Annotated in this window: 52 protein-coding genes (2 of these 52 cut by a window edge); 26 read left to right on the top strand and 26 right to left on the bottom strand. The window is 65.9% G+C overall.

What is annotated here, in order from left to right:
- Together trmD and rplS are read left to right on the top strand one after the other, a co-directional pair.
- Positions 1-512, top strand: the 3' portion of a protein-coding gene (gene trmD / locus G4L39_RS12915; protein ID WP_165108714.1) for a tRNA (guanosine(37)-N1)-methyltransferase TrmD. It extends 277 nt beyond the left edge of the window; the window shows 512 of its 789 coding nt (coding positions 278-789); its start codon lies off the left edge, out of view; the stop codon is at positions 510-512.
- Positions 513-563: 51 nt separating this feature from the next.
- Positions 564-1,007, top strand: a complete 444-nt coding sequence (gene rplS / locus G4L39_RS12910; protein ID WP_165108712.1) for a 50S ribosomal protein L19 — start codon at positions 564-566, stop codon at positions 1,005-1,007.
- Between the two features lie 122 nt (positions 1,008-1,129).
- Here the strand turns inward: rplS and G4L39_RS12905 are convergent, their stop codons facing one another.
- The 3 genes from G4L39_RS12905 to G4L39_RS12895 all read right to left on the bottom strand — a co-directional run bounded on the left by G4L39_RS12905 (position 1,130) and on the right by G4L39_RS12895 (position 5,361).
- Positions 1,130-2,038 carry an SMP-30/gluconolactonase/LRE family protein gene (locus G4L39_RS12905; RefSeq protein WP_165108710.1) on the bottom strand — a complete coding sequence of 303 codons (909 nt, stop codon included), beginning with the start codon at positions 2,036-2,038 and terminating at the stop codon, positions 1,130-1,132.
- A 4-nt stretch (positions 2,039-2,042) separates the two neighbouring features.
- Positions 2,043-3,356 (bottom strand): bifunctional glutamate N-acetyltransferase/amino-acid acetyltransferase ArgJ, encoded by a 1,314-nt coding sequence (gene argJ, locus G4L39_RS12900; RefSeq protein ID WP_165108708.1) that lies wholly within the window; start codon positions 3,354-3,356, stop codon positions 2,043-2,045.
- Between the two features lie 175 nt (positions 3,357-3,531).
- On the bottom strand, positions 3,532-5,361 hold the full coding sequence (locus tag G4L39_RS12895; protein ID WP_165108706.1) for a hypothetical protein: 1,830 nt from the start codon (positions 5,359-5,361) through the stop codon (positions 3,532-3,534).
- Positions 5,362-5,855: 494 nt separating this feature from the next.
- Here G4L39_RS12895 and G4L39_RS12890 point away from each other — a divergent pair, with 494 nt between their 5' ends.
- From G4L39_RS12890 to G4L39_RS12875, 4 genes are all read left to right on the top strand, one after another.
- Positions 5,856-6,305 carry an Rrf2 family transcriptional regulator gene (locus G4L39_RS12890; protein WP_165108704.1) on the top strand — a complete coding sequence of 150 codons (450 nt, stop codon included), beginning with the start codon at positions 5,856-5,858 and terminating at the stop codon, positions 6,303-6,305.
- 129 nt (positions 6,306-6,434) lie between these two features.
- Positions 6,435-7,340: an SDR family oxidoreductase gene (locus G4L39_RS12885; RefSeq protein ID WP_240893995.1), complete on the top strand. Its 906-nt coding sequence runs from the start codon at positions 6,435-6,437 to the stop codon at positions 7,338-7,340.
- 12 nt (positions 7,341-7,352) lie between these two features.
- Positions 7,353-8,270: a tRNA glutamyl-Q(34) synthetase GluQRS gene (gluQRS, locus tag G4L39_RS12880; protein WP_165108702.1), complete on the top strand. Its 918-nt coding sequence runs from the start codon at positions 7,353-7,355 to the stop codon at positions 8,268-8,270.
- A 226-nt stretch (positions 8,271-8,496) separates the two neighbouring features.
- Complete coding sequence (locus G4L39_RS12875) at positions 8,497-11,166, top strand: hybrid sensor histidine kinase/response regulator (protein WP_165108700.1); 2,670 nt, start codon at positions 8,497-8,499, stop codon at positions 11,164-11,166.
- A gap of 51 nt (positions 11,167-11,217) precedes the next feature.
- Here the strand turns inward: G4L39_RS12875 and G4L39_RS12870 are convergent, their stop codons facing one another.
- The gene (locus G4L39_RS12870; RefSeq protein WP_240893994.1) at positions 11,218-11,454 is read right to left on the bottom strand and encodes a DUF2905 domain-containing protein; all 237 of its coding nucleotides are present in this window, start codon (positions 11,452-11,454) and stop codon (positions 11,218-11,220) included.
- Between the two features lie 375 nt (positions 11,455-11,829).
- On the opposite strand from G4L39_RS12870, the gene G4L39_RS12865 reads away from it, so the two are divergent.
- A complete protein-coding gene (locus G4L39_RS12865; protein WP_205881002.1) occupies positions 11,830-13,113 on the top strand; it encodes an RsmB/NOP family class I SAM-dependent RNA methyltransferase in 1,284 nt (427 codons plus the stop codon).
- Here G4L39_RS12865 and G4L39_RS12860 read toward each other — a convergent pair.
- From G4L39_RS12860 to G4L39_RS12830, 7 genes are read right to left on the bottom strand one after another with little or no spacing between them, the layout of a single operon-like run.
- Positions 13,011-13,421, bottom strand: coding sequence for a hypothetical protein (locus tag G4L39_RS12860; protein ID WP_165108696.1), 411 nt, complete (start codon positions 13,419-13,421; stop codon positions 13,011-13,013). The two genes, G4L39_RS12865 and G4L39_RS12860, sit on opposite strands and share 103 nt — an antisense overlap.
- Before the next feature lie 47 nt (positions 13,422-13,468).
- Positions 13,469-14,497, bottom strand: coding sequence for a LacI family DNA-binding transcriptional regulator (locus tag G4L39_RS12855; RefSeq protein WP_165108694.1), 1,029 nt, complete (start codon positions 14,495-14,497; stop codon positions 13,469-13,471).
- A gap of 2 nt (positions 14,498-14,499) precedes the next feature.
- Positions 14,500-15,384: an NAD(+)/NADH kinase gene (locus G4L39_RS12850; protein WP_240893993.1), complete on the bottom strand. Its 885-nt coding sequence runs from the start codon at positions 15,382-15,384 to the stop codon at positions 14,500-14,502.
- On the bottom strand, positions 15,368-16,126 hold the full coding sequence (locus G4L39_RS12845) for a TlyA family RNA methyltransferase (RefSeq protein WP_343203337.1): 759 nt from the start codon (positions 16,124-16,126) through the stop codon (positions 15,368-15,370). The genes G4L39_RS12850 and G4L39_RS12845 overlap by 17 nt, the downstream gene beginning before the upstream one ends.
- A gap of 9 nt (positions 16,127-16,135) precedes the next feature.
- The gene (locus G4L39_RS12840; RefSeq protein ID WP_165108692.1) at positions 16,136-16,615 is read right to left on the bottom strand and encodes a hypothetical protein; all 480 of its coding nucleotides are present in this window, start codon (positions 16,613-16,615) and stop codon (positions 16,136-16,138) included.
- Between the two features lie 4 nt (positions 16,616-16,619).
- Entirely contained in the window at positions 16,620-17,822 is a 1,203-nt protein-coding gene (locus G4L39_RS12835; RefSeq protein WP_165108690.1) for a type IV pilus twitching motility protein PilT, read from the bottom strand.
- A 3-nt stretch (positions 17,823-17,825) separates the two neighbouring features.
- Entirely contained in the window at positions 17,826-18,920 is a 1,095-nt protein-coding gene (locus G4L39_RS12830; RefSeq protein WP_165108688.1) for a type IV pilus twitching motility protein PilT, read from the bottom strand.
- Positions 18,921-18,975: 55 nt separating this feature from the next.
- Here G4L39_RS12830 and G4L39_RS12825 point away from each other — a divergent pair, with 55 nt between their 5' ends.
- The 3 genes from G4L39_RS12825 (at position 18,976) to G4L39_RS12815 (ending at position 23,728) form a co-directional block, all read left to right on the top strand.
- The gene (locus tag G4L39_RS12825) at positions 18,976-20,160 is read left to right on the top strand and encodes an SAM-dependent methyltransferase (RefSeq protein ID WP_165108686.1); all 1,185 of its coding nucleotides are present in this window, start codon (positions 18,976-18,978) and stop codon (positions 20,158-20,160) included.
- Positions 20,161-20,271: 111 nt separating this feature from the next.
- Positions 20,272-23,232, top strand: coding sequence for an aminomethyl-transferring glycine dehydrogenase (gene gcvP / locus G4L39_RS12820; RefSeq protein WP_165108684.1), 2,961 nt, complete (start codon positions 20,272-20,274; stop codon positions 23,230-23,232).
- Between the two features lie 52 nt (positions 23,233-23,284).
- Positions 23,285-23,728: a hemerythrin domain-containing protein gene (locus G4L39_RS12815; protein WP_165108682.1), complete on the top strand. Its 444-nt coding sequence runs from the start codon at positions 23,285-23,287 to the stop codon at positions 23,726-23,728.
- Between the two features lie 93 nt (positions 23,729-23,821).
- On the opposite strand, the gene G4L39_RS12810 is transcribed toward G4L39_RS12815, so the two are convergent.
- The 6 genes from G4L39_RS12810 to G4L39_RS12785 all read right to left on the bottom strand — a co-directional run bounded on the left by G4L39_RS12810 (position 23,822) and on the right by G4L39_RS12785 (position 30,829).
- A complete protein-coding gene (locus G4L39_RS12810; RefSeq protein ID WP_165108679.1) occupies positions 23,822-24,634 on the bottom strand; it encodes a M14 family metallopeptidase in 813 nt (270 codons plus the stop codon).
- Between the two features lie 53 nt (positions 24,635-24,687).
- Positions 24,688-25,794, bottom strand: a complete 1,107-nt coding sequence (bioB, locus tag G4L39_RS12805; RefSeq protein ID WP_165108754.1) for a biotin synthase BioB — start codon at positions 25,792-25,794, stop codon at positions 24,688-24,690.
- A gap of 85 nt (positions 25,795-25,879) precedes the next feature.
- Positions 25,880-27,166 carry a DegT/DnrJ/EryC1/StrS family aminotransferase gene (locus tag G4L39_RS12800; protein ID WP_165108677.1) on the bottom strand — a complete coding sequence of 429 codons (1,287 nt, stop codon included), beginning with the start codon at positions 27,164-27,166 and terminating at the stop codon, positions 25,880-25,882.
- 340 nt (positions 27,167-27,506) lie between these two features.
- Positions 27,507-28,976: an FAD-binding domain-containing protein gene (locus tag G4L39_RS12795; protein WP_165108752.1), complete on the bottom strand. Its 1,470-nt coding sequence runs from the start codon at positions 28,974-28,976 to the stop codon at positions 27,507-27,509.
- Between the two features lie 218 nt (positions 28,977-29,194).
- Positions 29,195-30,022, bottom strand: coding sequence for a DUF3472 domain-containing protein (locus G4L39_RS12790; protein ID WP_165108675.1), 828 nt, complete (start codon positions 30,020-30,022; stop codon positions 29,195-29,197).
- A 96-nt stretch (positions 30,023-30,118) separates the two neighbouring features.
- The gene (locus G4L39_RS12785) at positions 30,119-30,829 is read right to left on the bottom strand and encodes a response regulator (protein ID WP_165108673.1); all 711 of its coding nucleotides are present in this window, start codon (positions 30,827-30,829) and stop codon (positions 30,119-30,121) included.
- Between the two features lie 323 nt (positions 30,830-31,152).
- On the opposite strand from G4L39_RS12785, the gene G4L39_RS12780 reads away from it, so the two are divergent.
- The 3 genes from G4L39_RS12780 (at position 31,153) to G4L39_RS12770 (ending at position 32,546) form a co-directional block, all read left to right on the top strand.
- Positions 31,153-31,437 (top strand): hypothetical protein, encoded by a 285-nt coding sequence (locus G4L39_RS12780; protein ID WP_165108671.1) that lies wholly within the window; start codon positions 31,153-31,155, stop codon positions 31,435-31,437.
- A gap of 42 nt (positions 31,438-31,479) precedes the next feature.
- On the top strand, positions 31,480-31,905 hold the full coding sequence (locus G4L39_RS12775) for a hypothetical protein (protein ID WP_165108669.1): 426 nt from the start codon (positions 31,480-31,482) through the stop codon (positions 31,903-31,905).
- Between the two features lie 212 nt (positions 31,906-32,117).
- Positions 32,118-32,546, top strand: a complete 429-nt coding sequence (locus G4L39_RS12770; protein WP_165108667.1) for a lipid-A-disaccharide synthase N-terminal domain-containing protein — start codon at positions 32,118-32,120, stop codon at positions 32,544-32,546.
- Between the two features lie 22 nt (positions 32,547-32,568).
- On the opposite strand, the gene G4L39_RS12765 is transcribed toward G4L39_RS12770, so the two are convergent.
- Both G4L39_RS12765 and G4L39_RS12760 read right to left on the bottom strand, forming a co-directional pair.
- Positions 32,569-33,177 (bottom strand): hypothetical protein, encoded by a 609-nt coding sequence (locus G4L39_RS12765; RefSeq protein ID WP_165108665.1) that lies wholly within the window; start codon positions 33,175-33,177, stop codon positions 32,569-32,571.
- Between the two features lie 26 nt (positions 33,178-33,203).
- Positions 33,204-35,612, bottom strand: a complete 2,409-nt coding sequence (locus G4L39_RS12760; protein WP_165108663.1) for a carboxy terminal-processing peptidase — start codon at positions 35,610-35,612, stop codon at positions 33,204-33,206.
- Positions 35,613-36,016: 404 nt separating this feature from the next.
- On the opposite strand from G4L39_RS12760, the gene G4L39_RS12755 reads away from it, so the two are divergent.
- From G4L39_RS12755 to hisC, 8 genes are all read left to right on the top strand, one after another.
- The gene (locus tag G4L39_RS12755) at positions 36,017-36,832 is read left to right on the top strand and encodes a type II secretion system protein (RefSeq protein ID WP_165108661.1); all 816 of its coding nucleotides are present in this window, start codon (positions 36,017-36,019) and stop codon (positions 36,830-36,832) included.
- A gap of 18 nt (positions 36,833-36,850) precedes the next feature.
- Complete coding sequence (locus tag G4L39_RS12750; RefSeq protein WP_165108659.1) at positions 36,851-37,291, top strand: hypothetical protein; 441 nt, start codon at positions 36,851-36,853, stop codon at positions 37,289-37,291.
- A gap of 321 nt (positions 37,292-37,612) precedes the next feature.
- Positions 37,613-38,965 (top strand): S41 family peptidase, encoded by a 1,353-nt coding sequence (locus G4L39_RS12745; protein ID WP_165108657.1) that lies wholly within the window; start codon positions 37,613-37,615, stop codon positions 38,963-38,965.
- Positions 38,966-39,101: 136 nt separating this feature from the next.
- A complete protein-coding gene (gene tsaD / locus G4L39_RS12740; RefSeq protein WP_165108655.1) occupies positions 39,102-40,139 on the top strand; it encodes a tRNA (adenosine(37)-N6)-threonylcarbamoyltransferase complex transferase subunit TsaD in 1,038 nt (345 codons plus the stop codon).
- Positions 40,132-42,738, top strand: a complete 2,607-nt coding sequence (gene hrpB, locus G4L39_RS12735) for an ATP-dependent helicase HrpB (protein WP_165108653.1) — start codon at positions 40,132-40,134, stop codon at positions 42,736-42,738. The genes tsaD and hrpB overlap by 8 nt, the downstream gene beginning before the upstream one ends.
- Complete coding sequence (locus G4L39_RS12730) at positions 42,735-43,319, top strand: YkgJ family cysteine cluster protein (protein WP_165108651.1); 585 nt, start codon at positions 42,735-42,737, stop codon at positions 43,317-43,319. The genes hrpB and G4L39_RS12730 overlap by 4 nt, the downstream gene beginning before the upstream one ends.
- Before the next feature lie 70 nt (positions 43,320-43,389).
- The gene (locus G4L39_RS12725) at positions 43,390-44,451 is read left to right on the top strand and encodes a phosphate acyltransferase (RefSeq protein ID WP_165108648.1); all 1,062 of its coding nucleotides are present in this window, start codon (positions 43,390-43,392) and stop codon (positions 44,449-44,451) included.
- Positions 44,448-45,551 (top strand): histidinol-phosphate transaminase, encoded by a 1,104-nt coding sequence (hisC, locus tag G4L39_RS12720; protein ID WP_165108646.1) that lies wholly within the window; start codon positions 44,448-44,450, stop codon positions 45,549-45,551. Before G4L39_RS12725 ends, hisC begins: the two co-directional genes overlap by 4 nt.
- A gap of 133 nt (positions 45,552-45,684) precedes the next feature.
- On the opposite strand, the gene G4L39_RS12715 is transcribed toward hisC, so the two are convergent.
- From G4L39_RS12715 to G4L39_RS12690, 6 genes are all read right to left on the bottom strand, one after another.
- Positions 45,685-47,373, bottom strand: coding sequence for a sodium:solute symporter (locus G4L39_RS12715; RefSeq protein ID WP_165108643.1), 1,689 nt, complete (start codon positions 47,371-47,373; stop codon positions 45,685-45,687).
- Between the two features lie 315 nt (positions 47,374-47,688).
- Positions 47,689-48,948 (bottom strand): NupC/NupG family nucleoside CNT transporter, encoded by a 1,260-nt coding sequence (locus G4L39_RS12710; RefSeq protein WP_165108641.1) that lies wholly within the window; start codon positions 48,946-48,948, stop codon positions 47,689-47,691.
- A gap of 79 nt (positions 48,949-49,027) precedes the next feature.
- Positions 49,028-49,585: an NUDIX hydrolase gene (locus G4L39_RS12705; RefSeq protein WP_165108639.1), complete on the bottom strand. Its 558-nt coding sequence runs from the start codon at positions 49,583-49,585 to the stop codon at positions 49,028-49,030.
- On the bottom strand, positions 49,582-50,400 hold the full coding sequence (rsmA, locus tag G4L39_RS12700) for a 16S rRNA (adenine(1518)-N(6)/adenine(1519)-N(6))-dimethyltransferase RsmA (RefSeq protein ID WP_165108637.1): 819 nt from the start codon (positions 50,398-50,400) through the stop codon (positions 49,582-49,584). The genes G4L39_RS12705 and rsmA overlap by 4 nt, the downstream gene beginning before the upstream one ends.
- Positions 50,397-51,761 carry an aspartate aminotransferase family protein gene (locus tag G4L39_RS12695; RefSeq protein ID WP_205881000.1) on the bottom strand — a complete coding sequence of 455 codons (1,365 nt, stop codon included), beginning with the start codon at positions 51,759-51,761 and terminating at the stop codon, positions 50,397-50,399. Before G4L39_RS12695 ends, rsmA begins: the two co-directional genes overlap by 4 nt.
- Positions 51,762-51,826: 65 nt before the next feature.
- A complete protein-coding gene (locus G4L39_RS12690) occupies positions 51,827-52,588 on the bottom strand; it encodes a 7-carboxy-7-deazaguanine synthase QueE (RefSeq protein ID WP_165108633.1) in 762 nt (253 codons plus the stop codon).
- 125 nt (positions 52,589-52,713) lie between these two features.
- Here G4L39_RS12690 and G4L39_RS12685 point away from each other — a divergent pair, with 125 nt between their 5' ends.
- The 5 genes from G4L39_RS12685 to mog all read left to right on the top strand — a co-directional run bounded on the left by G4L39_RS12685 (position 52,714) and on the right by mog (position 56,382).
- A complete protein-coding gene (locus G4L39_RS12685; protein WP_165108631.1) occupies positions 52,714-53,400 on the top strand; it encodes an LON peptidase substrate-binding domain-containing protein in 687 nt (228 codons plus the stop codon).
- On the top strand, positions 53,397-53,873 hold the full coding sequence (locus G4L39_RS12680) for a DUF1844 domain-containing protein (protein ID WP_165108629.1): 477 nt from the start codon (positions 53,397-53,399) through the stop codon (positions 53,871-53,873). The genes G4L39_RS12685 and G4L39_RS12680 overlap by 4 nt, the downstream gene beginning before the upstream one ends.
- Before the next feature lie 231 nt (positions 53,874-54,104).
- Positions 54,105-55,340: a molybdopterin molybdotransferase MoeA gene (locus tag G4L39_RS12675; protein ID WP_165108627.1), complete on the top strand. Its 1,236-nt coding sequence runs from the start codon at positions 54,105-54,107 to the stop codon at positions 55,338-55,340.
- Positions 55,337-55,828 (top strand): cyclic pyranopterin monophosphate synthase MoaC, encoded by a 492-nt coding sequence (moaC, locus tag G4L39_RS12670; RefSeq protein ID WP_165108625.1) that lies wholly within the window; start codon positions 55,337-55,339, stop codon positions 55,826-55,828. Before G4L39_RS12675 ends, moaC begins: the two co-directional genes overlap by 4 nt.
- Positions 55,825-56,382, top strand: coding sequence for a molybdopterin adenylyltransferase (gene mog, locus G4L39_RS12665; protein WP_240893992.1), 558 nt, complete (start codon positions 55,825-55,827; stop codon positions 56,380-56,382). Before moaC ends, mog begins: the two co-directional genes overlap by 4 nt.
- Positions 56,383-56,421: 39 nt before the next feature.
- On the opposite strand, the gene G4L39_RS12660 is transcribed toward mog, so the two are convergent.
- Positions 56,422-57,337, bottom strand: partial view of an ATP-dependent helicase gene (locus tag G4L39_RS12660; RefSeq protein ID WP_165108623.1) — the final stretch only. 1,136 nt of this gene lie beyond the right edge of the window; the window shows 916 of its 2,052 coding nt (coding positions 1,137-2,052); its start codon lies beyond the right edge, outside the window; it ends in the stop codon at positions 56,422-56,424.

The raw sequence follows: 57,337 nt of genomic DNA, 5'->3' as shown, positions 1-57,337 counted from the left end.
TTCATCAGGGCATCGCACGCGAACTGGCCCAACGCCCGCGTCTGCTGCTCATCTGCGGCAGCTACGAGGGTGTGGACGAGCGGGTGCGCGAGGCCCTGGTGGACGACGAACTGTCCATCGGCGACTATGTGCTCACCAACGGCGCGTTGCCGGCCATGGTGATTATTGACGCCGTGACGCGTCTGCTGCCGGGCGTGCTGGGCGACGAGGAAAGCGCCGTGGACGAATCGTTCAGCCGGGGTTTGCTGGAGTATCCGCAGTACACCCGGCCGGCCGAGTTCCGCGGGATGCGGGTCCCGGAGGTGCTGCTCTCCGGCAACCACGCCGCCATCGCACAATGGCGGGCCGAACAGGCGCGACGCCGCACGGCTGAACGCCGGCCCGACCTGTGGGCGCGTTGGTTGCGGGAGCATCCCGGGGCCGGCTCACCGGCAGATCCGGAGGCACGGCCCCCGGATTCCACCGGCAGCGCCCGGGCCAATCCCGGTGACACCGGGGAAAACACCCGCTAGGCCCGCCCCACGCCACGCTCCCGGATTCTGCGGACGGAGGAAGGAGTCATCATGAACCAGGCATTGTTGGACAAGATCGAGTCGGAACAGTTCCGCAAGGACAAACCGGACTTTGCGGTCGGCGACACCGTGCGGGTGCACACCCGCGTGGTGGAGGGTGACAAGGAACGCATTCAGGTCTTCACCGGCGTGGTGATTGCGCGCCGCGGCCGGGGTCTGAACGAGACCTTTACCGTGCGCCGCATCAGCTACGGTGAAGGCGTGGAACGGGTGTTCCCCCTGCACTCGCCCCGGATCGAGAAGATCGAGGTGGAGCGCCGTGGCAAGGTGCGCCGCGCCAAGCTCACCTATCTGCGCAAGCGCGTCGGCCGTACCGCCCTGCTGGTGCCCGAGAAGGAGTCACCCGCCCAACAAGCTCAAAAGTCCGGGGCAAAGTCCAAAGCGGCCCCGAAAGGTGAGGAGCAAGCCGGAGGGAATCCGCCGGCTTCGTCCTGACATCGACGCCCCGGCGCGTCGGTGGACGGCCGGCTCAAACGGTCGGGGCCCGTCCGGAGTCCATCGGCAGGAAACGTCAGCCGGCTTCAATCCCGGCAGGGTGAACGCGCCTGTCGGGCTTTTTATTTGCCCGGGTTGGCCCCGCGATGACGCAATTCGACGGCGTACAGGCCGGTGCTGGCCGTGATGAAAAGGGTCTTCCGATCCCGCCCGCCAAAGCAGACGTTGGCCACCCAGCGTTCCGGCACCTCAAGGGTCCCCAGATGCCGGCCCGTCCGATCGAACACCAACACGCCCCGTCCGGTTAGGTAGAGGTGGCCGGCCTCGTCCAGGGTCATCCCGTCCGAACCCGCCTCGCAAAAGAGCCGTTTGCCGGCCAGCGAACCGTCCGGACGAATGTCATAGGCCCACGTGCGGCCCGCACGGATGTCGGCCACATACAACGTCCTGCCGTCGGGCGAACCGATGATGCCGTTGGGCTGCTGCAGATCATCGGCCACGCGGGTGAGCGAGCGGCCGTCGGCGCTCAACCGGTAAACGTGTTGCCCGGGTTGAGGCGGTTCCTTGTGCTTCCACCAGGGGCGCTGGTAATACGGGTCGGTAAAATAAAGGTCCCCATTGGGTGCCACCCAAACATCGTTGGGTCCGTTCAACGGACGGCCTTCAAACTGCCAGGCCAGCACCTCGATTCGTCGCGTGGCCACGTCAATCCTCCACAGGGCATTGGTTTCATCGGCACAGGCAATGAGGCGTCCCTGGCGATCGAAGCACATCCCGTTGGCCCGACCTGCCGGCTGGAGAAACGTGGACAACTGCCCGTCCACGCTCCATTTCAGGATCCGGTTGTTGGGTTGGTCGGTGAAAAACACGTTCCCCTCGGCGTCCGCGGTGGGACCCTCGGTGAACTGAAAGCCATCGGCCAGCTTGCGCACTTTGGCGTCCGGGGCCAACACGGCCTCCAGACCGGCCGGCACTTGAGCGTGCAAGGTCACCGCACACAGCGAGCAGATCAGCCAGGTGAACGTTTTCATGGTTTTAACCGCCCAGCGAGGCGGGGTTGGTCACATCGCCCTTGTTGAAATCCACATACGCTTCCGTCAGGTCCGCGGCGTACATCACGGCCCGGCCGCGGCCCAGGTTGAGCCGGATATGCAGCTCAAACTCCGTGGGGGCCACCGCCCGACACAGTTCCTCAAACGGCACCGAGGTGGGCCGCCCCCGTTTCACACACCACAGCACGTCCTTCGACCCCGGCGCAGCATACCCGATGTCCACCTTCGTTTCCACCACCTGCGCCGTGCTGTAGCCCAGGGCGTCCATGATCCGACCCCAGTTGGGGTCGCCCCCGTGCCAGCTGGTCTTGACCAGGGGACTGTTGGCCACGGCCCGCGCGGCTGCGTCGGCGTCCCGGGCGTTCCGGGCCCCAAACACACGCACCGTCACCACGCGGTGCACGCCCTCCCCATCCCGCACAATCATCCGGGCCAGCTCCAGGCAGGCCCGATGCAACGCGGATTCAAACTGCCGGAACCCCCGGCTTCGTACGGTCCACGGATCGTTCCCGGCGGCGCCGTTTGCCAGCAACAGCACCGTGTCGTTGGTGCTCATGTCGCCGTCCACCGTGATGCAATTGAAGCTGGCCGCCACCGCCCCGGTCAGAGCCGCCTGCAACCAGCGCCGTTCCACCGAAGCGTCCGTGGTGAGAAACGCCAGCATTGTAGCATGTCGCGGCAACGGGGCGGGACGCCGTCCGGTGGGGCTCATGCGCGGATGGATCATGCCGGCGCCCTTGGCAATCCCGCCCAGTCGGTAAGTCCGCCCGCCCACGGTCCATTCGTAGGCGACTTCTTTCGGCCGGGTATCGCTGGTCATGATGGCCTGCGCGGCCATGGCCCCGAACGGGGCGCCCCGTCCCAGCGCGCGGGCCGCCTCCCGAATTCCGGCCTCCACGTTCTCCATGGGCAGCGGAACCCCGATCCGGCCCGTGCTGGCCACCAACACCTCCTGCGGGCGAATCCCCAACACCTCCGCTGCCACACGAGCCATGGTCCGGGCGTCAGCCAACCCTTGAGGGCCCGTGCAAGCATTTGCGTTCCCGGAGTTCGCCACCACCGCACGGGCCACCCCCCGACGCACCACCTCACGACACACCTTCACCGGCGCAGCCACCACCTGGTTGGTGGTGAACATCCCCGCCACCAACGCCGGTCGATCGGACACAATCAGCGCCAGATCCGGTTTGGGCCCGCGATCCGACCCTTTGCCCGTGCCCAATCGTTTGATGTTACAAAACACACCGGCCGCCTGGTAACCCAGTGGCGCAGTTACCGAACCTTCAACCTCACGCATATCGCCTTGCTCCCGCCGGACACCGGGAAACGTCCCGCCCGGTCGCCGGCACCGACCCGGTGCAACCGGATCCACAAAACCACGCAGCGCAGTTAACGGTAGTCCGATCCCCCGGGCAAGCCGGCTCTGGTTCAGCACCGGCCAGCACCCGGCCGACCCGGGGCCGGCTCCGGATTCAGCCCGGAAACCCTCCTGCCGGCGGGACACCCGTTTCCGCCCAGAACCGGCGCTCGGCCTCCGACCAATCGACGCCCAACCGATGCCGCATTACGGCCAAACCCACCACCGGAGGATGCGCCCGACCCGAACGCATGCGCTCCTCGACCTGCTCCAGTGCTTCAAACAACAAACGGTTGGCTGCCTCATACCCAAGCCCGGTCAATTGGCAGATATACCGTGTGGCGCGGTCAATCAGCTTGCCGTTGGACGGCACCACCCAGGTCATCACGTTGCCCATCACCCGGCCGAGGCGGGCCATGGTCGCGGTGGAAACCGCGTTCAACATCATCTTCACAACCACCCGCGTCGGCCCGCCCAACCAGAACTCCTCCGCCGCAGTACGAAAACCGGCAACAAAGCCACCCCCTTTCCACTCCCTCAACCACGTTCGCCCGTTTTCCCACACCTGCGGCGGCGCCACGAGGACAAGCCCTGCACCGGCCCCCGCAGCCCTCGCTTCTTCCCAACGCCTGCGCAGAAACCCCTCCGGCCGGCAGAGGAACGGCAGATCCTCCGGCCCTGCCAGGCACACTGCCCCGTCCCCGGGCCCCAAGGGCCGGTCCGACAACCCGTCCTCACCAATTCGAAACCGCAGCAGCTCCTCCAGCCGGATCCGCCCCAGGGTCTCCCACACGCCCGCCACCCGCTCCGGTGGCACCAGCGACCGGACTTCGTCCCGGGTCCACTCCAGGCAGACCGGCGGTCGTTTGAACACGTAACTCCAGGCGCGGACCGAGTCCGGTTGGGGCACGTAAAGAAACGCCCACGAGGGCGCCGCGGTCGTATCCCCGTGCTTGCGAAAGGCCGGCAAACTGAAGGTGGGCGTCCGCTCGGCCGTGTCGGTCAAAAGATCCGCCGCGAGGGAGCCGGCGTAATAATTGACCCTGCCGCCGCGGCGGTAGACTTCGCACTCCATGGTCACCCACCGGGTCAGCGCCTGCAGACCCGGCCCGGATGCCAGCTGCCGCCACATCCACTGCATCGCCTCACCAAACCGGGCCGGCAACGATTCCGGTGCCTCGCCGTCGGTAGCGCCGCCGTACCCCGGGGGCCGAACCCGGCCGCTCCACCGCAACACCAGCTCCAGCACCGTCACCAGCACGGCCAGCTCGATGCTCGTCGCCTGCATGCGGGTTGAACCCGTCACCGCCATCGGGCCGGTCGTCAGGTTCCACTTCCGGATCCGCGGCTCATCGAGCACCCGGTGGCTCCGTTCGACGTGCTTGCGCAACAGTTCATCCGGGTTGTTGTAGACGAAATATGGCGTGGCCCCGGCCTCCAACGCCGCCCAGGCCGTCCCGATGACAAACGGTGTCTCGCCCCCTTCCGTCACCGCGAACACCACATCCCCTTCCTGCACACCCGCGTCCCGCAGCTGTTTGCGGCCCATGCCCTCATGATCCTCAAATCCCTCCACCGACCGCACAAAGGCATAGTCGCCGCCCGCCATCACCGGCACGGCGCGCCTCTCCCAATCCGCAGCAGTGTCGGGGTCCGACCAGCCCGCCCGGGCCGCGCGCTGCCAAAACTCCCGCCAGATCGCCACCAGCAACACGCCCAACCTGCCCGTGGCCCCGCAACCCGTGAAAAACAGGCGCCCACCCCGCGCCAATGCCGCCACCACCTCCCGCCCCACCGCCAGGATCCGACCCGACCGCACCTCGGCGGTGTAGCGGTCCAGGACGTCTTCATCCACCTGGAACAACAGCCGCAACGCCTCGCCAACGTCGGCCCGCGCCACCTCCCCGAGCCCCATCGTCAAGGGATGCGGCTGTTCCGTTGTCAACGTGCCCAATCGGTACCGCTCCGCCTCGGCAAGAAAAGCGGCGGACCGTTCCGCGGCAGTTTGCGATCGAGAACCCGAGTCTTGCATGATCCGCTCCATCGAGCACCCGCGGGAACCTGACTTCGACCTGCCCGGCACGCAGCGTGAATCGCTCCCCATAACCTGCGCAAGCGGAAGTTGACCTGAACCGGCCCGGCCCCGGTCGGGGCATCGTCCGCCCCGGACTTTGGCAGCTTCACCAGTTTCCGCACCGCCTCGACAAACCCACCCGCCAGCCGCCGCTGCACCCTCCATTCAACGTCGCAAGCACACACGGGCATCAAGAAGGTTCCTCACGCCGGGGCCTCCCCCGTTCGCCCACTGCAACGTTCGAACACCCGGGCCACTCTCCGCCTCCGGAACAGCCCCCCGCCGCGCCCTGCTCCGACCCACGGCGCGTCTCCCACGGACCGGGCGCTTGACGAACTTCAGCCTGAACGATTCCATCAGCTCCCGTGAAACTCTCGCTGCGAACGGAATATGCCCTGCGCGCGTTGATGACCCTGGCCGAGGCACCAAATCAGGCCCTGCTACGGATCCAGGCCATCGCCGAACGCCAGCGCATCCCCAAAAGGTTTCTGGAACAAATCCTCAACGACCTGCGCAGCGGCGGCCTGGTGGAAAGCCGGCGCGGCGTCAGCGGCGGCTATCGGCTGGCCCGCCCCGCCCACACCATCACCGTCCGAGAGGTGATCCAGCAGTTTGAACCGGCCGGAACCACCGCCGGCAGGGCCGGCAGTGCAACCGACGCCGCCACACCCGAAGAGGAAGCGCTCCGCGACCTCTGGAGCCGCGCCAGCGCCGCCATGCTGGCCGTGTTCGAAAAGGAGACCCTGGCCAGCCTCTGCCAACGCGCCGCGGAACTGCGCCGAATGCGCGGCGAACCCATGGACTATGTCATCTGAACGACCGTTCCATCCCGGCAGTCATCGACCCGCCATGCGGGCAAGCCAGGTCTTGAACCACCTCCCGCCCCACCGGCCCGCCGGCCCACACGAGCCCCAACTTCACCCGATCCCGCCTCTCCAAGCCGCATGGGTTGGATTGTAACTTCTTCTCCGTCCGGAGCCGCCCCCGAAGGCCCTCCGGAGCTGCCCCTGGCCTGGGTCACCGGCGCCGCCGGGTTGCTGGGGCACGCCCTGGTCCGCGCCGCCACGGCTCCCGAATTGCCCTGGAGAGTTCGTCCCCTGACCCGTCAGGATCTGGATCTGACCGATTTCCCGGCACTTCGCCGGCTTTACCATCGCGATTCGCCGGCCCTGATCATCCATTGCGCCGCCATCAGCCGGACCGCCGCGTGCGAGGTCGACCCCGCCACGGCCCGACTCGTCAATGTGGAGGTCACACGGCAACTGACGGAATTGGCCGGGTCGGCCCGGTTTGTGTTTTTCTCCACCGACCTGGTATTCGACGGTCGGAAAGGGCAGTACCGCGAGGACGATCCGGTCCACCCGCTCAGTGTCTATGCGGAAACCAAGGTCGCAGCAGAAGAACGGGTCCGACAGCATCCCCGACATCTGATCGTGCGAACCTCTCTGAACCTGGGCCGGTCGCCCCGGGGCGACCGCGCTTTCAACGAAGAATTGCGCCGGGCATGGGCTTCCGGACGCGTCACCCGACTGTTCACGGATGAGTTCCGCAGCCCCATCGCGGCCACGGAGACAGCCCGATTGGTTTGGGCGCTGGTCCAACACCAGGCTACGGGCACCCTCCACGTGGCCGGTGGCGAGCGGCTCTCCCGGTGGGAACTCGGCCAGCTGCTGGCCCGGCATTGGCCGGACCTCAAACCGCTCATGGTGCCCGCCTCACAAAAGGATCAGCCCGGCCCGCCCCGGCCGCCGGACACCTCCCTGAACTGCGCCAAAGCCGAGACGTTGCTCGGCCAACCCATGCCCGCGTTCAGCTCCTGGCTGGCAAGTCAACCCCCGGGCACGTTGTAAAACCGCAGGGCCATGAACTCCGGACCAAGCAGCATCCCGCCGTTGCCAGGGCCGAAAACCTACCGCGGCCGTCTGGCACCCTCACCCACCGGCCTCCTTCACCTGGGCCACGCCCGTACCTTTTGGGTGGCCCAGGAACGGGCACGCGCCGCCGGGGGTATGCTGGTGCTCCGAATCGAGGACCTGGACCGGGAACGATGCAGGGCGCATTGGACGGAAGCGATGCTGGAAGATCTGCGCTGGTTCGGCTTCCAGTGGCAGGAAGGACCCGATCTGGGCGGCCCGTTCGGTCCGTATTGCCAGAGCCAACGGCTCGCCCTGTACGCCGACGCACTCGCGAAACTCAAGGAAGCCGGCTGGGTGTACCCCTGCCGCTGTTCCCGACGCGAAGTGCGGGCCGCCGCCCGTGCCCCGCACGCCGCCGATGAGGATGAACCCATTTACCCGGGCACCTGCCGACCCGTCGCCGGTGCACCCCCACCCACGCCCGACGGACGGGTTCATTGGCGATTCCGCGTGCCCGAGGGAAAGGTCATCGAGTTCATCGACGGCGCCTGCGGTCCGCAACGATTCGTCGCAGGCGTGGACTTTGGGGACTTCATCGTCTGGCGCAGCGATGGTGTGCCCGCCTACCAACTGGCCTGCGTGGTCGACGACGCCGCCATGCAAATCACCGAAGTGGTCCGCGGCGCCGACCTCCTCAAATCCACCGCGCGACAACTTCTGTTGTACCGGGCGCTCGGCCTCCAGCCCCCGGACTTCTTTCACTGTCCCCTGGTCACAGACGCGCACGGCCACCGCCTGGCCAAACGCCACGACGCACTCAGCTTGCGCACCCTCCGCGCCCGCGGCTGGCAACCCGAACAAATCCGCCAGCGGTGGGCCGAGTCGGACCTGCTCCAGACCTTCTCCGCGCCTGCTGCCACCTGACACGTCCGGCGCCTGCCCGGCGTGACATGCCGCTGTCCCGCCATGAGACAGCCCATCTCAAATCCTGGACAGATTCGATGGCCCGTCGGCCTCCCCTGCCGGACCGCTTGAGCATAAACCCGGCTCAAGAAGGCCGGGACCCGGCCGGCGCCCACCCTCCACCGTCGGGTGGTATCCCAGTTGCTGCCCATCCAGACACGCAACAGATCAGGATGCGAGGCAACGCATGGGGCGAACCCTGAGGATTCTCCATCTCGAGGACGACATGGATTACGCGGCCCTTGTGGCCGCATGGCTGGAGGAAGCCGGCTGGAACGCTCAGATCACCGCGGTCAGCAGTCTGGACGATTTCCGCGACAGCCTGGTCCGGGATACGTTCGACCTCATTCTCAGCGACTTTCACCTTCCTGCCTGTTCGGGGCTGGAAGCCCTGGCACTGGCCCGTCAGCTCAGCCCCGAGACACCCTTCATCCTTCTGTCCGGCACCGCCGGCGAGGCCGCCGCCGTGGAAAGCCTCCGGCAGGGTGCCACCGATTACGTGCTGAAACAGTGGACCGACCGGCTCCTGCCAGCCGTCGAACGTGCCCTCCACCTGACCGAGGAACGACGCCGGTTGCGCGCCCTGCAGGAGGAAATCGGCCGCCAACAACGCCTCATGCGGGCCCTGACCGAAAACGTCCTGGACCTGGTCGTGTTGCTGGATCCGCACGGGCGCATCCGGTACGCCAGCCCTTCGGCCCGGGCCGTGCTGGGCTACGAACCCGAGGGCTGGATCGGTCAGGACTGGTGCGAATTCGTCCACCCCGAGGACGTCGGCGCCCTGCGGTCCGCCTTCGAGTCCCTGCACTCGGCCGAAACCCGGCCCGTCCGGGTCGAATTCCGCATCTGCCACAGGGACGGTCGCTGGCGCCACATGGAGTCCATCCTCCAAAACCGCCTCCACGAACCCGACCTGGCCGGTCTCCTCATGACCTGCCGCGATATCACCGAACGCAAACAGGCCGAGGAACGTTTCCGCGCCCTGTTCGAAAACTCGCCCGACGCCATCTTCGTGCTGGATCTGAACGGCCTGGTGCGCGACGCCAACGCCGCAGCCCGCAAGCTGACCGGCACCTCGCGCGAAGACCTCCCCGGCCGGTGCTGGTTCGATTTCCTCCCCGACGCAGAACGTCCCACCGCCCGACTCCTCTGGCGGCAGCTCGCCGCCGGTGCATCACCCGCAACCGAAAGCCACTGGCAGGGCCCCGAAGACCGCCTCACCCCGGTCGAAATCCGCGCCCGCCTCGTCCACGAAGACAACGACACCTTTGCCCTGTTGATCGTCCGGGACATCAGCGACCGGAAACAAGCCGAGTCGGCCCTGCGCGAATCCGAACGCCTGTTTTTCTCCGTCTGGGAGAATTCCGTGGATGGCATGTGCCTGACCGACGAACAGGGCCATCTGGTGGCGGTCAACGAGGCGTTCTGCCGGCTGGTGGGGATGGACCGCTCCGAACTCGAAGGCCAGCGGTTCACCGTGATCCACCCGCCGGGCCCGCAACAGGCGCTTTTGCTCGGTCAATACCAGCAGGGTTTCAGGGATCGTTCGCTCGAACGCCGGGTGCAACACCGACTCACACTCCGCAACGGCCAGACCCGCGAACTGGAACTGAGCCACACCTTCATCGAATCCGAAGGCCGCCCCGCCCTCCTGCTGACCCTGTTCCGCGACCTCACAGCCCAGAAAGCCCTCGAAGACCAGCTCCGCCACGCCCAAAAAATGGAGGCCATCGGACAACTGGCCGGCGGCATCGCCCACGATTTCAACAACCTCCTCACCGTCATCCAGGGCAACGCCCACCAGCTGCTCCGTTCACACCCGGCCGATTCCCCCACCCACCATGCCGCCCACCAGATCCATCAGGCCGCCGAACGCGCCGCCAACCTCACCCGCCAGTTGCTGACCTTCAGCCGTCGCCAGCCACTCCAGCCCCGAACCCTCGACCTCAACGAGCTGGTCCACCACCTCAGCCGCATGCTTGGACGAATCCTGGGCGAGCACATCGTCCTGCGTTTGCAGTTCTCGCCCCAACCCGCCTGGGTCTTCGCCGACCCCGGCATGCTCGAACAGGTCGTGCTCAACCTGGTGGTCAACGCCCGCGACGCCATGCCCGAAGGTGGTTACCTCGACCTGCGCGTGGCCGTGCTCACCCAGGAAAGCCCCGGACCCGGACCCGCCACCGGACCCGGGCCCGGACCGTGGGTCCGACTCGAGGTCACCGACACCGGCTGCGGCATCCCACCCGAAAACCTCAAGCGCATCTTCGAACCCTTCTTCACCACCAAGGAGGTCGGCAAGGGCACCGGCCTGGGCCTGGCCACGGCCTACAGCATTGTCCAGCAGCACCATGGCTGGATCGAAGTCGAGAGCACCGTCGGTCGCGGCAGTACCTTCCGCGTCTACCTGCCCCACCAGAGCCAGTCCGAGCCGATCCCGGAACCCATGACCTCCGAACCGCCCGAACCCCGGGGCAGCGAAACCATCCTCGTGGTCGAGGACGAACCCTCCGTACGCGAACTCGTGGCCGCTCTGCTGCGGCATTACGGCTACCGCGTGCTCCAGGCCGCCAACGGACCGGAAGCAGTCGAAATCTGGGCGCGCCACCGGGACGAAATCGACCTGCTGCTCACCGACCTGGTCATGCCCAGACGCATGAACGGCCGGCAACTGGCGGAGCGACTCTGGCAGGACCGGCCCGATCTCAAGGTCATTTTCACCAGCGGCTACAGCGCCGAGGTTGTGGGCGAAGACTTCCTCCAACGCCCGGGCATCGTCTACCTGCAAAAACCCTATCCACCGGCTCAACTGGCCCGCGTGGTCCGCCAAACCCTCGACGAATCCCCCGTCACCGCCTGAGCCACCGGCGTTCCCACCCGCCGGCCCCGTTCCGCCTCTGCCCGGCGTGTCTCATCGCCGGAACAACCACAGCAACATCGTCAACACCAGGCTCAGAAGCAGGCACGTCACAATGGGGAAGTGAAGGCTGAAGTTCCCTCGCGTGTAGTGGATGTCGCCGGGCAATCGGCCCAGCCAACCGCGGCCCCAGCCGGTCCACAGCAACACCCCCACCACCGCCAGCATCAGCCCCGCCATCACCAACAGCTTGCCCAGCTCCTTCATCGCGTGAAAGTCCATCGGTTCCATTGCACTTGCACGCCTCCCGGCACCGACAGCATCATTAGACGGCCGCGCCTGCACCCCGCAAGACCCAACCCGTAACCAGGGATCAGCCCGCCCCACCCCGCGTCCGCCTGCCCCGCCAACCATATTGCACCCCCGTGAGGCTGCCTCCCTGCCCCGCGCAAGTTCCATCCCCACCCCTTCGGCCGGAACCCCGGGCGCAACAACCTTAAAATGCGTGCGGTTGCATCCGACCCCGCACCGGGCCATCCTAGAACATGGTTTCGAGGGGCCGATTCAGGGTCGGCAGGCCCGGCCCGAACCGTCGCCCGGCTCCCGCCGAGCCCGCGACGAATTCGCGCCCCGGACAAGCGGCTAACCATGGATCCGAAAACGTCTGTGCACCGTAGTCCGCGACCGTTCACAGGGATCGAACCCGAGGAACTGCTGTTGTCGCTGGCCGTGGAGGTGATTGAAAACGCCGACCGCGAACACCCGGCCGACCGCGTCCTGCGAGAGGTTCTTCACCGCGAGGCCCAGCTTTCCCAGCCGGGCGCCGCACGCGTCAGCCGCTGGGTCTTCCAATATTATCGCTGGCGCGGCTGGCTCAAAAACGAGCGCGGCCTGTTGCGGAAAATCCGCAAGGCCGAGGAACTGGCCGAACGTTTTGAGAAAAACCCCTTCAGTCTCCGGGCCGAAGCCCTACGCGCCAAGGCCGTCCCCTCCTGGGTCCACGAGGTCATGGACGTTTCGGACGCCTGGCTCCGCAGCCTCCAACGCGAACCTAAACTCTTCATCCGCGTCCGGCCCGGCCAGGGCCGCGAACTTGTCGAATCGCTCGGCCACCTGCGGAAAACCTGGCTGCCGGATGCCTACGTTTACGAAGGACGCCGCGACCTGTTCCGGACCCACGAGTTTGCCCAGGGCCGTTTCGAAATCCAGGACATCACCTCCCAACTGGTCGGCCATCTCTGCGCACCGCGACCCGGCGAACTCTGGTGGGACGCATGCGCCGGTGAAGGAGGCAAAACCCTGCATCTGGCCGACCTCATGCAGGGACGCGGCCAGGTCTGGGCCACCGACACCGCGCAATGGCGACTCGAACGGCTCCGTCGCCGCGCGGCCCGGGCGCAGGTCCAGAACTACCAGGCCGCCCACTGGGACGGCGGCCCCGAACGGCCCATGTCGGTCCTCTTCGACGGCGTGCTCGTGGACGCCCCCTGCTCCGGCGTCGGCACCTGGGGACGCAATCCCCACGCCCGCTGGACCACACAATTGCAGGACGTCCACGAACTGGCAGCCCTGCAACGCCGCCTCCTGGAACACGTCGCCCCGGCGGTCAAACCCGGGGGCCGGCTGATCTATGCAGTTTGCACCCTCACCCGGCCGGAAACGATCGAGGTGGTCAACGCATTCCAGGGCGCGCACCCGGAATTCGAACCGCTGCCGCTGCGTTGGCCCCTGCCCGGGTTGCCCGACTGGAGCACACCCACCCTGCTGCTGTGGCCCCAGGACACCGACGGCAACGGCATGTTCATCGCGGCTTGGCGTCGCCGGAAAGACGCCGGGCCGGCCCCGGCTCAATTGGAGCGGAACAGATCGTCGCAACCGGGCGAACCGGCGTCTTCCCAAACCTTGTTGGGGCCGGCCGAACGGATCAGCACCGAGTTGCCCGAGAAATAAAACGCCAGGGGCGTCCCCCACGGATCCACCAGTTCGCCCTTGGCGTTTCGGTCACTCTTCCGAACCGTCAGGATTACCACCTTTTCCGGCCCCTGTCCCAACAGCGCACGCGCGATGTCCAGATTCTGGCCCTCGGGATAATGGCCGGTGAACTCCTTGTACTGCTGCAACGCCAGCAGCAGCTGTCCCGCGTCTTCAACAAACTTCGCCCGTTGGGCGTCCAGCCGTTGAGCAGACCAGCGCAGTGACTGCCAGCCCACCCCCGCCACGGCGGCTCCCAACAGCATGGCCAACCAAACCTTCTTCACAACACCACGATGAGCACGGCCCATGCCAGTCGGGGGCCCGGACCCGGTCAACGCACCGACAACGGTCCGCTCCGTGGCGGGGCCGTGCTGGCCCGAATCGCCAGGGTCACCGGCAAACGCACCGATTCAGCCGGTTGTCTCCGGAGCAACTGCGACATGACGTTCATGGCCGCGTACCCCAACCGCCGTTTCGGCTCCCGCAGGGTGGTCAGAGGCACCCGAAAATGCTCCGCCGCTAGGGTGTTCCCAAAGCCCAGCAGTGAAAGATCCTCCGGAATTCGAACCCCGTGATTCAACAAATACTCCCCGCACCCGATCGCCGTCAGGTCGTTGGAGGCAAACACGGCCGTCACTTCGGGCGCCTCTGCCAACAACTGTGCCCCGGCCTGGACGCCGTCCTCAATGGTGGTGCCACCGGCAAAAACCCACCGGTCCCTCGGTTCCACCCCGGCCTCCAACAGGGCCCGCCGATACCCCTCCCACCGGCGCCGCGCCCAGGGGGCAGCCACCGGCCCCGACAGAAAAGCGATCCGCCGGTGCCCCAGCTCCAACAAGTGCCGGGTCCCCTCGTAAGCGCCCGCATGGTCGTCTCCGGCCACGCTGGGAAACCGCTCGCACGCAGGCGTGGGTTCCCCCAACACCACCACCGGCGTGCCCGACCGGGCCAGCTCTTCGTACACACGCACCTCGCCCTGCAGGCGCGGCGCCGGACTCAGAAACAAACCCTCCACGCGCCGCGACAACATCCGTTCAATGGCCCGTTCCTCGCGCTCCGGAAGGTTCAGCGTGTGCGCGTACAGAAGGTCGTAACCCACCTCGTAGGTCCGCTCCTCCAACGCCAACAACACCCGGGCGTACACGGGATGGGTCACCGCCGGCAACACCACTCCAAACAAACGCGTGGCCCGGGTGCGCAAGCCCCGCGCCACCGAATCCGGCACATAACCCATTTCCCGCGCCAGGGCCTGGATCCGCTGCCGCGTGCCCTCGGCCACGTCCGGCAGATCCCGCAAGGCCTTGGAGACCGTCATCACCGAGACGCCCGCCCGCTCTGCAATGTCTTTCAACCGCACCATGGTCAAAGGGTCGTCCCGCGCCAGTGCAGCTTCGATCGCAACGCCTCGAAAAACGAACTGCCGGTCAGATGCATCAGCCGCACCGTGTGTCGGCTGCGCCGGATCATTACCCGATCCCCCGCCACCAGTTCGGTGATCAGTTCCCCATCGGCGCTCAACACCGCGGTGGGCCGCTGCGTCAACACCTTCACCTCAATCCGGGCGCCGTGGTTCAAAATCAGCGCCCGGTTGCTCAGCGTATGCGGGCAAATCGGCGTCAGGGCAATCACCTGCGCCGTCGGCAACACAATCGCACCACCGGCCGCCAGCGAATAGGCCGTCGAACCCGTGGGGGAACTGATCACCAGACCGTCCCCCCGGTAACAGGTCACCGGATCCCCGTCCACCGTCACGTCCAAATCAATCAACCGCGATTCACTGCCGTGACTGATCACCACGTCGTTCAGGGCCCGACACCGATACCGCCGCCCGCCGTGCTCGGCCGTGGCCTCCAACAACGTGCGTCGCTCGAAGGTGAACCGGCCCGACCAGATCCGATCCAGCGCCTCCGGCAGTTGACGGGACGACACCGCCGTCAGGAACCCCAGCCCCCCGATGTTGATCCCCAGGATCGGCGTGGACAGGCCGGCAATCTCGCGCGCCACACGCAGCATGGTGCCGTCCCCGCCACACACCAGCAGCAGGTCCACCTTCCCCGCCAGCGCCGCCGCATCGGGATGAACCTCGGCCTCCTGACGCGTCAACCGCTGCGTGGCGGCGTCCATGGCCACTTGCCGACCCGCTTCCCGGATCAGGCGCGCCGCCGCCCTCACCACCCGGGCACAGGCCGGTTTCTCCACATTCCCCACCAGCCCGACCCGCCGAATGCGTTCACCGCGGTTTTTCAAGGTGCACCAGAAACTCCACGTTGCCGGCCGGGCCCCGCAGGGGCGATTCCACCACCCCATGCCAGACCAGGCCCAGCTGTTCCGTCACAAACACCCGCAGTTCCTCCAGCACCCGGGCGTGAATGGCCGGATCGCGAATCACGCCCCGGCCCCGCGCCGCCTCCCGCCGGCCCGCCTCAAACTGCGGTTTGACCAACGCCACGATTCTACCCCCCGGCCGCACCAAGGCAACGGCAACGGGCAGAATCAGCCGCAGGGAAATGAAGGAACAGTCCGCCACCACCAGGTCCACCGGCTCAAACGGCACGGGAAACCGGTCCGGACTCAAATACCGCGCATTGCACCCCTCCATCACCACCACGCGCGGATCCTGCCGGAGCTTCCAGGCCAGTTGGCCGTGACCCACATCCACGGCGTACACCTGCCGCGCCCCATGCTGCAACAGACAATCGGTGAATCCCCCCGTGGAAGCGCCCAGATCCACCGCGCGCCAGCCGGTCGGATCCAGCCCGAACCCGCGCAGGGCCGCTTCCAGTTTGTAGCCGCCCCGGCTCACGTAACGCTCCGGCGCCTCCAGCTCCACCACATCCGTGGCCCGGACCGGGTCGGAGGGTTTGCGCGCAGGCTGGCCGTTGATGCGCACCCGGCCGGCCAGGACGGCCCGACGGGCCTGTTCCCGACTGGAACACAACCCGCGCGCCACCAGGGCCTGGTCGAGTCGCAACGTCCCGGACACCTTCACCTGTCGGTGTCAGGCTGCCGGGCGTAACGGAGATGTCAACACCCGCTGAAACGTGGTCTCGTAGGCGTGGAGGAACAGTTCCTTGTCGGCCACGGCCTTTTCGATGAGCTGCCGGATCAGAAACAGCTCCGAACTGTTGATCACGGCATGGACGCTCTGCTGAAAGGCCTGCAGCGGCATGAACGTCTGAAAAGAATCCCCCAGCAGAATGACCGTGGCGTGCCGGCGCTGGCCCATGGGCATCTGCTGCAGCGCCCGCAAGCTCAGGTTTTCCTCGATCGAATTGGCCGCAAACAGCTCCTCCAGGACCACCACCTGGTAGCGGATTTGGTGAAACCGCGCCAGGAAATCGCCGTGCGTGGCGGCGGTGTGCACCTTGTAACCCAGCTCCAGCAGGGCCGCCCGGACGGCCTCCAGCCATTCCGGTGTCGAAAAAGCCACCAACGCCGGCTTGTCCGTGGCACTCAGGAATTCGAAACGCTCGGCCATGGCATCAGATCTTCAGTTTCAAGGTGGGTGGGTTCGATCCGCCCCCGGTCACCTCGGAGGGCGTTTTCAGCCGCAGTCCGGTCAACGGCGTGGTCGGTTCACCCCGTGCCTTGCGGATGTTGTCAATGCCGCGGGTGACCACGCTCCGTTTGGTGCAGTATTGCACCGCGGTTTCCTCGGTGATGTAACCGTTCTCGTACGCCTCCAAACAGGAGTAATCAAAGGTGCGCCAGCCAAACGGCTGGCTGGCCTCGATGATTTCGTAAAACGTCCTGCCCTCGCTCTCGCCCAGGCGGATCGTCTCCTGCACCCGCAGGTTGGTCCCCATGATCTCCAGCAGCGCATAACGTCCACCCCCGATCCGCGGCACCAAACGCTGGCTCACCACCCACCGCAACGCATCGGCCAGGCGCGGCCGGATCTGTTCCTGTTCCTCCGGCTCGAACATGCCGAGGATGCGGTTGATGGTCTGCCCGGCGTCAATCGTGTGCAGCGTGCTCAACACCAGGTGCCCCGTCTCGGCCGCGCTCAGGGCAATCTTGACCGTTTCCTGATCCCGCATCTCGCCAACCAGAATCACCTTGGGCGCCTGCCGCAACGCCGCCCGCAACCCGTTGGCGTAGGTGTCAAAATCCGTGCCCAGCTCCCGCTGGTTGAACGTGGCCTTGTCGTGCTGGTGCACAAACTCGATCGGATCCTCCAGCGTGACAATGTGCACCGCCTTCGTCCGGTTGATCTCGTTGAGGATCGCCGCCAGGGTGGTGCTCTTGCCCGACCCGGTGGCACCGGTCACAAGCACCAGCCCCATCTTCTCCTCCGGAATCCGCTTCATCACCTCGGGGAACTTCAGTTCGTCCAGCGTCGGAATCTTCGTGTTCAACTTGCGCAGCACCACCGAGTAATGACCCCGCTGCGAAAACACGTTGATGCGGAACCGGGCCCTGTCGCCGAGGGTGTAGGCCGCGTCACAGGACCCGTGTCGCAACAGCGACTCGATGTGCCAGGGATTGTCCCCGATCAGGTTCAGCGCAACCATCTCCGTCTGGAACGGTGTCAGGGCCCCGAGCGGCGGATCGATCTCCACCGGCTTGAGTTCCCCGTACGACTCCACCTGCAGGGGTTTGCCCACGGTGAACAGGAGGTCGGATACCTCCGGCTGGCTCTCCAGCATCGTGGTCAGGATGTAGTCCAGTTCGGGTCGGCGCATGGTTCACACCTCCTCGTCGTCCGGCGGATGCGGCAGGAAGGGACGAAACCGCTTCTTGTCCAGACACTTTTCGTAGGCCTCCTCCGGCGAAATCCGTTTCATCCGCAAATGCTCCATGATGGCGTCGTCCAGCGGTTGGTTCCCCCATTTCTTGCCCACCTGGATCATGCCCGGGATCTGATGGGTCTTGCCCTCGCGCACCAGGTTGGCAATGGCGGTGGTGAACACCAGAATCTCCAGGGCCGCCACCCGGCCCTTGCGGTCAATGCGCTTGAACAGGTTCTGGGCCACGATCCCGCGCAGCGACTCGGCCAGCGTGGCGCGAATCTTGTTCTGCTGCTCGGCGGGAAACACGTCAATGATGCGGTCCACCGTCTTGGCCGCACTCGGCGTATGCAGCGTCGCAAACACCAGGTGACCCGTCGCCGCCGCAATCAGGGCCAGCTCAATCGTCTCCAGATCCCGGAGCTCGCCAATCAGGATGATGTCCGGATCCTCGCGCAACGCCCCGCGCAACCCGGCCGCAAACGACTTGGTGTGCACACCCACCTCCCGATGCTGCACCAGGCAGTTCTTGCTCTCGTGCACAAACTCGATCGGGTCCTCCAGCGTGATGATGTGGTCCCGCCGGTTCCGGTTGGCATAGTCAATGATCGCCGCCAACGTGGTGCTCTTGCCCGAGCCGGTCGGCCCCGTCACCACCACCAGCCCCTTCTCCAGCATGGCAAACTTTTTGAGCACCGGCGGCAGCGGCGCATCCATCTTCTCAAAATCCTCAAACGACAGGACCTTGGTGGGGATCTGACGGAACACGGCACTGATGCCGTTCTTCTGCATGAAATAATTGGCCCGGAACCGCGAAATGTTCGGAATCTCGTACCCGAAATCCACGTCCCCGGTCTCCTCGAAGATCTTGATTTTGTAGTCCGGGGTGATTTCGTACAGCATGCGCTTGAGCTCGTCCGGATCCAGCGGCGGATGGTCAATGCGGTGCAACTCCCCGTTGATCCGCAACATCGGGACGTTGCCCGATGAAAGGTGCAGGTCCGAGGCTTTGTGCTCGAACATCAGGTTGAAAAAGGCGTCAATCTTTGCCATGGCACCCCTCTAACAACCCGCGGCCGGCTCCGCCGGCTCACAGGTTCCGTCCACCGTGAATCCGGTTGTTGCCCACATCCTTGCCTCGCTCCAGCCCCGGGGCTGGTTGCGTTTCGACCAGTTCATGGCCCTGGCGCTCTACTGTCCGGGTTCTGGATACTATGAACAGAATCCGGACAACCCGGGCCGACGCGGCGACTACTACACCAGCGTCAGCGTCGGCCCCCTTTTCGCAGAGCTACTTGCGTTCCAACTGGCCGACTGGTTGCAAACCCTGGCGGCCCGGACCGGTCCCGATACGACGCTCCTCTGCGTCGAGGCCGCCGCTCATGATGGTCGGCTGGCGCGCCAAATCCTTGAGTGGTTTGCGCAACATCGCCCCCAACTGGCCCGCCGCCTCCGCTACCTCATCCTCGAGCCTTCCCCCCGCCGACGGGCCTGGCAACAGGCCACCCTCGGCCCCTGGGCCGAGCAAGTGGACTGGCCCGGCACACCCACCGATCCCTCCCACCCCAACGCCCCCGAATGGTTCCCCCTGCCGCCCCGCAGCGTCACCGGAGTTATCTTCGCCAACGAGTTCCTCGACGCCCTCCCCGTCCGGCGCCTCCGCTGGAACGCCCGTGCCGGTCACTGGTCCGAATGGGGCGTCACATGGCAAAAGGGCCGCTTCTCCTGGACCGTCATCCCGGATCCGCCCGAGGCCGTCCGCGAACGGGCCGATTTGCTCCGGCGGTTCGGTATCGAGCCGCCACCCGAGTTGCTGAACTTGTTGCCGGACGGCTTCACCCTCGACCTCAGCCCCGCCGCACTCGCATGGTGGGAACAGGCCGCCCAAAGCCTGGTCGAAGGCTGGCTGCTCACCTTCGATTACGGCCTCAGCGCCGAAGAATGCCTACACCCCGCCCGCGCCACAGGTACGCTCCGGGCCTACTACCGACATCACCTGGCCCCGGATCCCCTGGAACGCCCGGGGGAACAGGACCTCACCGCCCACGTGGCCTTCACCGCCCTCGAGCGCGCGGGCCGGGCCGCAGGACTGACCACCGTGCTCCGGCAGCCCCAGGGCCGGTTCCTCTCCGCCATCGCCACACGCTGGGCCGAACAAAACCAGGGGCACCCCGGCTGGGACGCCGCGCGCCTCCGGCAGTTCCATACGCTGACCCATCCGGATCACCTCGGCCACGCCCTCCAGGCGTTCGTCCAGCACCGTTGCCCATCGCTCAACCTGAGCCCCGACTGAATCGCAGGCCTGCGACCGAACCCCACGCCGATGCGCCTGCAGGTCGCCCCTCCACCGTGGGCTTGCGCCCTTCACCGCAAACCCTACCTTCGCACCGTGCACAAACCGGAAATGCCAACTTCAACCGCCGAATCCGCCGCCCCGGCCACCAGCCCGGAGGCGGATCGACCGTTTGCGTTGTGGGAACCCGAACGTTTCGTCCACCGGCATATCGGCCCTCGTGCCGAGGAGATCCAGACTATGCTGAACGCACTGGGGTACAGCTCACTGGACGAACTCACCGCAGCCGCCCTGCCTGCCGAGCTGCATACCCGGCGGCCGCTGAACCTGCCGCCTGCACGCACTGAGGCCGAAATCCTCCGCACGCTGACCGAATACGCCCGCGAAAACCGGGTATTCCGATCCTACATCGGCCAGGGCTACCATGACTGCATTACACCGCCGGTCATCCAGCGGAACATCCTCGAAAATCCCGGCTGGTACACGGCCTATACCCCCTACCAGTCCGAGATTTCTCAGGGCCGACTGGAAGCGCTGCTCAACTTCCAGACCATGGTCCGCGACCTGACCGGCTTGGAAATCGCCAATGCCTCGCTCCTCGACGAAGCCACGGCCGCCGCCGAAGCCATGATGATGTGCCACCGCCTCCGCGGTGGACCCAACCGCAACCGGTTCTTCGTCGCTTCCGACTGTCATCCGCAAACCATCGCCGTCGTCCGTACCCGGGCCCGCGCCCTCGGCTTCGACGTCATCGTCGCAGACCCTCAGGGCTCTTGCCTCGACAGCTCCTTTTTCGGTGTCCTGGTCCAATACCCGGCCACGGACGGCACCGTGCGGGATTACCGCACCTGGGCGGATCACGTGCACGCCGAAGGTGCCCTGCTGGTGGCAGCCACCGATCTCCTGGCGTTGACCCTGCTGCCGCCACCGGGCGCCTGGGGGGCTGACATCGCCGTGGGCAGTGCCCAGCGGTTCGGCGTGCCCATGTTCTACGGCGGCCCACACGCCGCCTTCCTCGCCACCCGGGACGCTTTCAAACGGCAAATGCCCGGTCGGTTGGTCGGCACCTACCGGGACGCCCGGGGTCGACCCGCCCTGCGCCTGGCCCTCGGCACCCGCGAACAGCACATCCGCCGCGAAAAGGCTACCAGCAACATCTGCACCGCCCAAGCCTTGCTGGCCATCGTGGCCATGGCCTACGCCGCCTACCACGGCCCGCACGGGCTGCGCCGGATCGCCTTGCGCATCCACTCCCTCACCCGGACCCTCGCTGTCGGCCTTGAACGTCTGGGGTACAAGGTCCACCCCTCCCCAACTGCATCCCCCTCAACCGACCCCGCCGGGCCGCCCCTGCCGTTTTTCGACACGATCACTGTCCATACCGCGCCCGAACGGGCCGAACGCATCCACCAGATCGCCGCTGCACACCGGATGAACTTCCGCCGCGTCAGCGAAACCGTCGTCGGGCTCTCGCTGGATGAGACCACCACGCCCGCAGACGTGCAGGAGATCTGGCTGGTGTTCAACAACGACCAACCCGTCCCCTTCACGCCGGCATCGGTCGCCACGCCCGTGGACGAAACCCGGCTCCGGCCGGTGGATTACCTGCAGCACCCCGTCTTCAACCGGTACCACTCCGAAACCGAGATGTTGCGGTACCTCCGACGGCTTGAGTCCCGCGACTTCTCCCTCTGCCAAACCATGATCCCGCTGGGTTCCTGCACCATGAAACTCAACCCCACGGCCGCCCTCCAGCCGGTCACATGGCCCGAATGGGCGCGTCTCCACCCGTTCGCGCCGGTGGACCAGGCACGGGGCTGGCACCGCATCATGGAGGAACTGAAAGCCTGGCTGTCCGAAATCACCGGTTTCCCGGCCATTTGCCTCCAGCCCAATGCCGGGTCCCAGGGCGAATACGCCGGGTTACTGGTCATCCGCGCCTGGCACCAACATCGGGGCGAGCCGCATCGGGACGTCTGCCTCATCCCCACCTCGGCCCACGGCACCAACCCGGCCAGCGCCGCCATGGCCGGACTCAAGGTCGTCGCCGTCGCTTGCGACCGCAACGGAAACGTGGACGTGGACGATCTCAGGGCCAAAGCCGCCGCCCACCGGGACCGGTTGGCCTGCCTGATGATCACCTACCCGTCCACTCACGGCGTCTTCGAGCCCACCATCCGCGACCTCTGCCGGATCATCCACGACCACGGCGGTCTCGTCTACATGGACGGCGCCAACCTCAATGCCCTGGTCGGCCTCTGCCGACCCGCCGAACTGGGAGCCGACGTCTGCCACCTGAACCTCCACAAGACCTTCGCCATCCCGCACGGGGGTGGCGGGCCCGGCGCCGGGCCGATCGGCGTGGCAGAGTTTTTGCGGGATTTTTTGCCTGACCATCCCATGGCCCCGGCCGAACACCGATCCCCCGGCAGCGTGGGCCCCGTGGCCGCCGCCCCGTGGGGCAGTGCCGGCATCCTCCTGATCTCCTGGGCGTACATCGCCATGATGGGCCCGGACGGCCTGCGCCGTGCCACCCAGGTGGCCATCCTCAACGCCAATTACATCGCACGCCGACTGGAACCCTGTTTCCCCACGCTCTACAAGGGGCCCAACGGATTGGTGGCCCACGAATGCATCCTGGACCTGCGCCGATTCCACCACATCACCGCCGAGGACGTGGCCAAACGCCTCATGGACTACGGATTCCATGCACCCACGCTGTCCTGGCCCGTGGCCGGCACCCTCATGGTGGAACCCACCGAAAGCGAATCCAAAGCCGAGCTCGATCGCTTTTGCGACGCCATGACGGCCATTCACGCCGAAATCCTCGAGGTCGAAACCGGCCGCATGGACCCCCGGGACAATCCCCTGAAAAACGCGCCCCACACGGCCGACATGGTCGCAGCCGATCCCTGGCCCCATCCCTACTCCCGTCAACAGGCTGCCTGGCCGCTGCCCAACCTGCTCGACCACAAATGGTGGCCGGCCGTGGCCCGCGTGGACAACGTCTACGGCGACCGGCACCCCGTGTGCGCTTGCGGCAGCGTGTCCGATTTTGCCACCGCTTCTTGAGCCGCCAGCGCAACCATGCTTTAGTGAAACAGAGCGAACCGAGCGAGCATCCATGAAAATCACCGACATTCTCCTGGCCGAGCACATCGTCTTCCACAACATCTTCGATCACATCGAACGGACGTTGCCCCGGCTGAAAACCCTGGCCGAAATCCGCGCCCTGGCCGCGCTGTTGGAAGACCTGCTGCGGGGGCATTCCAAGGCCGAGGACGAGCTCCTCCTGGCACCCCTGGAACATTACCTGGAACAAATCGGTCAACGGGACTCGTTCGAACACGAACACCACGAAATTGACGCCAACCTCCTCCGCATCCACCAGGCCCGGTCCGTCGCCGAGGCACGCCGACTCATGCAACACGCCCTCACCTACTCCCGCAAACACTTCGATCACGAGGAACGCATCGTCTTTCCCATGGCGGAAAAGGTCCTCAAGGCCACCACCCTGCGTGAACTGGGCCGCATCTGGCTGCAAAAGCGCGACGCATTACCGGTCTGAACCGCCGGAACGTCGCCTTCCAAACCCCAGCTCCGCCCGCAACGCGAAACCTCCGGCGTGGGCCCGGCTTCAGCAATCCCACGGAATCTGACGCTACCCGACCGGCGCCGGCCCTACACTCGTCCAGGCCTCCAACGCCGCTCGCACCCCGGCCACCAGAGCATCCACACGCATCGCCAGCGGATAATCCGAGGGCGACTCCAGGGTGTACGAGAGCCGGGTTTTGCCATGCTGTACCAGCCAGAACGCCTCCGGCCATTCCGGACGCGATTCGGGATCCACCGCCGGCCGGATCAATCCGCCGGACGCCGGACGCCCCTCAATCACCGGGGAAAGGTCCAGCGGACAGACATGTTCCACCGCACGCAACATCGGTTCCGCCAACGACGGCAACCCGTGCGGATTCAGTTCGTACAGATAAAACCCGGCCGCCTCCCAATCTTCGTGCAGGCAAAAACTCACGTCGAATGACCCCTGCCCCTCCAACCAACCCACGTGCGCCCGAACCTCCGGCGAACGCAGGTGCCGATAATCCCGGTTCAAATCCAGCCCGTCCGGATTCTCCCGCCGATTGAGTTGCAGGCCGGACGGATTCAAACACGGAATCAACACCACCGAAACGCCCGCAGGCCAGCAGTCCATCGCCAGTAACTGCTGCGCCGCCAACACACCCGCCGGTTCGTCCCCGTGAATCCCGGCACTGATGTATACCCGGCGCCGAGCCACCCCGGCCGCCGCCCCCATGCCCTCACGCCGCCAAATCCACAGCGGCGGTCGCCCTTCCACGGGCACGACCTCCCCCTCCCAGCCGTGCGACGCCGCGGCCGCCGCACAGCCCTCCAATACGGCCGTCACGTCCACGGTCTCCCCCCGGTAACCCCCCTGATTCCGAAACAGACGTCCCATGCCCCGCAGGCTCAACCCGATTCCCCACCCCCGCACCCCACGCGACCCGCCCCTCAAGCCATCGCCGGGGCCGACGCCGCTGCCACGGGCGCCTTTGCAGGCACCTCCGCCGCACCGTTTCCACGCCCGCAACCACAACTCTCGCCGCCCTCCTCCGTCCAATGGGGATCCAGCCCGAGATCACGCAACATCTGCAGATCCTGTTCCACCGGCCGGTTCACCGTCGTCAAATAATTCCCGATCATCAGCGCACTGGCCCCGGCCATGAACACCATGCTCTGCAAATCCCGCAGGTTCACCGCGCGTCCACCCGCCACCATGATCTCCTGCCGCGGCAGAATGAATCGGAAACAGGCGATCGTCTGCAGAATCTCCAAGGGCGGCAACGGCGGGCGATGGGCAAATGGCGTGCCCGGAATCGGATTCAAAATGTTGATCGGCACAATGCTGGCCCCCACCTCCCTCAACGCAAAAGCCAGATCGCACCGGTCCTCCCGCGTCTCTCCCATTCCGATGATCCCGCCGGAGCAGATCCGGATCCCCGCCTGACGAAGATACTCCAACGTCTGCAACCGCTCCTCGTACGTGTGCGTGTCACACACCTCGGGGAAAAACCGCCGCGACGTCTCCAGGTTGTGATTGTAGCATTCGCAGCCGGCTTCCTTGAGCCTGCGCGCCACCTCGGCACTTTTGATGATCCCCAGCGACGCGTCCGGCCGCACCCGGCCCTGCGCCTTCAATGCCCGAAACTGCTCACACAAAGCGTCCAGGATCGGACCCTCCTCCAGCCCGCGCCACGCCGCCACCAAACCAAAACCCACCGCACCGTTCCGACCCGCCTCCTCCGCCGCGGTCAGCACCTCCTCCACCGGCAACAACCCGTACCGAGGTGCCTGGGTCTGGTACAAAGCCGACTGCGCGCAAAACTTGCAGTTCTCCGGACATCCACCGGCCTTGACATTGACGATCGAACAGAGATGAACCCGATTGCCCTTGAACCGTTCCCGAATCCGGTTGGCCCAGGCCATCAGGTCGTAAATGTCCGCACTCGATTCCAAATGGAACAGCTCCAGAGCCTCCGCCCGGGTGATTTCGCCCCCGGCCAACACCCGCCGACCCAGCTCCGCAATCCGCTCCGATTTTCCGACGTCAACCATCATCGTGCTCACGGTTGACGAACATACCGGCTGCACCGGTCCGCGCAAGCCGGTTTGAACAACCCTTCCCGGGCCGTCACGATGCGGATCAGTCTCCACCCTCCCGCACCGCACGTACTTCGGACCTTTCCCGACGCCACCAATCCTTCAGGGCCCGGCCGTGCTCCTGCAGCTTTTCCAGCGCGCGAACGATGTCGTCCATGTCCTTCTGATCCGCAAGGAGCACCCTGCCCTCCAGCCAGATGGCCTGTCGACAGAGTCGCTGCGCCTGCACACATTTCGGTCCCCGCGCCCCCACCCCCCCGGACGCCACCGGCCAGCCCCCGGCCAGTTCTCGACGCAACCGCGCCCACCGCTCGGGCAGGGGTTCCCTCCAGCCGGTACCGCAGGGAATCCCCTCGGCCGCCAGCGCCGCCACCACCGCGTCCCGCGGCGCCCCAAACCGATCGGCATCCAACCGGAGCAGAAACCCGGCGCCGCCGTGCCGCGTGCAACCCTCGACCCGCTGCTGCGGGTACACCCCCGGCAGGTCCGCCAGGCGCTCCGCCAGGTAACGGCTGCGCTGATCGCGCCGCCGCGCCTGCAACTCGAACCGGTCCAGCTGCGCGTTCAACATCGCCCCGGCAAACTCGTCCAGGGCCATTTCCTCGAACGGCTCAGCCGCCGCTGAATCCGTCGAACCCGGTTCCCCACGGCCCAATAACCGACGGCACCGACCAGCCACCTCCGCATCGTTGGTAAGCACCAGCCCTCCCTCCCCGGCGGTCAAAACCGCCCCCGCATCAAAGGAAAACACCGCAACCCGGCCCCACGTCCCGCACGGTCGATCGCGGTACACCCCACCGTGCGCCTGCGAGGCGTCCTCCAACACCGCCCAGCCACGATTCTCCGCACCTTCCAAAAATGGTTCCATGGGCACCGGCAACCCGGCCGTGTGAAACACCAACACACCGCGCACATTTTCGGTCGCCACCCCCTCGACCGCCGCCATGTCCAGATGCCCCGTCTCCACGACCACATCCGCAAACACGGGCCGCATGCCTGCCGAAAGCACCGCACCCACCCAACACAACGGCCCATACGCCGGCAGGATGACTTCTGAACCCGGTTCCCAACCCACCGACCCCAGCGCCAGCCGCAATGCGGCCGTTCGCGTCGCCACCGCAAAGGCATGGCGGCTACCGCGCGCACCGGCGAAACGACGTTCAAACAACGCCGTTTCGCCCCCCGCACGTTGGGACCACCGTCCCTCCCGCAACACCCGCAACAACCGCCGCTCCTCTTCCAAACCATGCACAGGCCACGCCGGCCACGGCCGACGTCGCACCGGTTCGCCACCCATCAAAGCCGGTTTCGTCCGCTTCCAAACATCCATGGCAAAGACTCCCTCCTGCAACCGGGCCCAACCTCGGCCCGCATCCCGGTACCGCATTCCCTCTACCGGCCGCCCGTCCCGGTGGCAAACCTCAAAACCGCCCCGCAAAGGCCCCGCACTTCAGCGACTCAAGACGTGGAGTGGCCAACCCCGCCCGGCGGCGCTCCCCAAAACCCATGCGCGATTGCCCGGCTTTGGAGCCGGCCCGGTCGGGGCTCTTCCGTTTCTGGTTCCGGCTCCGCGCAGGCTCCCATCAATAAGGACCCGCGCCTGACCTGGTCCACATGGTTCCCGCCCACCAGCACTCCGCCCATGAACCTGTGGCACCCCGGCAAGGGCCTCAGGCCGCGCCTTGAGACCGGCCCGCCCGCAGGCTCTGCCAGGCCGCCAACGCCGCCTGTCGAGCCGCCGCATGGCTCACCACCGGTTCCGGATAATCCCGACCCAGGCGGACACCGGCTGCCTCCAACAACAAGGGCGGCGCCTCAAACGGCCGGTGGATCCATTCCGGCGGCACCCTCGCCAGTTCGGGGCACCACCGACGTACATAGGCCCCATCCGGATCAAACTTTTGCCCCTGCAAGACCGGATGAAACACGCGAAAATATGGCGCAGCGTCCACACCACAACCGGCGCTCCACTGCCAGCCCATCGTGTTGCTGGCCAGGTCCGCGTCCACCAGGGTGTCCCAAAACCACCGCGCCCCCTCCAACCACGAAATCCGCAAATCCTTCACCAAAAACGACGCCACGATCATCCGCACACGGTTGTGCATCCAGCCTGTATGCCACAACTCGCGCATCCCGGCGTCCACGATGGGATAACCCGTCCGGCCCCGCTGCCAGGCGCGTAAACCGGCCGCATCCTCACGCCACGGAAACCTCTCCCATTCAGGCCGTAACGGCCGCTCAACCGCATGCGGAAAATGCCACAGCAGATAGCCGGCAAACTCCCGCCAAAACAGCTCCCGCAAAAACGCCGACTCTCGCCACCGGGACGCGTTCCAACCCTGGCCTTCCGCCCACTCACGCACGGCGTGCCACACCTGACGCGGCGTGATTTCACCAAAATGCAAATGCGGCGACAGCCGGGAGGTCCCTTCCTCGGCAGGCTGATCCCGTCGGGTGGCGTACTCGCGCCATCCATCCTTCAAGAACCGCTTCAGCCGTTCCCCCGCCGCCGTTTCCCCCGGCCGCCAGGTGGCTCGCAGGCCCGCGGCCCAGTCCGGTTTGGGCAGAAGCTCCAGCCTTTCGCAGCTCAACCCCCGGGGCCAAACCGCGGGTCCGGGCACACGGTCCGGCGCAGGAAGCGGCCGGGGTGGATCCGACAACGCCAAACAACGGCGCCAAAAGGCAGTAAAAACCTGAAAAGGTTCGCCCGATTGCGTCTTCACCCGGTCGGGATCCACCAGGTTCGAATCGGCCCACAACCGAACCTTGACGCCCCGCTCCGACATGGCCCGGACCACCTCCTCTTCCAGCTGCCGCGCAGCCGGTTCCACGCGCCGGTGGGCATAAACCGTAACGGCCCCGGTCTCCCGAACCAGATCCGCCAGTGCCTTTACCACCCGTCCACGTCGGATGATCAAACGGGATCCCGCCGCCCGCAAAGAAGCGTCCAGGGCCGTCAGGGAATGGTGCAACCACCACCGCGACGCCCCGCCCGGTGACCACGGGGCCTCCTCTTCCGGTGACCAAACGTACACCGGAATCACCGGCCCGCCCTCGCGTGCCGCCTCCCACAACGGCGCATGATCCGATAACCGCAGGTCCAACCGAAACCACACCAAAACAGGCTTCACGCGCCGCAATGTGGCCCTCAACCCCTCCCCCGTCAAAACCGGACAACCCGGGCGTGAAGATCGGTCGACCCCGCGGAAAATTTCTCAGAGCCGGCACCCTCGCGGGTCAGGGCATGGTACAAGGCCGCAGCCATCCAACGCGCCGGGACAGCCGCGGCGGAACTCTCCACGCCCCGGGCCCGCCGGACACCCTACCAGGCGAAACGGAAGTAACATGCGAATCCCCCTCAAGGCTCCTCGGGAAGGTCCCGCGGCGGCTCACCCTCGGACACGGGCCGTTCCAGAGTCGAACCCAGGGGCGCATCGGGACGGACCGATCCGCCCGTGGCCAGCTCAAAACCATCGTCTGCCAAGCCGGCAAAAATGCTGTCCCGAGCCTCCCACTCCGCCGTCGAAGCCGTAAATCGTGCCCGCTGCAACGGACGCCACCGACCCTCTGCATCCCGAACCCGGCCACCGACAAACAGGGCCCGGCGCTCTTCACCCGCACTACGGCCGTCCCGCCGAAAATCCTCAATAAACGAATACAAACCCGTCAGTGCCCGCCCGCCGGTGCGGGTCCGAAACGTCACCACATGCCGCCACGCGGCCGAACCTTCCTCACGCACCCAACCGGCGTACCGTGTCCGGTCCCCCTCCACCCGCGCCCGCACCAAAAACCAGTAGACCGTCCCTTCCCGCCATGGGAGCGTCAGCATCGCCTGACCTCCGGTGCCTTCGCCACCAAACCGCCGGACCCGCACAGCTTCCCCCCGGGCCAGCGTCTCCACCCTCAGCTCCGGAGCCACCGCAGACGGATCGTCACCCCGGGCATCGTCCCACACCGACATCAACACCACCCGCCCCCCATCCACCAGCTCCTGTAGGCCGAAATAGCCCACCTGCCAGCCGCAAACCATGAAGAACGACCCGGGCACCGTCCGCCGGACCCGAACCCCCAGCAGAAACGCGTCCGCAGGCGGACTTTCCCAGGCCAGGTGGACCGACCGCGCCGCCCGCGGTTTCTCGGGCTCCGCCCCTTCACACCGCGCCCCACCGCCAGGGACAGCCAGCATGATCAGCCCAACCGCAAGGCTCCAAACGCGCAGTACCGGAGCCGGGGCCGCCCCGCGCCAAAACCACCAAAAACAGCTTCGGCACATCACGGATCCTCAGGACGGACCGGTTTCCGGGGGCACACCCGAACTGGTCCTTTCCACCCACGCGGTGGCATGCTGCACCAACTCCACCGCATTCTTCAGGCCGAGTTTCCGTTTGATCTGTTCGCGGTAATACTCGACCGTCTTCACGCTCAGATGCAGTTCCTGGGCGATCTGCCGGGTGGTTTTCCAATGCCCGATCAGCTCAAATACCTCCAGCTCACGGTCACTCAACAAATCCGCCGGCGAGGCTCCGGGCAGGGGCTGCTTCTGCAGCTGTTTCTGCAGGAGTTTCACCGCCATCGCGTCGCTCACATACACCGACCCGTTCAGCAGCCGACGCACCGCCTCCAAAACCTTCTCCAAGGCCTGGTCCTTCATCAAATAACCCATCGCTCCGGCGCGAAAAGCCATCTCCGCGTAAACCGATTCATCATGCACGCTCAACACCAGAATCGGCATCGACGGAAACCGCGCCTTCAGATTGCGCACCAGCTCCAGGCCGCTGGACTCCTTCAGGGACAAATCGGCAATCACCAGGTCGGGTTTGAGTCGTTCCGCCGCAGAAAAGGCTGCACCGGCATCGGCCTCCTCGCCGCAGACCTCCATGTCCGGCTGCCGGTTGATTAGCTGCGCAATCCCAAAGCGAACGACGGCGTGGTCGTCCACCAGTAGAATTCGGGCTTTCCGACCCTCCGGTTGGGCGTAATGCCGCTGCGTCATGGCTCCGCTCCCAGCGCCGCTCACTCTGCCGGATTCTGTCCATTGTCCAAGGGACTTGGCAACTGCGAAAACGGAAAACGTCGCCGGCGCAAAAGACTCAGGCACCCGCCGACCCGGCCGGAGGCGTTCAAAACCCGGGCCTGAAAACCTCCCGTACCGGCTCGCCCCGCGGAGCAGCCCGACCTGTGCCACTCGAGATCCGCCCTTTTCCCCACCAGGCCCGCATCGGTACATCGCCATCACCCCCCGCTTTCCATCAGCGTGTGGACCCGGAAATTGCTTGGCCACCACGGCGCGGGCCGGTACAGTCCCCGCCGGTGCCTATGAAAAACAGCACGCTTACGCCCGTGTTACTCGGGATCCTGTTGGTGTTTGCCCTGGGCACCCTGGGGCTCACCTACCTCAACGTCCAAACCATCCGGGAGGCCAGATCCCTGCAAGACGTGGCCAACCGCATCAATACCTTGCGCGCCACGCTGGATTCACTGGCCCGGGAAGCGATCGCCTACAGCCAGACCAATCCGGCCATCGATCCCATCCTGATCTCCGTGGGTCTGAAAAACCCCCCGGCCAACCAGGGGTCGGGCAATCGGCCGGGCAGCCGCTAACCGTACACTTTTCAACCTGTCCGTGACCCGGACATCCAAGCCATGAGCGAGAATACTGTCCCCTCCCCAACAACCGGAACCCACCAGCCGAACTCCACAAACGATCTGGCCAGGACGGTGGCCCGGCTACAGGCCCAACTCCAGGCCGCCCTGGTGCTCATGATCATGGTCACCGGCGCCCTCAACCTCTATTTGCTGCGGCAGTACGTCGCCCTGCGGAAAGACGTGCAACTGCTGAAACCCCAGGTCGGGCAGATGATGACCCTTTACGACAAGGCCACGCGGCCCCTGGCCGAGGCATTTCTGAGCCAGTTGGCCGAATTCGCCAGGCAACATCCGGACTTCCAACCCATCCTGGACCGGTACCGCGTGCAGGTAACCCCTGCCACCGGCGCATCGCCCGCCGGCGGCACCACACCCCCAGCCCCGGCCCAACACGGTCAGGGATCAACCCAACCGCAACGCTGAGGGGCTCGGCCAACCGCTGCCCGGCCCGCGACCCGGCGCATCGGCCCCCCGACGCAGCCCCAGACCCGTTGTGGCCCGCATGTCCGCAGGCCACTTTCAACCAGTAGCCGGGGTTCCGCAGCCCCAACGCCGGCACCGGCTGTGCCCACTCTGCCAACCCGTATGTCCATCGGCGCATGGACCCCCAACCGGGCCCTTTCTACAATGCACCCATGAACGGCTTGGATTCGTGGCTCTTCCCGGGCGGTCAGTTCCTCGGCATTCGTTGGAGTGTGTGGAAGCTGATTGGCTACGCGGGCAACGTGATCTTCTTTTCCCGGTTCCTGGTGCAATGGTACGCCACTGAAAAGCTCAAACGGGTGGTGGTGCCGCCGGCCTTCTGGTGGTTGAGTTTGGCGGGGTCTCTGCTCCTCCTGATTTACGCGCTGCGACAGCGGGATTCGGTGTTCATCCTCGCCTACCTGTTCACCTGGATCCCGTACACGCGGAACCTCATCATTCATTACCGCCACCTGGAAGCACACCTGACCTGCAATGGCTGCGGCGAACTTTGCCCGCCACAGTCCCGGTATTGCTTCCATTGCGGCGCCCCACTGCACAAGGACCAGCCGCCGGCTCACCAGCCCAACCGCGCCGCATAAGACGAAGACCGGCCGGCCCGCTTCACGGGGTGACCGGCTGTTGCAGCGATTGCGTCACCCGTTCCAGACGGCGCACCACATCCAGGGCCTGCGCCCGCCGTACCCCGCCCACCTGCAATATGGCCTGCACATCCTCCAGGATCTGACGCGTGCGGTCGGCGGACAAGGTCGCGCTGTTCACCAAGGCATACAGGTCCGTGGCCAACCGGCGCAGCTCGGTTTCCTCCAACACCGCCCCCGGCAGACACCCGGCCAGCGCCTCCACCACATCGTTCAATTGCGTCTCGGCGGGCTTTTGCGGACCACGGGCCGCCGCCTGCAAAGCCCGAACCAGTGCGGCCTTCTTCTCACCGGTCACCGCACCCGAGCCCTTGAGCTGGGTGAGTGCCCCGGCCACCTGCGACACCGCCGCCTGCACCGCCGCTGCAGCGGCCTGAGCGGCAGGCGACGTGCCGTCGGCCGGCGACGCCGCCGGGGCCGCCGGAGTGTTTACCCCCTGGCGGACGTTGCTCTGGTTGACGACTTCCTTGGCGCGTTGCTTGACAATGACGGCCGCGGCGCCCTGGGCCGCAGCCGGCGGCACCCGGAGCATCAACACACCGAGCGTCAGGAAAATGAGCACGGTTTTCATGGCGATCCTCTCCTTTACGAACCGGTTCAGGGTTGAGACGCCGCCCCGGCCGGCACGGTCCTGCCGGCGGTCAGCGGACGGTCCTTGGACCACAAGTGCATGTAGTCCACCAGGATCATCTCCGCCTCGCGCATCACGAAGTCATGAGCCGGAGATGTGCTGTCTTCGCCCGTGGACGAGTCCTCCTCGTCGGCATCCGGGTCAACCGGTTCGCCAATGCGAACCGCGGAGGTGGGCGACACGGCGGCCACCGCGTTGGTCTCCCCACCGGGGTCGGATCCCGCTCCCTCCCGACTGCGGGCGACCGGCTTGGCGGACGAAACAGGTTGCGGCAGTCCGGGTTTGTCCACGTCGGCCAGTGTGATCTCCCACGTCCTGGGTTGTACCTCCTGCCGGGTCAGCCGCTCCTTCTGTCGTGCCTTGCGTCGGGCTTCCATCTCCTCCTTTTCCCGTTTGCGCTCCTCCTCGTTCAGCGAGAGAGTCCGGTCCGCCTGCTGCTTCAGGAACCGTTCGATGTCCTCGCGCACGTAGGCAAAGTCCTGCGACGCCGCCACGCGTGCCTGGGAACGCTTGCGCAACTCCTCCAGATAGGGGGCCACCCAGTTGAGCGGCTCGAACCTGGCGCTCTCAATCGTGTCCCACGGCAACGGGTTGTCCAGCGCGGCCTCGCCGATGTCTTTCGACACGTTCATCACCGAGGGCAACACGATGTCCGGCACCACACCCTTGAGCTGGGTGGACTCGCCGTTGGCCCGGTAAAACTTGCTGATGGTGTACTTGAGCAGACCGGGATCCTGCGTGAGGGTGGCGCTGGGCCGCATGAAGTTCCGCAACAGGCTCGGCGCCTGCACGGTGCCCTTGCCGTGGGTGGAGGCGTCCCCCACCAGCACGGCCCGTCCGTAGTCCTGCAGGGCTGCGGCCACAATCTCGGAAGCCGAGGCACTGAACCGACTGGTCAGCACCACCATGGGCCCGTCCCACAACATGCGCGGGTCCCGATCCTCCTTGATCGTCACCCGACCTTCCCCGTCGCGGACCTGCACCACCGGCCCCTTGGGGATAAAGAAACCCGTGATCCGAATGGCCTCGTCCAATGAGCCACCCCCGTTTCGGCGAAGATCGAGAATCAGGCCCTCCATCCCCTCGGCCTTCAGCTTGCCCAGCAGCCGCGCCACATCCGCAGCGCAACTCCGGTAGTCGGACTGGTCCTCCGACCCCGAGAAATCCATCGTGGAATAAAACGACGGCAGATCAATGATGCCGATCCGCCGCACGGTCCCGTTCTCATCCGGCCATTCCACCAGCCGCGCCTTGGCCGCCTGATCCTCCAGCCGGATCCGGTCGCGCACCAACGTGACCACTTTCCGCACGGACGGATCCGGGGCATCCGCCGGAATCACCAGCAGCCGGACCGTGGTACCCTTCGGCCCCCGAATCAATTGCACCACCTTGTTCAGGTTCATGTCCACCACGTCCACAAACGGGCCGTCCCCCTGCGCCACACCCACAATCCGGTCCTTGGGCTGGAGTTTCTTGCTCCTCTCGGCCGGTCCGCCCGGGATCAACCGCCGAATCGTGCAGTACCCGTCCGGTGCGGTCAGTTCGGCCCCAATCCCCTCCAGCGCCAGGTTCATCCCCATGGCAAAGTTCTCCATCTGTTGTTTACCCAGGTAGTCCGAGTGCGGGTCATACACGTGCGCCAACGCATTCAGAAACACCTGCAGCACGTCCGCATTGTCCCACTCCGAAAACATACGGAGATTGCGCTGGTAACGGCGCCACAGCGTGTTGGTGATTTGTTCCGGCTTTTCCCCGTTGAGCTTCTCCTGGAGGTACTCATAGCGCAGACGCTCCCGCCACAGCTTCCGGGCCTCGGTCATGTCCCGCGGGTACGGCGCCTTCCGGCGGTCCACCTCGATCCGCTCATCCGTATCGAAGCGGAACTCCTCCTTCCGCAACAATTCCTCCACGTAGGTCACCCGCTGCTGAAGCCGTTCGTAAAACCGCTGGAAAATCTCAAAGGCCGGCGTGAGATCGAACCGCCGCAGCACATAGTCGTCCAGCCGATGCCGGTAAAACTCGAATTCGCGCAGGTCCGACTGCAGGAAATGCAGGTGTTGAGGGTCAAACGACTCAAGATACCGGTCCAGAAACCGCGACGAAACCTCGTCGTCCAGACGCTGCCGCGTGTAATGTTGGCCTTCCAGGATCCGGGCCGCCACATAGGCAATGCGGGCATCGGCGGGCGACGGCTTCAACTGGGGCGGCACAATCGGCTTTTCAGCCGCCGATTCCACCACAGTTTCGGGAGCCGCCGCGGCCCAAACCGCAGTCAACCCGCCCGGTCCCCACACCCAGACTGCCCACCCGAGGGCCAGGCCCCCAATCAGCCGCCGCCACAGGACGGCTCCTCGCACTGCATGGTCACCACACATGTTCACTCCACTTCGACCCAACTATAACCCGATTTGTTCAGCGGGAAAGCGGCGAGTTTGGGGAACTTGCGAACCCGGGCCCGCGGCGCTGGACCCGGTCCGGCCCCCCACAGCGAACGCACGGCACACAAGTTCACCCCCCGGGCAACCGGGCTAAAACGGCAAAATTCCAGTCGTGACAGGCTCACCCCACCATGGTAATTATGTAGCAGAGAAAATTAAGTCGGCCCCGGAGTTCCGAACGTGAACGTCCGGTTTCGGAGCAACCAGCCCCGGATCGGCTGTCGCTGCTGACCCATCAGGCCGGCAAGGGCCGAAACCGGCGGTGGCCTCGAGGGTGGAATCCGAAGCCGGGCCGTGCCCGATCGGGAAGCCGGGACCGCGCGGCAAGTACACCGAACCCGATGAAAGCCCAACAAACCTCCGAACAACTGGCACGCACAACCGGACGTCGCTGTGCGTTTACCCTGATCGAGCTGTTGGTTGTCATTGCGATCATCGCGATCCTGGCGGGCATGCTGTTGCCGGCACTGTCCAGTGCCAAAAACCGGGCCCAAAAGATCGTGGACCTGAACAATAACAAGCAAATCCTCACCGCCGCACACCTGTACGTAAACGACAACAATAACTTCATGCCCTCGCCGGGTTGGGGCACCACGCTGCCCTGCTGGGCCTACGGGGCCAACCTGCCACCGGGCAACACCTCGGTGCAAATGTTCCCGGTCGCGCTCTCCAACCAGCTGGTTTACTTCGCCCGTGGCCAGCTTTACGAGTACCTCCGGGACTACAAGGTCATGAAATGCCCGGCCGACAATAAAATCGACAACCTGTACGTCCAGCGAAACATCCTCTTCACCAGCTACGTTTGGAACGGGTCGGTCTGCGGCTACGGAGCCCTGCAGAACCTGCCGCCCAACCGGCCACGCACCTACAAAATCACGGACTTCAAGCCGCATGCGGTGTTAATGTGGGAGACCGACGAGACCACGCCGTTCTACTTCAACGACACCTCCAGCTACCCGGATGAAGGTATCTCCGGCCGGCACGGAAAGGCCGCCACCATCGGCCTGTTCGGCGGTAGTACTGAAACCATCCGGCTCGTGCGCTGGTACAGTTGGGAATTCGCAGGCACGCGTGAAGCCCGCGGGAGCAGCATCCCGGCCACCATGCTCCCCAACCGGGCTTGGAACAACCCGGGTCATCCCCAGGGACGGTTCTAACCATCCACGGATTCAGCCATGAAAGGTTACGTCTTCCATCTAACAGGTGCCACGGCCGTCTTGGCGTTGTGTCTCTTGGTCGGCTGCGGCAAGAAGGAAGAAACCTCGTCCACGCCATCTCCCACCGCTGACGTGAGCCAGGGCGCTACCCAGGACCAGTCAGCCCAGCCCAACCCCGTACCCACGGGGCCCACGGCAGCCGATCTGGCCGCCCAACAGGCCGCCATGGAGCGGTTGCGCCAGGCCGAGCTGGCAGCCAAACAAAGGGATTACGAAAAGGCCGTGGAGGCCATGCTGGCCATTCAGCAGCAACAGCGCATCCTTTCCGAACAGCAGGCCCAGATGTACTACCAGCGGATGCAACAGCTGCAGGCTGACCTGGCCTCCGCCATCGCTGCGGGTGATCCCAGGGCCCGGGCCGCCGCCGAGCGACTCCGCCGGGCTTCCACACCCCGGTAGGGTAACACCGCTGGTGGAATTGCCTGAGGCCAGCCCAAGGGGCTGGTGGCAGGTGCAGTTTCTTTCGTAGCGTCCCCGGTCCGTTGCAGGACCAACTTGCTTGGTTGCCGGTGTCATGTTGCAGCCCCGGTGCGGGTCCTTTGTCGGCTGATCAACTCGGCCGGGGAAGCCGGTGGTGCGAAGATTGCCGTCTAAACAAACCGGCATTCTCTGCAATTCCAGCCCCGGCGGCACTGCCGCTGGAGCGGCGCCACCGCCCCGGTCCTCCATAGCAATCGCCTTGTTTCGCCAGGCCTCCGCACCTACGCTCCCGCCCATACGATGCAGGTAACCAAAATCCACTCGCGAACCCTGGCCTACGGGCTGTTGGTCGCTCTCCTGGTGCTCAACCTGGGAATGGGCGCCCGGATGTACCGCCAGGCGCTGCAGCGGGGAACCGACGACAGCCCCTACCCCCACTTGGAGCTCTTTTCCCGTGTATTGGAGCTGGTCCGGCAGGACTACGCCAACGGCACCAACCTGACCTACCGGAGCCTCGTCCGCGGCGCCCTGGACGGTTTGCTGGCCACGTTGGATGATCCGTACAGCGAATTTCTGGACCCGGACCGGTTCCGGGACCTGCAGGACGACACCGAGGGCGAATTTGGCGGACTGGGCCTGGTGGTGGGAGTCCGTGAAGGCCACCTGACCGTTGTCTCACCCATGGAGGGATCGCCGGGCTTCAAAGCCGGCATCCTGAGTGGCGACCGGATTGTCAAAATTGAAAACGAGTCCACTGAAGGGATGTCCCTTGAAGAAGCTGTGCGGCGACTGCGCGGTCCCCCCGGCACGGAGGTAACCCTGACCCTTTACCGGCCATCCACGGACCGAACCCTCACCCTCACCCTGCGGCGGGCGGTCATTCAGGTGGACATGGTCAAGGACCTCAACAACCGAAAGGAGTTTCCCGTCAACGCCGATGGGATTGGCTATGCCCGGATCACCCAGTTCGGCGAAAAAACAGACCAGGAACTCCGGGCCGCCCTCCGAACCATGAAAAGCCGGCGGCTACGCGGCCTGATCCTGGACCTGCGATGGAATCCCGGTGGGTTGCTCGACCAGGCCGTGGCCGTGAGCGAGGAGTTCCTCGAACCCGGGCAGGTCATCGTCACCACCCGGGGCCGCAACCCCGCTTATGACCAGGAATTTCGTGCAGGCCGACGGGGCGACCGGCTCCAAGGCATCCCCATCGTTGTCCTGGTCAACCGCGGCACGGCCAGCGCGGCCGAAATCGTCGCCGGCTGCCTCCAGGACCACCACCGGGCCGTGCTCATCGGCGAACAAACCTTCGGCAAAGGCAGTGTCCAGAGCGTCATCCCCCTGCCCGGCGGGGCCGCCCTCCGACTCACCACGGCCAAGTACTTCACCCCTTCAGGTCGCCTGATCCACGAGCGAGGCATCACACCCGACGAAGTCGTGCCCCTCACCGAGGAACAGGAGCGTGATCTCCTGCTCTTACGAGCCCCCGGTGGACTGGAAGGGCTGACGGTGGAAGAACAGGAACGGGCCCGGCGCGCCCGGGACCCTCAGCTCGAGCGCGCCCTGGAACGGCTCCGGCAGCAATTGACCCAATCACCCGCGGAGAACCAGACGCGCGCAGCCGCCCCCACGGGCGCCCCTTTCCGAGCCGCATGAATCCCAAAGTCACAGTGACATCGGCCGCCCCGCCCCCCGCACCCGGAACCCGCCCCGGGCGCAAATCCCCGGCATCGGCCCCGGCACCGGAACCGAACTTCCACCCCAAACCCCTCGCGACCACACGATCCCGCTCATGACGGTCCTTGCCATCGAAACCTCATGCGACGAAACCGGCGTCGCCCTGATGGTCAACGGCATCGTCCGCGCCAACGCCGTCGCCTCCCAGGTGCGGCTTCACGCGGAATACGGAGGGGTCGTCCCGGAACTGGCTGCACGCGAACATCTCCGCAATCTCCTGCCCGTGGCACGATCGGCCATTCAAACCGCCGGAGTTGCACCGGAGCAAATTGACCTGGTGGCCGCCACCCGCGGTCCCGGACTGCCCACCGCGCTGCTAATTGGTCTCAAAGCCGCCCAGGCCATGGCCTTTGCCCTGGAACGGCCCTTCTACGGAGTGCACCACCACGAGGCACACCTGTACTCCCCATGGCTCGCTGACGAACCGGCCCGGCTTGACCTGAACCGGTTCGAACCGCACGTGTCCCTCATCGTCAGCGGAGGGCACACGCTGCTGGTCCATGTCGAAGCCCCCCTGCGTCATCGTCTCCTGGGATCCACCCTCGACGACGCCGCCGGTGAATGCTTCGACAAAACCGGCAAGTTGTTGGGCCTGCCCTACCCGGCCGGACCGGTGATTGACCGCATGGCCGAACACGGAAACCCGCGCGCCCACCACTTCCCCCGACCCCTGCTCGAGGAACCCAACGACGACTTCAGTTTCAGCGGACTCAAAACCGCCGTCCGCTACTTTCTCCGCGACAACCCCGGGTTGATCGGGGATGAAACCGCCCTCAGAAACCTCTGCGCCAGCGTGCAGGCAGCCATCGTCGAAGTGCTCGTCGCCAAAACCGTCCGGGCCGCATGTCGGTTGGGGGTCCGACTGGTCACCGCCTCGGGCGGCGTGGCCTGTAACCGTGCCCTGCGCAAGGCACTCCAGGAGGCTTGCGCCGCACACGACCTCAAACTGCGCCTGGCCACCCCGGCCTTTTGCACCGATAACGCCGCGATGGTGGCCGCGCTGGCCCTCTTGCAAGCCCAACACGGACTCCCCCCCACCGGCCCCGACGCGGAAATCCGGCCGGACTGGTCCCTTGACGAAGCCCATGCCTGAGCCGTTGCCGATCTACGAAGTCGAAGCGGAACTGGTGGACCGGCTCCGGCACCATCGCCGGCTCATCCTCTCCGCCCCCACCGGCTCCGGCAAGTCCACCCAGGTTCCCCAAATCCTGCTCCGCCACGGGCTCCTCGGCGAGGGCCAGGCGATCCTCCTCCAGCCACGCCGCTTGGCCGCCCGCCTGCTGGCCGCCCGCGTGGCAGCCGAGCTCGGTTGCCCCCTCGGCCGGGAGGTCGGTTATACCATTCGATTCGACAACACCAGCACTCCGCGCACCCGCATCCGTTACGTGACCGAAGGAATCCTCCTCCGCCAGATGCTCGACGAACCGGACCTGCCCGGCGTAACCGCCCTCATCTTCGACGAGTTCCACGAACGGCATCTCTATGGCGACGTCACCCTGGCCCGGGCCCTCGAACTCCAGGAACAATCGCGGCCGGACCTGTTGATCCTCGTCATGTCCGCCACACTCGATCTGCCGCGGCTCCGGGATTACCTCGGCCAATGGCGCCGTCCCCCGCCGCCACCCTGGTCCCCGGACTGCGCCGTGGTGGAAGCGTCCGGTCGCCTTTACCCGGTCGAAATCCATCATTGGGAAGAACCGCCCCGACGCAACCCGCCGCCCGTATGGGAAAAAGCCGCCGAAGCCTTCGCCCGATACGTGGCCAACGGCGGTCCCGGCGATGTCCTCATCTTCATGCCCGGTGCCTACGAAATCCATCAAACACTCCGTGCCCTGGAACGCCGGCCCGAATCAGCCGGATTTGTCCTGCTGCCGCTCCACGGAGAACTCCCTCCGACGCAGCAGGACGCCGCCCTGCGCCGGTACGACCGCCGCAAGGTGGTCGTCGCCACCAACGTGGCGGAAACCTCTCTCACCATCGACGGCGTCCGACTGGTAATCGACAGCGGCCTGGCCCGCATCCCGCGCTACGACCCTGTCCGCGGCCTGAACACGCTCTGGATCGAGCCGATCAGCCGCGCCTCGGCCGAACAACGAGCCGGCCGCGCCGGCCGTACCGCCCCCGGTATCTGCATCCGGCTCTGGAGCCGGCAGGAACATGCCGCCCGACCCGAACGTGAACTGCCGGAACTGCAACGGCTCGACCTGAGCGAAGTGGTCCTCCTGTTGAAAGCCGCCGGCATCGAAGACCTCACCGGCTTCCGCTGGCTCGATCCCCCCGATCCACGCGCCCTGGCCCGCGCCGAGCAACTTCTCCTGGAACTGGGCGCCCTGGAACCGGTCCCTGACACCCCCGCGGAACCCGAACCGCCCCGAACCCGAATCACCGCGCTCGGTCGCCAAATGCTCGCCTTCCCCGTCCATCCCCGGTACGCCCGGATGTTGCTTGAAGCGGCACGACTGGGTTGTGTGCGCGATGCCTGCCTGGCCGCTGCTCTCACCCAGGGCCGCGAACTGCTCCTGCGGGGCGTGCCCCGGGAAATCCAGGACCTTCGCGAGGACCTGCTGGGCAGCCGGTTCGCCACCGACTTTCACCGCGCCATCCAGGCCTGGGATTACGTCTGTCAGCAAGGGTTCTCACCCGAAGCCTGCGACCGCCTGGGAATCAACCGGCGCACGGCCCTGCAGGTGGCCGACCTGTTCGAACAGTTCCTCCAGATCGCACGACGCCAGGGCTGGAACACCGAAGAGTCGTCCGCGCCTCCGGCCGCCCTGGCGCGCGCAATCCTCAGTGCCTTCCCGGATCACCTGGCCCGCCGGATCGACTCCGGCACCCTGCGGTGCCAGCTCACCGGCGGTCGCAGGGCGGTCCTGGACCCGGAAACAGTCGTGCGGGACAGCCCCCTGCTCGTCGCCGCAGAAATCCGCGAAATCCAAAACAGTAACGGCCAGACCGAAACTGTCCTGTCGCTGGTCTGCCCGGTCGAGCCATGCTGGATCACCGAACTCCACCCGCACGAATTGCAAACAACCACCGAGTGCTTCTTCGATCCCGCAACCCGCCGCGTCGAAGCACGCCAGGAGATCCGGTTCCGTGACCTGACCGTGACACAACGGCGGGTGGACCCGCCCCCGACCGAACAAGCCGCCAGAATCCTGGCCACGGAGATTCTGGCCGGCCGACTCACCCTCCCCTCGTGGACCGATACCGTGGAACAATGGATCGCGCGCCTCAATTTCCTGGCCCGCACCTGCCCGGAACTGCAGCTGCCACCCTTCACCGACCAAGCCCGCCGCAGCGTCACTGAAACCCTCTGCCACGGCGCCTTCACCTACAAGGAAATCAAGGACCGCGACGTGGCACCCCTGGTGCGGGCATGGCTCTCGGCACACCAGCAAACCCTCCTCGAACAGCACGCCCCCGAACGCGTGCGCCTCGCCAACGGACGGACCGTCCGCGTCCGCTACCGCCAGGACGGTCCGCCCCTCATCTCCGTGCGCATCCAGGAACTCTTCGGCGTCACGGAAACCCCACGCGTGGCCATGGGGCGTGTGCCCGTCGTGGTCCAGATCCTCAGCCCGGGCATGAAACCGGTCCAGATCACCCAGGACCTGGCCGGATTTTGGCGCGAACACTACCCTCGCCTCAAACAGGAACTCCAACGCAGGTATCCCAAACACGAATGGCGTTGAACCCTGCATCACCCGGCGCCCTCACACCCGCGCAGGCCGTGAGCGAGCTCTGCCCGCACTGCGGCTTCTGTTGCAATGGCGTGTTGTTCGCCGACGTGCGCATCCCCGATCCGTCCGAAGCCGCCACCCTCCGGAAACTGCACGTCCCCTTGCGCGGTCAGCCCGGTCGTTGGCGACTGCCCCAGCCCTGTCCCTGCTTGAACGGCCAGCTCTGCAGTGTCTACGCACTCAGACCGGAACGCTGTCGCACCTTCAGCTGCGGCCTCCTGCAGCGGCTCATCCAGGGCCGCCTCTCCCCCGACCAGGCCCGCGCCATCGTCCAACGTGCGCGCGCAGCCCTCGCTAAAGTGGAACAGGCCCTGGCCGCCCTCGGCCAAGCCACCGCAAACCGACCCCTTCAAGATCGCGTCACACACGCCCTCGCCCGGCCTTTGGACCTGTCCCGGCCCGGAGTCATCCCTGCCCGGCAGCGTCTGATGCGCGCCATGGAGCAACTCCACCGGATTCTGGCGGTCGAGTTCCTCACGCCGGAGGGCGCAAAAGCCCCCGAACGCCCCGCGCGCCACCCTCAAAAGGAGTGAACCGGCCGCGCAGCCCACGGCCCGCGTTTGCCGATTGCCTTTTGGTCCGCCGTGCGGTACTTGACCGGCCATGCGATTCGTCGCCGGCCTGATCGAAAAACTCCAGCGCCATCCCAAGCGCATCGTGTTCCCGGAAGGCACCGAACCGGCCGTGCTCCAGGCCGCCCGCCAGTTCTATGCCCTCCGGCTCGGCGCACCCATTGTCCTGGGGCCACACGATCAGGTCCGTGCCACCGCACAACAACATGGACTCGCCCTGGACGGTATCCGCGTCCTGGATCCGAGTCGGAGCGAGGAACTCGACGGGTTCGTCACCCGGTACGCCCGGCTCCGGCGCATGCGCGGTCTGCCCGAAACGGACGCCCGCGAAGTCATGCTCCAGCCCAACTACTTCGCCAGCATGATGCTCGCCCTCCATCAGGCCGACGGCATCGTCAGCGGTGCCACCCACACCATGGCCAGCGTCATGCGGGCCCTCCAACAAATCGTGGGCACCGCCCCCCACACGCGCACCGTGGCCGGCTGCACCGTGGTCGAGGTCGGGGATTCACGCTTCGGCGAGGACGGCGTCCTGTTTCTTGCCGACTGCGCCGTCATTCCGGCCCCCACCGTGGAAGAACTCGCCGAAATCGCGGTCTCCACGGCCCGGCTGGCCCGCCACCTCCTCGGCGCCAAGCCCCGCGTGGCCCTGCTGTCCTTTTCCACCAAGGGCAGCGCCGAACATGAGTCCGCCGTGCGGGTCCGCGCCGCCACCGCCCTGGCCCGTCAAAAGGCCCGGGAGCAAAATCTCGAGGCCCTGTTCGAAGGCGAAATCCAGATCGACGTGGCCCTGCTGCCCGAGTTGGGCCGCAGAAAATGTCCCGACCTCGCCCTGACCGCCTCCGCCAACGTACTGATTTTTCCGGAACTGAACTCGGCCCAGATCGCCGCGCGGTTGCTGCATCACGTGGCACGCGCGGAAGCGTACGGACCGGTCCTGCTGGGTCTGGACCGCCCGGCCGCCAACGTGCCGCGGGGCTCGGCCGCCTGGGACATCCTGGGCGCCGCGGCCATCGTGGGCGTGCAGGCCATCCATTTTCCCCTGCTGTACCCGGGCGCCGGCCAGACCCCGCCGGGAGATGCACGACCATGAACCCAAGCCCGATTCCCCTCAACCCGCAGCTGGAACAAATCCCGGTTTACCAACCGGGCCGGCCCATCGAAGAAGTGGCCCGCATCCACGGCCTGGCCCCGGAGTCCATTGTGAAACTGGCCTCCAACGAGAATCCGTTGGGACCCTCGCCCCGGGCACTGCAGGCCCTGCAGGCCGCTTGCGCAACCGTCCACCTGTACCCTGACGGCCACGCCTTTGCCCTCAAAGCCCGCCTCGCCGAGAAACTCGGGTTGACCCCGGAACACCTCATCCTCGGCAACGGCTCCAACGAGGTGCTCGAGCTCGTCGGCCACGCCCTGCTCCGACCCGGCGTGGACGTGGTGGTCTCGCAATACTGCTTCGCCGTCTATCCGCTGGTCACCCGGCTGTTCGGCGCCCGGCTGATCACCGTGCCGGCCCGCAATTTCGCGCATGACCTGGCCGCCATGCGCGCGGCGTTCACACCCCAAACCCGCGTCGTCTTCATCGCCAACCCGAACAATCCCACCGGCACCTGCGCCCCGCCGCAGGAACTCCGACAGTTTGTCGAGAGTGTCCCGCCCGACGTCCTCATCGTCCTGGACGAAGCCTATATCGAGTTCCTGGACCACCCCGCCGACTTTCTCCCAGCGATCCGTGAAGGTCGGTCCCCGAACCTCCTGCTCGTCCGAACCTTCTCCAAAATCTACGGTCTGGCCGGACTGCGGGTCGGCTATGGCATCGGACACCCGCAGGTGGTGGCCGCACTCGAAAAAACACGCGAGCCCTTCAACGTGAACCGGCTGGCCCAGGCAGCCGCCCTGGCAGCCCTGGACGACCACGACCACGTGGAACAAACCCGGGCCATCAACAAGGCCGGCCTCCGCCAGCTCGCCACGGGATTCGAATCGCTCGGCCTGCCCTACATCCCCTCCGAGGCCAACTTCATCCTCGTCCGCGTGGGCAACGCCCACGCCGTGTTCGAGTCCATGCTCCGCCAGGGCGTCATCGTCCGACCCATGGACGGCTATGACCTGCCCGAGTGGATCCGGATCTCAGTGGGCCGGCCGGAGGAGAACGAACGCTGCCTCCGGGCGTTGCAGCTGGCCCTGAACCGCTGACTGCGATGCATGCCGGATGGGGTTAACCGGCAGTGCGGGAGGCCGCCCCAACCAGCTCAAGCGGATCCAACCCACCGGCAATGCCCGCAGCACTGCCCAGGGCCAACCCGCCGCCCGGTTCGGTCGCCCGGCCTCAGCTCAGCCAGAAGCTGAAGTACAGGTACATCCCCAGCACGCACACCAGGATGAAAAGCGCCATGAAGATGTTCCCGGCATCCCAGCTCTTCCGGATCTCCTCGGCTGCTTCCTGGTGAATCGAACCGTAGGTCAACCCGCGCACCTTTTCCTCCGGCGGAGGGGGCGTTAACAACGAAGCCACCACCATGACAATGGCACTGATGGCAAACAACACACCGGTCGCATACAGGAAGTTGAAATCCCCGATCGCCGCCAGCCAGGCCGGTTCCTGGAACTGCTTCTCCTTTCCAAAGAAGACCTGGATCGTCAGCTTCAGCATCCCCAGCACAAAGCCCGTGGCGAGGGCCCAGGTCGCCCCCACACTGTTCAGCCGTTTCCAGAACAGCCCGAGGAAGAACACCGCGGTGATGGGCGGGGCCAAATACCCCTGCACACTCTGCAGATACTGGTACAACCCACCGCCCGAAACCTTCGCCATCACCGGTATCCAGATGATCCCCAGGATCACCACGGTCGCCGTGGCAATCCGGCCCACCATCAACAGGTGCTGCTCGGATTGCCCGGGACGGATCTTCTCGTAAATATCCACGGTGAACAAAGAGGCGCTGGAATTAAACAGCGACGCCAGCGAACTCATCAACGCCGCCAACAAACAGGCCACAATCAGACCCCGAATCCCCGGCGGCAACAACAACCGCACCAGCGAGGGAAACACCTGGTCACCGTCAATGGGCGCCACCACCTCGCCGTTCACAATCTTGGGCGGCAGCTGGATGATCCCCTTCTGGTGCAAAGCCCAGCCGATCATGCCCGGGATCAGGAAGATCAACACCGGCCACAACTTCAGCACGCCGCCAAACAACGCACCCCGGCGGGCCGTCGGCAGGTCCTTCGCCGACAACACACGCTGCACGATGTACTGGTCCGTGCACCAGTACCACAACCCGATGATGGGCGAGGCAATCACCACGCCAAGCCAGGGGAAATCCGGATCGCTCAACGGCCGCCACAGGGCAAACTGGTCGGCATTGGTCTTGCACGTGGCCACCAGCTCATCCCACCCACCCAGCTTGCTCAGCCCGATGGCCGTAATGACAAACGAACCGAACAAAATGATCACCGCCTGCGGCGTGGCCGTGTTCATGATCGCCCGCATCCCCCCAAACACGGTGTAAATCCCGGTGATGATGACCGTGCTGAACGCCCCCACCCAGAAAGCGTTCTGCGGACTGCCAAACGTGTCCGGCAACAACGCCTGAAACACCACCGCCCCCGCATACACCGTCACGCTCACCTTGGTGAATACATAGGCCACCAGCGACACACACGACAGAATCCAGCGGGTCCGCGGACTGAACCGCTTCTCCAAAAACTCCGGAATCGTGGCCACCCGCGACTTGTAGTAGAAGGGCACAAACAACCCCGCCAACACGATCAAACACCACGCGTGCAATTCCCAATGCGCCATGGCCATGCCGGTGGACGCACCCTGCCCCGCCAACCCCACAATATGCTCCGACCCGATGTTCGACGTGAAAATCGACGCGCCGATCACCACCCAACCGGCATTCCGACCCGCCAGAAAGTAATCCGTCGTATCCCGCTGGTGTCGCCCGTACCACCACGCAATCCACGCAATCAACACGAAGTACAGCGCAATGACGATCCAGTCGATCCAATGCATGGCAGGTTCTCCACTGCAGGGTTCATCCGGCACCGACAGGCCCCGGCCCACACGGCCGGACCCGGCCCGTCATCGAAGGAAGTCCGGCATCCCGAAGGAAAGCCCGCGCCCTGCCGGGTCGTTCCCACCCGGCCCCGGAGCCGACTCCGACCACTCGGAACGCCATTTCTAAGCTTTCCACAGTAATCGGCGGCTAGTTCAACCCGCAGCCGCGCCACTGTCAATCCCGAAAGCACCGGCCCTCCGTTGGCCGACACAAACCGCCGGGCCCCGCGCCGCCCCGCACGTGCCAGGGCCCGCACCCGCCCCCGGTCCTCAAAGCAATACCCCCACCATGCACGCCGTCACATAGGTGGCCAGCACACCCCCCACCATCGCCCTCAACCCCAGCCGCGCCATGTCACCCCTGCGTTCCGGCGCCAACGACCCGATCCCGCCCACCTGGATCGCGATGCTGGTGAAATTGGCAAACCCGCACAGGGCATAGGTCGTCAACACAAAGCCTCGCTCGCTCAGGACCGTGTCCGGATGCGTCAGCGTGGCGTAACCAATGAACTCATTCAGCACAATCCGTTCCCCCAGAATCCGGCCCACGGTCACACAATCCGCCGCCGGCACGCCCAGCAACCATGCAAACGGCGCGTTGAGCCAGCCCAGCAAATCCTGCAGCGTGACCGGGTCCGACACACCCAGCCACCGCTGGGGACCGGCCAGCAGACCATTCGCCAGCGCCACCACCGCCACAAACGCAATCAACATCGCCAGCACATTCAGGGACAACCGTAGCCCCTCTCCCGCACCCTGACAGAGGGCCTCCAGGCTGTTCACCGTCGTCCGCGGCGGGTCCTTGAGCTGTCCGCCCGCGGTCTCACTGACCTCGGTCTCGGGCAACAGAATCTTGGACATGAACAGCGCCGCCGGCGCATTCATGACCGAGGCGGTCAACAGGTGACCCGCCATCTCCGGGTGCCCGGCCTCCGCACCCATCCGCGCATACACCGCCGCCACCCCGCCCGCAATCGTGGCCATCCCCCCGGTCATCAGACACAACAGTTCGCTCCGCGTCATGCCCGGAATGTAGGGCCGCACCAACAGCGGCGCTTCCGTCTGTCCCATGAACACGTTCGCCGCCGCCGACAACGTTTCAGCCCCGCTGGTGCCCATCAACCAGCGCATCACCCAGGCCATCGCGCGCACCACCCGCTGCAACACACCCCAGTGATACAACAGCGCCGACAAACTCGACACCAGGATGATCGTCCCCGTCACCAAAATGGCAAACACAAGCCCACGCCCCTGAAACACGTGGTTCATCAGTGCGGCATCCGCCAGCGGACCAAACACGAAGCGACTCCCCTCGTCCGCAAACGCCGTCAGCGCCCGGATCGCACGACCGGCCGCCTCAAACACCGCCTGCCCGCCCGCCGTCTTCAACAACAACAGCGCCAGCCCAAACTGCAGCGCCAACCCCCAACCCACCGTCCGCCAGGGAAACCGGCGCCGGTCCGCCGAAACGGACCACGCCAGCAGTACCATGGTCACCAACCCCAACAGGCTCACCACCCGGAGTTCCATGCACGCCACCTTAACCACCGCAATCCCTCAGGTCGAGGCGGCCACACCCCGTCCACGCCGGACGCCCCGCAACCGCCCGTTACGCATTCGTCCCGCCCGGCCCGGATGGCTGCGCCGGCTGCGTTCGTTCCATCCCCCGCCGTTCCACCTCCGCCCACACAAACCGAAAGGCCCGCGCAAACACCCCGGGTTGCTGGCGAATCCACCGGGAAATCGCACCGGGATCAAACCACGCGCCGTCCTCGATCTCCTCGGCTGGCCAGACAAACGGACCCTCGTGCCGGAGACGGTAAACCCACACAAATTCCTGGTCGGTCTCCGGACAGGCCGGCAGCTTGAACCAGCGCTCCGGCGGCGGGGCGGGTCTCACCCCCAATTCCTCCTCCAACTCCCGCACCGCCGCCATGTCATACTCCTCCCCGGCGTCCACGTGACCGGAAGCGGATGAATCCCACATGCCGGGCTCCCGATCCTTCCTTTGCGAACGCTTTTGCAGGAAGACCTGTCCCCTGGTGTTGAACACCAGCACATGCACCGCCCGGTGACGCAGCCCCCGACCATGCACCTCCTCGCGCGGCGCACGGCCGATCACCTCATCCCGTTCGTTCACCACATCAAACCACTCGGTCGCATTCATGTCTCCAACACGCGGGCCAGGGCCACGTACTGCTCCATCGAGACCGCCTCGCCCCGGACCTCCCGCGAAAGCCCCACACGCTCAAAGGCCTCCCGCAGCTTCGCCTCCGGCCAGTCGGCTCGAAGCAGCTTGAACATCTGCTTGCGCCGTTGCGAAAAGGCCCGTCGAACCAGCTTCAGAAAGACCGGTCGCAGCTCCGCCGGCACACCGGGGCGACGCTCCAACAACACACACGCCGACTCCACCTTCGGCACCGGATAAAAACACGTCGCCGGAATGCGAAACCGCTGCCCCGGTTCATACGTCTGCCGGATCAGCAAGGTCAACAACCCATACGCAGGTTCCCCCGCATCCGCCACAATCCGATCCGCCACCTCTGCCTGGACCGTGACCACCAACCGCACCGGCGGCCGTTCCAACCCGGCCAGCTCCACCAACAACGGCGACGCCACGGAATAGGGCAGGTTCGATACCACCCGCCACTCCCCCAGATCCGGCTTCTCCTCCCGCAGAAAATCCAGGGCATCCACCACCCGCACCTCCAGCCGCGGATCCCCGCCCAGCCGTTCCTCCAACAACCGCGCCAGACGCACGTCCTTTTCAAGTGCCAACACCCGCGCACCCGCACGTAACAGCCGCTCGGTCAGGGGCCCCAGCCCGGGCCCGATCTCCAACACGCGCATCCCCTCCTGCAACTCCGCCACGGCCACCATCCGATCCAACTGGTGCGCATCATGCATGAAATGCTGGCCCAGCCGGCGGCTCAATCGAATCCCCTCCGACTCCAGCAGGCTCCGCATCTCGGATGGTTTCATGCGTGATCCGGACGTTCGCGCGTCGTGGCCCGGGCGGCCTCGTCCAGGCATTCTCCCAGCGCACGGACGGCACGTTCCAACCCCGCCCGACTCACCGTCAGCGGCGGCGTGAAGGCCACTACGTTGGCGTCGGCCCCTTCCGGAAGCAACAAAAAGCCCCGAACCAACATCCGCTTCAATGCGTCCAGGACCACGGCCGTCGCAGGGCCGCCGTCGCTCCGGCGCACCTCCAATCCCACCATCAAACCCAGGCCGCGCACCTCATACTCCAGCCCGGGCGCAGGACGCAACCCGCGAAGCCGCTCCATCAACCACGCACCCATCCCCGCCGCACGACCCGCCAGGTCGCGCCGCTCCAGTTCCCGAATCTGTTCCAGCGCCATCCGGCAACCCACCGGATGCCCCTGAAACGTGCTCGTATGAAGGGCCTCCCCTGCAGAAGGCGGCCAGGCCGATTCCATCACGTCCGAGCGCCCCACACAAGCCGACAGCGGAAACCCGCCCGTCAGGGCCTTTCCCAGGCAAATCACGTCCGGCACCACCCCGAAATGTTCACACGCAAACCACCGGCCCGTCCGACCAAACCCCGTGAAGATCTCGTCCAGGATCAACAATGCCCCGTGCCGATCACACCACGCACGCAACCACGGCAAAAACGACGCCGGCGGAACCCGAATCCCGCCCCGACCCTGCACGGGCTCCACGAGCACGGCCCCGATCGCACGCCGCCGCTGCAACCGGGACAGGCACCGTTCCACCCGCCCCAGATCCTCCTCACGCCCGGGAAACGGCGCAAAACAACCAAACCGACGCAGCTGGGATTCAAAAGGTCGCCAGAACAACTCCCGATGCGTCACGTTCAGTGCCCCGTACCCCAGACCGTGATACCCCCCCTCAAACGCCACCACCCACGGTCGCCCCGTGGCCCGCTGCGCCGTCTTCAGCGCAATCTCCACCGCCTCAAACCCCGTGCAACCCAGGACGGCACGCCCCCGCAACCGCCGCCCGCCGCCCTGCCCGGTCCAACGCTCAAACGTGATCCGACTCAACTGCTCCAAAAGCTCCACCTTCCCCACATGCGGATGCACGTCCCCCATCCCGTGCAACAACGACCGCAGTTGAGCCCGGATCGCCCGCACCAACGCCGGGCTCCGGTGCCCGGCCATGGCCACCCCGAAACCAGCCGTCAAATCCACATACCTCCGCCCCTCCACATCCCACACCCACTCCCCCCGCGCCGACACCCAAACAATCGGCCAACCACCGTCCGCATCCACAAACGTCACATTCGGCGCCTCGTACTCCCGCAGGCGCTCCAACCAACCCCGGTTGCCCATCGTCATCCCGCGCTCCGATTCCATCGGCTCCATTCCCCTCGCATTTCTCCCTTTCCGCCGCACGGCCCGGCCGAGGTCCCGGCCACACGTCACACCCCGCGCTGGTCCGGTGGCCAGATCCATTTGTGCAACTGCGTCTGAAACCGCACCGGTAGAGCATCCGCCAAAATCCGTTCCACCAGCTCCCGCGGTGTCAACCGACGCTGCCCGGGCGGCACCGGTTTGAGCGCCGGATCCTGTTGCGCCGGCGTCAGCGGGTGCACCCACGAAACCAGCACCGGGCAAACCCGGTCCAAACGCCGCGTCAGGATCTGGTCGCGCGCCCACTCATAATCCTCCACGGTCCCGATCACAAACTTCAGTTCATCCGTCGGACGCAGCGCCTCAAGGTTGTCCCACCGGTTTCGTTCCACTTCCCCGCTGCTGGGACACTTGACGTCCACAATCCGCCGCACGCGCGGGTCCACCGGCCGGATGTCCAAGGCCCCGCTGGTCTCCAGCAAAACGGTGTACCCGGCATCACACAACGCCCGCATCAACGGCAGCACCGCCGGCTGCGCCAGCGGTTCACCGCCGGTCACCTCCACCAACGGCAGCCGCACCGCAACCCCGTCTGGCGCCGGCACACGCAGATCCGCTTCCCGAAACGGCCGCGCCCGCTGCGCCACCTCCTCCATCACCGCCCCCAGAGCCATCCGGCGACCCTCCCGAAACGCATAGGCGGTGTCGCAATACGAACATCGCAGCGGACAACCGGTCAATCGCACAAACACGCACGGCAACCCCGTCCAGCTGCTCTCGCCCTGGACACTGTAAAAAATCTCGTTCACCACCAAGGTGTCGTCCGACATCGCCGCCCACTCTTTCCCAACCCCGCGCGGTTGACAATGGCGAAACCGGGCCCGCCGCGGGCCTCCGCGCCCATCCCGGCCATTAGCCCCCTTGAACCCGACCTTTCTGCCTCTAAATTGATTGGGTGATCGTACCTTGCGAAGTACCGGTGATGACCCTGCCGGCGGCGACCCTCTTTCCCCAGTCGCTGCTGCCCCTTTACGTCTTCGAGCCCCGCCACCGCCGCATGTTGATCGACGTCCTCGAGTCCCACCGAATGCTGGTCGTGGCCATGCAAAAGCCCAGCTGCCAGCGCGAAACACCCCACGAGGTCGCCGGCCTGGGCCTTGTCCGAATGGCCGTCCAACATTCCGACGGCACCGCCCACGTCGTCCTTCAGGGCCTCATCCGCGTCAGCCTCACCCCGGCCCTCCGATATAAACCTTACCGCGTCCACCGCATCACCCCCCTCTGCACCATCCCCGCCCCTCCGAACCACTGTCAGCCACTCCTCCAGGAACTCCGAGACCTTGTCCAGCGCCGCATCGAACTCGGTCTTCCCTTTCCCCCACCCCCCACACTCATGGACGCCGAAAACGTCGTCTCCCTGGTCCCCTGCCCCGACGCCATGGCCGCCATCCTTCGAGACACCCTGGACTTGAAAGATCCCGACGTTGTGGCAGATCTCATTAGCGCGATCCTCGTCGGGCCCGCCACAGTGCGGCAACAACTGCTGGAGTGCGTCCGCACAAGCGATCGCCTGGCACTGCTGGTCGCACACCTCAAAACCGAGCTGGCCCGACACGGGGATCCGTCTCCGGGCAGCCCATGAACCGCGACACCGAACCCGTCCGACAGCCCGCCGACGAATTCTCCGCCGGCGAACAATCCGTGTTGTTCGCCCGCCTCGTGCTCCAACTGGCCGACCTGGCCCGGGTCACAATGGGCCGCGTCCCCAACCCCGCCACCGGCCAGACCACACGCGACCTTGACGCCGCCCGCATGTTCATCGATCAACTGGCCGTGCTCGAACTCAAAACCCGCGGCAACCTGACCCCCGAGGAAACCCGCCTCCTTCGCGACACCTTGATGAACCTCCGCCTGGCTTTCGTCGACGCCGTCGAAGAAGCCGACCGGAACGCCACCCCCCAAACCAACCCCCCAGATCAGCAGACCGACAAGCCCCAAACACCCACGGACTCGTCAACCACCACGGCCGACAACCAAACCGCCGAGACCACCTCAAACGCCGAGCCCGCCGATTCCGGATCGCGCCGCCGCTTCTTCAAAAAGTACGACGTCTGAGCGAACTCGCCCACGCCCCCCCTCACCCAAACCCGCAGCCGCCAGCCGAATCTTCAAACCCGCCCGCGGAGACGCCCCACCCACACTCCAGCCCAATATACACAGCTCTGCACCGCCTCCGCGCTTGCCGGCTACCCGCTCCTCCGCCTACTGTCTCCCCGCCGGATCGCGGCGCGCCCAAGGGACCCACGCACCCAACCCGCGCCGCAAGCACCCCGGCACCCCTGACCCATGCAGGAATCGGCACAACCGCCACACACCGACTGGGACGCCGACGCCGTCTGCCGGCAGATCGCTGCCCTTTGCCCGCCGCTGGAGCCGGAGGCTGTCCCCCTCCACCAGGCATTGGGTCGCCGCCTCCGTCAAAGCATTACCGCACCCGAAGACCTGCCCCCGTTCGACCGGTCCGCCATGGACGGTTTCGCCATCCGCCGGGATGACCCCGCGTCGCGGTGGGTCGTGGTGGACCGACTCCGCGCCGGTGACTGGCGACCACGAACCCTCCAACCCGGCCAGGCCGTCGCCATCGCCACCGGCGCAGCCCTCCCCTGCGCCGGATTGCAGGTCATACCCCGCGAATTCGTCCACGACCTCGGCAACATCATCGAAATCCGGGAACGTCCCCCCCTGGATTACATCCGCCGGCGCGGCGAAGACGCCCGCGCAGGCGACGAGTTGGTCCCGCACGGCGTCATCCTGCAGCCGGGCACTCTGGCCCTCCTGGCCAGCCTGGGCCACACACGCCCACAAGTCACCCGTCGCCCCACCGTCTGGCACCTGACCACGGGCAGCGAACTGGTGGACCCCGCCGAAACGCCCGGCCCCGGCCAAATCCGCGATTCCAACTCCATCCTCGTCCAAACCTTCTGCGCCAACCGTGGCCTCCAAATCCGCCAGTGGCGCCTGCCCGAGGAGGAACCTGTCGTGGCCCGGATCCTCGAACCCGCCCGCCGCGGCGATGTCCTCGTGGACCTCCTCCTCATCTCCGGCGGAGCCAGCGTCGGTCCCCACGATTTCACCCGGAACCTGCTCGAACAATGCGGCTACGAAGTCGTGATCGCGCGCGTGCGTGCCCGACCCGGTCGGCCGTTGATCGTGGCACGGCGCGGACGATCCCTGGCCATCGGCCTTCCCGGCAACCCCCTGGCCCATTGGGTCTGCCTGCACATCTACGTCGATTGCGCCCTGCGGGCCTGGGAGGGCGCACCGTCCCCAACCCCACCCTGGAAGACGGGCCTGCTCACACGTACCTTGGATGCGGCCCCCGACCGCTTCGAAACCTTCTGGCCCGCACGCTGGTGCCTCAACCCCGAAGGTCGGGCCCTGCTGGAACCGCTCCCATGGCGGAGTTCGGGCGACCTCACCGCCCTGGCCACCGCCAACGCCATCCTCCGCCTGCCACCTCAAACAGGCCCCCTCACCCCCTCAGCCCCGGTTTCATTCCTCCCCTTAAACCTGCAACCATGAAAAAGGATCCCGCACCGCAAACCAAACCCGCCCGACCCGGCCCGACGCAACTGTCCCACGTGGACGAAACCGGCCGGGCCCGCATGGTCAACGTCTCGGACAAACCCCACCAACGGCGGCGGGCCGTCGCCACCGGCGTGCTCCTCTGTCAGCCTGCCACCCTCCGCGCCCTCCGCAAAAACGCCCTGCCCAAGGGCGACGTCCTCACCGTGGCCCAAATCGCCGGCATCCATGCCGCCAAACGCACCGCCGACCTCATCCCGCTCTGTCACCCGTTGGCCCTCACGCACGTGGCCGTCGAGTTCCGGGTCCGCCGCGACCGCATCGAGATCACCTGCACTGCAGAAACCACCGGGCCCACCGGCGTGGAAATGGAAGCCCTCACCGGCGTCAGCGTCGCCGCGCTCACCCTCTACGACATGTGCAAGGCCGTGGACCGCACCATGCGCATCGACCAAATCCGCCTCCTCGAGAAAACCAAGGCATGAAACCCGAACCCGCCAACCAACCAACCGCCTGGCACCTCCTGCAGACACGGCCCCTGCGCGTCGGCCGCCTGACCGTCAGCGACCGCGCCAGCGCCGGCCTCTACGAAGACCGCAGCGGCCCGGAAATCGAACGGATCGTGCGCCAGTCCCTCCAATTGACCTGCGAATTCCTCACCGCAGTGGTCCCCGACGACGTGGACCGTATCCGCACCCGCATCCAAACCTGGGCCGACCAGGACGGATGCGACCTCATCCTCACCACCGGCGGCACCGGCATCACCCCCCGCGATGTTACACCGGAAGCCACCCGTCCCCTCCTCGAAAAGGAACTGCCCGGATTCGGTGAAGCCATGCGCCTCCACAGTCTCCCACGCGTGCCCACCGCCATCCTCTCCCGCGCCACGGCCGGCATCCGCGGCCGCTGCCTCATCATCAACCTGCCCGGCAAACCCTCCGCCATCGCCGAGTGCCTGGACATCCTCCGCATGGCCATCCTCGAGGCCCTGGCCCACCTCCGCGGACTCGACCCGCATGACACCCGGCCTGCAACCTGACCCGCCCCACCCGCCCCAACCGGCCAGCCAACCAACCCGTCAACCCACCGCCTCGCGCATCCGCGCAAACCAATCCCGGGCCGAATCCACCGGGGGGGCGGCCGCCGGGCCCGAATTCACCCGCACCAACACCTCCTCCGGCAGTTCCTGCAAAAAGCGCGAGGGCTGACAGGGCGTTCGGTCCCCGTACTTGCGCCGGCCCTCACAATGGCTCAGCTCCAACGTCTCCATCGCCCGCGTGATCGCCACGTAAAACAGCCGCCGTTCCTCCTCAATCGTCCCCTCCAGGGTCGAACGCGCATGCGGCAACAGTCCCTCCTCCAGCCCCACAATGTACACGTGCGGAAACTCCAGCCCCTTGCAGCTGTGCATGGTGATCAAGGTGACCGCATCGCCCGCCGGTTGCTCCTCCTCCTCAAACCGCTCCGCATCCAGCGTCACCGTCTCCAACGCCGTCTGCAGCCGGTCCAGAGCCGATCCCTCCACCTCCGCCGTCCCGTTGCCGCGCTGCATCAGATCGGTGAGAAACTCCCGCACATTCTGCACACGATTTTCCCCGGCTTCCGCATCCTTCTCCGAACGCCGCAACATCTCGAAGTACCCCAGACGCTCAAAAAAACCAATCCAGGCCTCCGCCCCAAAGGCCGAACCCGTACCCGGCCCGACCAAACTCCACGCCCGCCGCGCCTCCTCTATGGTCTCCACAAGGCCCACCATCGCCTGCCGTGCCCGGGCGGTAAACCGGTCGCTCGTCATGGCCTCGCGCAGAGCATGATACACGGGCACATGCCGCTCCACGCTCAAAGCCAGCACACGCTCCATCGTCTCCTCCCCCAACCCGCGCGGCGGCACATTCGCAATCCGCAGCAGACTCACGTCATCCTCCGGATTGACCAGCGTCTTCAACCACGCCACCACGTCACGAATCTCCCGGCGATCGAAGAAACTCTGCCCC

It is taken from the genome of Limisphaera ngatamarikiensis (assembly GCF_011044775.1).
GTDB classification, from domain to species: domain Bacteria; phylum Verrucomicrobiota; class Verrucomicrobiia; order Limisphaerales; family Limisphaeraceae; genus Limisphaera; species Limisphaera ngatamarikiensis.
This window is presented reverse-complemented; position numbering and strand designations above follow the sequence as displayed.

Excerpts from the sequence above, each read along its gene's own strand:
- G4L39_RS12775 (WP_165108669.1), top strand. The coding sequence starts at position 31,480 with ATGAGCGAGAATACTGTCCCCTCCCCAACAACCGGAACCCACCAGCCG.
- moaC (WP_165108625.1), top strand. The coding sequence starts at position 55,337 with ATGAAAAAGGATCCCGCACCGCAAACCAAACCCGCCCGACCCGGCCCG.
- hrpB (WP_165108653.1), top strand. The coding sequence starts at position 40,132 with ATGCCTGAGCCGTTGCCGATCTACGAAGTCGAAGCGGAACTGGTGGAC.
- G4L39_RS12750 (WP_165108659.1), top strand. The coding sequence starts at position 36,851 with ATGAAAGGTTACGTCTTCCATCTAACAGGTGCCACGGCCGTCTTGGCG.
- G4L39_RS12840 (WP_165108692.1), bottom strand. The coding sequence starts at position 16,615 with ATGGCCGAGCGTTTCGAATTCCTGAGTGCCACGGACAAGCCGGCGTTG.
- G4L39_RS12780 (WP_165108671.1), top strand. The coding sequence starts at position 31,153 with ATGAAAAACAGCACGCTTACGCCCGTGTTACTCGGGATCCTGTTGGTG.
- G4L39_RS12705 (WP_165108639.1), bottom strand. The coding sequence starts at position 49,585 with ATGAATGCGACCGAGTGGTTTGATGTGGTGAACGAACGGGATGAGGTG.
- G4L39_RS12905 (WP_165108710.1), bottom strand. The coding sequence starts at position 2,038 with ATGAAAACGTTCACCTGGCTGATCTGCTCGCTGTGTGCGGTGACCTTG.
- G4L39_RS12790 (WP_165108675.1), bottom strand. The coding sequence starts at position 30,022 with ATGCTGGCTGTCCCTGGCGGTGGGGCGCGGTGTGAAGGGGCGGAGCCC.
- G4L39_RS12725 (WP_165108648.1), top strand. The coding sequence starts at position 43,390 with ATGCGATTCGTCGCCGGCCTGATCGAAAAACTCCAGCGCCATCCCAAG.
- G4L39_RS12815 (WP_165108682.1), top strand. The coding sequence starts at position 23,285 with ATGAAAATCACCGACATTCTCCTGGCCGAGCACATCGTCTTCCACAAC.
- G4L39_RS12760 (WP_165108663.1), bottom strand. The coding sequence starts at position 35,612 with ATGTGTGGTGACCATGCAGTGCGAGGAGCCGTCCTGTGGCGGCGGCTG.
- hisC (WP_165108646.1), top strand. The coding sequence starts at position 44,448 with ATGAACCCAAGCCCGATTCCCCTCAACCCGCAGCTGGAACAAATCCCG.
- G4L39_RS12710 (WP_165108641.1), bottom strand. The coding sequence starts at position 48,948 with ATGGAACTCCGGGTGGTGAGCCTGTTGGGGTTGGTGACCATGGTACTG.
- G4L39_RS12810 (WP_165108679.1), bottom strand. The coding sequence starts at position 24,634 with ATGGGACGTCTGTTTCGGAATCAGGGGGGTTACCGGGGGGAGACCGTG.
- G4L39_RS12870 (WP_240893994.1), bottom strand. The coding sequence starts at position 11,454 with ATGGAACCGATGGACTTTCACGCGATGAAGGAGCTGGGCAAGCTGTTG.
- G4L39_RS12715 (WP_165108643.1), bottom strand. The coding sequence starts at position 47,373 with ATGCATTGGATCGACTGGATCGTCATTGCGCTGTACTTCGTGTTGATT.
- G4L39_RS12800 (WP_165108677.1), bottom strand. The coding sequence starts at position 27,166 with ATGGATGTTTGGAAGCGGACGAAACCGGCTTTGATGGGTGGCGAACCG.
- G4L39_RS12830 (WP_165108688.1), bottom strand. The coding sequence starts at position 18,920 with ATGGCAAAGATTGACGCCTTTTTCAACCTGATGTTCGAGCACAAAGCC.
- G4L39_RS12770 (WP_165108667.1), top strand. The coding sequence starts at position 32,118 with ATGAACGGCTTGGATTCGTGGCTCTTCCCGGGCGGTCAGTTCCTCGGC.
- G4L39_RS12675 (WP_165108627.1), top strand. The coding sequence starts at position 54,105 with ATGCAGGAATCGGCACAACCGCCACACACCGACTGGGACGCCGACGCC.
- tsaD (WP_165108655.1), top strand. The coding sequence starts at position 39,102 with ATGACGGTCCTTGCCATCGAAACCTCATGCGACGAAACCGGCGTCGCC.
- mog (WP_240893992.1), top strand. The coding sequence starts at position 55,825 with ATGAAACCCGAACCCGCCAACCAACCAACCGCCTGGCACCTCCTGCAG.
- argJ (WP_165108708.1), bottom strand. The coding sequence starts at position 3,356 with ATGCGTGAGGTTGAAGGTTCGGTAACTGCGCCACTGGGTTACCAGGCG.
- G4L39_RS12690 (WP_165108633.1), bottom strand. The coding sequence starts at position 52,588 with ATGTCGGACGACACCTTGGTGGTGAACGAGATTTTTTACAGTGTCCAG.
- G4L39_RS12745 (WP_165108657.1), top strand. The coding sequence starts at position 37,613 with ATGCAGGTAACCAAAATCCACTCGCGAACCCTGGCCTACGGGCTGTTG.
- G4L39_RS12785 (WP_165108673.1), bottom strand. The coding sequence starts at position 30,829 with ATGACGCAGCGGCATTACGCCCAACCGGAGGGTCGGAAAGCCCGAATT.
- gcvP (WP_165108684.1), top strand. The coding sequence starts at position 20,272 with ATGCCAACTTCAACCGCCGAATCCGCCGCCCCGGCCACCAGCCCGGAG.
- G4L39_RS12755 (WP_165108661.1), top strand. The coding sequence starts at position 36,017 with ATGAAAGCCCAACAAACCTCCGAACAACTGGCACGCACAACCGGACGT.
- G4L39_RS12695 (WP_205881000.1), bottom strand. The coding sequence starts at position 51,761 with ATGGAATCGGAGCGCGGGATGACGATGGGCAACCGGGGTTGGTTGGAG.
- G4L39_RS12855 (WP_165108694.1), bottom strand. The coding sequence starts at position 14,497 with ATGGTGCGGTTGAAAGACATTGCAGAGCGGGCGGGCGTCTCGGTGATG.
- G4L39_RS12835 (WP_165108690.1), bottom strand. The coding sequence starts at position 17,822 with ATGCGCCGACCCGAACTGGACTACATCCTGACCACGATGCTGGAGAGC.
- G4L39_RS12680 (WP_165108629.1), top strand. The coding sequence starts at position 53,397 with ATGAACCGCGACACCGAACCCGTCCGACAGCCCGCCGACGAATTCTCC.
- G4L39_RS12885 (WP_240893995.1), top strand. The coding sequence starts at position 6,435 with ATGGGTTGGATTGTAACTTCTTCTCCGTCCGGAGCCGCCCCCGAAGGC.
- rplS (WP_165108712.1), top strand. The coding sequence starts at position 564 with ATGAACCAGGCATTGTTGGACAAGATCGAGTCGGAACAGTTCCGCAAG.
- G4L39_RS12765 (WP_165108665.1), bottom strand. The coding sequence starts at position 33,177 with ATGAAAACCGTGCTCATTTTCCTGACGCTCGGTGTGTTGATGCTCCGG.
- rsmA (WP_165108637.1), bottom strand. The coding sequence starts at position 50,400 with ATGAAACCATCCGAGATGCGGAGCCTGCTGGAGTCGGAGGGGATTCGA.
- gluQRS (WP_165108702.1), top strand. The coding sequence starts at position 7,353 with ATGAACTCCGGACCAAGCAGCATCCCGCCGTTGCCAGGGCCGAAAACC.
- bioB (WP_165108754.1), bottom strand. The coding sequence starts at position 25,794 with ATGATGGTTGACGTCGGAAAATCGGAGCGGATTGCGGAGCTGGGTCGG.
- G4L39_RS12875 (WP_165108700.1), top strand. The coding sequence starts at position 8,497 with ATGGGGCGAACCCTGAGGATTCTCCATCTCGAGGACGACATGGATTAC.